Raw genomic sequence first — 55,754 nt, forward strand, 5'->3', positions numbered from 1 at the left:
TTATCTAGCGCGCCGTCTCGCGGGGCTCCGCCCCGGACCCCGCTCCTCAAACGCCGGAGGGGCTGAATTTTCAGCCCCTCCGTCTCGTTTACGCCCCCGGCGACGAGGACGCCTTCTCGAGCTGGAACGCCTCGTTGCCCAGGCCGATGCGCGCGTGCGCCTCGGAGTTTCTCGCTCGCAGGATCGCCCCGTGGACCACTCCGATGACCGCCGCAAGCAAGATGATCCCGGGCAACGCCCAGCTCAGCGGCGAGTCGGGGCCCGCGGCCACCAGGACGTCGAAGTCCTTGACCGTGTAGCCCGCGATGACGAGGAGCCCGGCCGCGGCGAGCGCGGACGCCGTGATGCGCCAGGCCTGGGCCCGCGCGGCGCCCCTGCGGGCGAAGAAGACGATGACGGCGACGGACGCGGTGGCCATCAGCAGGATCACGCCGAGCGCGCCGATGTTGCCGCCCCAGGTGAACAGGTGCAGCACGGGCGCGGTCGGGTCGCCCGCCGGGCCGTCGTCGGCGGCCGCGAAGCCCACGACGACCACGACGGAGACGACGGTCTGGAGCAGCGAGCCGGTGCCGGGCGCGCCGGTCGAGGTGTTGGTACGGCCGAACGCGGCGGGCAGCAGCCCCTCGCGCCCCATCGCGAACGCGTACCGCGCGACCACATTGTGGAAGCTGAGGATCGCCGCGAACATGCCGGTCACGAACAGGACATGGAGTACGTCGGTGAAGGTGGCGCCGAGCCGGGACTCGGTGAGGCCGAAGAGCAGCCCCGCGCTCTGTTCCCGGGCCGCCGGGACGATTCCGGAGGGGCCGGCCGCGACCGTCAGCGCCCAGGAGCTGAGCGCGAAGAAGACGGCGACGAAGCCGACGGCGAAGAACATCACGCGGGCGACGACGACCTGCGGGCGGCTGGTCTCCTCGGCGTAGACGGGGGCCTGCTCGAAGCCGGTGAAGGCCGCGATGCAGAAGCACAGGGACGTGGCGACGCCCGCGCCGGTGAGGGTGTCCGGGTGGAACGCCTCCAGGGACAGGCCTTCCCGCGCCGGGTCGGCGATGGCCGCGATGTCGAAGATGACGACGAGCGCCACCTCGACGAGCAGCAGCACGCCGAGCACGCGGGCGTTCAGGTCGATCTTCAGCCAGGCGAGCACGGCGACGACGGCGACGGTGACCAGCGCGGGGATCCACCAGGCGACCTCGACCTCGAAGTACGTCAGGAGCAGCCCGGACACCTCGAAGCCGAGCAGGCCGTACAGGCCCGCCTGGAGGGCGCTGTAGGCGACGAGGGCCACCAGCGCGGCGCCCGCGCCCGCGGTGCCGCCGAGGCCACGGGATATGTACGCGTAGAAGGCCCCGGCGTTGTGGACGTGCCGGCTCATCTCCGCGTACCCGAGGCTGAAGAGCGCGAGGACGACGCCGAGGATGAGGAAGAGCAGGGGCTGTCCGACGATGCCCATCACGCCGTACGTGGTGGGCATGACTCCGGCGACCACCATCAGCGGGCCGGTCGCGGCGAGCACGGAGAGCAGCAGGCCCGCCGTGCCGAGGCGGCCCGCGCGCAGCGCGCGTTCCTGCCCCTTGTACGTGCTGATCCCGCTGTCACCCGTCGGTTCACCGAGGGATCTGGTGCCGCTCGTGCTCGAACTGCCCGTCGCCATGGCGCGGTTGTCCTTTCGGGATGTTTTCGGGGGCCTTCTGAGGGCCTTGCAGGGGATAGGGGCCGTTCAGACCGATCCGAGTGCGGAGGCGCGCGCGGCGGTGAACGCCCGGTGCGGGTCCCGGTCCGGGTACGACCAGGGGTCCGGAGTCGCGTGCCGGCCGATGCGGTGGAAGAGCACGGCGGCCTCGGCCGCCCTGCCCTCGCAGCACTGGGCGTGGGCGAGGAAGTTGAGGTCGACGTGGCAGCGCGGGTGGGTCGGCTCGTCGGGCGTCTCCCACTCCAGCCACCAGTCGAAGGCGGTCTTCATGACGCCGCGGGCGCGGCGCCCGGTCCAGTGCCCGGAGGCCATCGGGTTGGGCGATTCCAGGCCGGCGGCGGCGAGGACGCGGTAGCGCTCGGCGTGCGCGACGACGGGCAGCACCGCCAACGGCGAGTCGGCGGGAGCCTGTTCGGCGGCCCAGGCGGCGAAGTCGTAGACCTCGTGCAGCGGGTCCTGGCCCGCGCCCGGCCGCCGCTCGGCGAGGCGGGCGGCCATCAGATGGTGGGCGTGGTGGTGCTCGGGGTGGCGGTGGCGGACCTCGTCGAAGAGGCGTACGACGTCCTCCTCGCGGCCCAGTGACCGTTCGAGCAGGAGCAGCGCGAGCCAGGGCGTCGGGTCGGCGGGGACACGGGTGGCCGCCTCCCGGCACAGGGCGCGCGCCTGGTCCGGACGCTTCTTGTCGCGCAGCGCCTTGTGGACGGCGGCGAAGGCGAGCAGCACCTCGGCGTCGTAGCTCTCGGGCTCCACGAGCCGCCAGTCGCGGGCCCACGCGGCCGTGGTGGGCTCCTGCCCGAGGACGTCGAAGCGGTGGCCCCTGCGGTCCCAGTCGTCGCCGGTCGCGGCGAGCAGCGCGCGGACCTCGATCCAGCGCCCCTGCGCCAACGCGGCCCGTGCGGCGACCAGTTCGGCGTCGTCGAGCGCGGGGTCGAAGGTGTGCGCCGCGGCCCTCTTGCGGGAACGGCCCAGTGGGGGTGGAGGTGGTGACACCGCGGGACGTCCTCCCCGGCGCGGTTCGCTTACGAATGATCACGCACAGCAAAGCGGTAGGCACCACTCCACGTCAAGGGCAGCCTAACCTTCGTTGTTCACCAACTCGTTTCACTATCCCCGGACTTCGCCCTTCACCTGGGACGCCCCCGCTTGGTAAAGAGCTGCTCAACTCACCTCGCGGGCGGCCGCACGGCCCGCGGTGCGCCCGGAGAAGAGGCAGCCGCCGAGGAAGGTCCCTTCGAGCGAGCGGTAGCCGTGCACTCCCCCGCCGCCGAAACCGGCGGCCTCCCCGGCCGCGTACACACCCGGAAGGGGGGCGCCGCCCTCGGTCAGAACGCGCGAGGAGAGGTCGGTCTCCAGGCCGCCGAGCGTCTTGCGGGTGAGTATGTTGAGGCGTACGGCGATCAGGGGGCCGGCCTTGGGGTCGAGGATGCGGTGCGGGGCGGCGGTCCTGATGAGACGGTCGCCGAGGAACTTGCGGGTGCCGCGGATGGCGGTGATCTGGAGGTCCTTGGTGAAGGGGTTGGCGATCTCGCGGTCGCGGGCGGCGAGGGTGCGGCGCAGCGCGGCCTCCTCGATGAGGGGTTCCTTGCCGAGCGCGTTCATCCCGCGCACCAGTGCGCCGAGGTCCTTCTCCACCACGAAGTCGACGCCGTGGTCCATGAACGCCTTGACGGGGCCCGGCACTTCGGAGCGCGCGCGGTCGAGGACGCCGCGCACCGACCTCCCGGTCAGGTCGGGGTTCTGCTCGGAGCCGCTGAGCGTGAACTCCTTGCCGATGATGCGCTGGTTGAGCACGAACCAGGTGTAGTCGTAGCCGGTGCTCATGATGTGGTGCAGTGTGCCGAGGGTGTCGAAGCCGGGGAAGAGCGGCACGGGCAGGCGGTCGCCGCGCGCGTCGAGCCACAGGGACGAGGGGCCCGGCAGGATGCGGATGCCGTGCCGCTCCCAGATGGGGTTCCAGTTCTGGATGCCCTCGGTGTAGTGCCACATGCGGTCGCGGTTGATGAGGCGCGCTCCCGCGTCCTCGGCGATGCCGAGCATCCTGCCGTCCACATGCGCGGGCACCCCGGAGATCATCTTCTCGGGCGGAGTGCCCAGCCGCTCGGGCCAGTTGGCGCGTACGAGGTCGTGGTTGCCGCCGATGCCGCCCGAGGTGACGATCACCGCTTGGGCGCGGAACTCGAAGGTGCCCGCGACCTCCCGGCCGCTGGCCCTGCCGCGCTCGGCGTCCGACGGTTCGAGGACCTCGCCGGAGACAGTGTCGACGCTGCCCGCGCTGCGCGTGAGGCCGGTGACCCGGTGGCGGAACCTCAGCTGGACGAGGCCGCGCGCGACCCCGGCGCGCACCCGCCGCACGAACGGCGCGAGCAGTCCCGGGCCCGTCCCCCAGGTGATGTGGAAGCGCGGTACGGAGTTGCCGTGGCCCTGTGCGTCGTAGCCGCCGCGCTCGGCCCAGCCGACGACGGGGAAGAAGCGGACGCCCTGGCCGCGCAGCCAGGACCGCTTCTCCCCGGCCGCGAAGTCGACGTACGCCTCGGCCCACTCGCGCGGCCAGTGGTCCTCGGGGCGGTCGAAGGCGGCCGTACCCATCCAGTCCTGGAGGGCCAGCGCGTGGGAGTCCTTGATCCGCATCCGCCGCTGCTCGGGCGAGTCCACCAGGAAGAGGCCGCCGAAGGACCAGTGCGCCTGTCCGCCGATGGACTGCTCGGGCTCCTGGTCGACGAGGATGACCCGGCGGCCCGCGTCGACGAGTTCCGCGGTCGCCGCGAGTCCGGCGAGCCCCGCCCCGATCACGATCACATCTGCGTCGTACGCCATGGGGGTCGTCCTCCTCGACAGGGGCCCGCGAAGTTACCGGTGGGTCAGATCCTGGGCAGCGGAGCGCGGCACGTCAACCGGCCGACGGACAGAGATTGCCGGGCGAGTGCTTGGATGGCCGGCATGACGGCACACACTCAGCCCCTGCCCGACCCCCGCGAGGAGATCCTGGCCATCGTCGACGAGCACGACGAGGTGGTCGGCGAGGCCCCGCGCGGTGAGGCGTACGCGCGCGGCCTGCGCCACCGCTGCGTGTTCATCCAGGCGCGCGACACCGAGGGCCGCGTCTTCGTGCACCGCCGCACCGCGACCAAGCTGGTCTTCCCCTCCCAGTACGACATGTTCGTGGGCGGCGTGGTCGGGGCGGGCGAGGCCTGCGACGACGCGGCGCTGCGCGAGGCCCAGGAGGAGCTGGGGGTCATGGAACTCCCCCGCCCGACGCCGCTGTTCAAGTTCCTCTACGACGACGGCGCGGGCCGCACCTGGTGGTCGTACGTCTACGAGGTGCGCTGCGAGCTGCCGGTGAACCCGCAGGTCGAGGAGGTCGCCTGGCACACCTTCCTCACCGACGACGAGCTGGAGCACAAGCTCGACGAGTGGGAGTGGGTACCGGACGGGCTCGCCGCCTATCACCGCCTGAGGGCCTTCCGCGCGAGCTGACCGGCACGGCTTAGGGTGCGGCCGTGAGCAATTTCGTACAGGGTCTGAAGCTGTGGTTCACGCCCGAGCGCATCCGCGAGGAGGGCGACACCCCCGACTACCGCTTCTCGCTCGCCAACGAACGCACCTTCCTGGCCTGGCTGCGCACCGCGCTCGCGCTGATCGGCGGCGGCTTCGCCGTGGACCAGTTCCTGCCGGACCTGCGCTGGGGCTGGCGGATCGGGCTGGCGCTCGCGCTGCTCGCCGCGGGCGTCCTGTGCTCGCTGCGGGCGGTCAACCACTGGGTGCGCTGCGAACGGGCCATGCGGCGCGGCGAGGACCTGCCCGCGGGCCGTTTCCCGACGGTGCTGAGCCTGGTGGTCGCGGTGGTGGCGCTCGCCATGGTGGTGGTCGTGCTCTTCGGGTGGGAGGGGTGACGGACGCGGAGGCGGAGCCGGTCCGCGATCCCGGGCTCCAGCCGGAGCGGACCCGGCTCGCGTGGCGGCGTACGACGCTGTCCTGCACGGTCGCTGCGGTCCTCGCCGCCCGCGCGGTCCTGCACGGCGGAGCCACCGCGTCCGACCTGCTGGTCTGTGCCCTGTGCCTGCTGCTCTGGCTCGGCTTCCTGGTGGTCGCGCACCGCAGGATGCTCGCGTTGAGCGCCCGCAGGCCACGGACGCTCAGCGCGGGGGCCGCGTGGACGGCGGCCGTGTGCACGCTGGCGCTCGCGGTCTGCGCGGCGGCGACGGTGGTCTGAGGGGCGCCTCGCGGACGGCGTGCGGGTGGCCGGGGGTGCGGGACCCCGCCTCACTCCGTCCAGTCGACCGTGACGACGACCTTTCCGCGGGTGCGGCCCTGCGCGCTGCGCCGGTGCGCGTCGGCGGCCCGCTCCAGCGGGAACGTCTCGTCGACGTGGATGGTCACCACGTCCTGCTCCACCAGCTCGACGAGCCGCGTCAGGTCGGCGGCGTCGGGGCGTACGAAGCAGTAGTGGCCGCCCAGGCCGAGCACCCCGCCGTCCGCGATGGACGCCAGCCGACCGCCCGGCGCGAGGAGTTCGGCGGACGCCTTGAGGGTGTCGCCGCCGATGGTGTCGAAGGCCGCGTCCACGCCCTCGGGGGCAAGGGCGCGGACCCGGTCCACCAGCCCCTCCCCGTAGGTCACCGGCTCGGCGCCCAGCTCGCGCAGGAAGCCGTGGTTGTGTTCGCCCGCCGTGCCGATGACGCGGGCGCCCGCGTGCCGGGCGAGCTGCACGGCGATGGAGCCGACCCCGCCGGCCGCCGCGTGCACGAGGACGACGTCGCCCTCCTTGACGTCCAGCGCCTTGGTGATCACCTGGTAGGCGGTGAGCCCGGCGAGCGGCAGGCCCGCGGCCTCCTCGAAGGTGAGGTTGCGGGGCTTGCGGGCGAGGGTGCGTACGGGCGCGGCGACGTACTCGGCGAAGGTGCCGCGCGAGAGGAAGTCCTCGCGTACGTACCCGATGACCTCGTCCCCGACGGCGAACTCGGGGACGGAGGGGCCCGGCTGGACCACCACTCCGGCGACGTCCCAGCCAGGGATCACGGGGAAGACCGGTTCGAGCACGCCGTCGAGATAGCCCTCGCGGCACTTCCAGTCGACGGGGTTGACGGCGGCGGCCCGCACCTTCACGAGGACGGAGTCGGGGCCGACCTTGGGGTCGGGCACCTCGCCGTACTCAAGGACTTCGGGTCCGCCGTAGCCGCGGTAGCTGATCGCCTTCATGGGGTCGCTCTCATCCGGTCGCCGTCATCGGCTTGCCTTCACTGATCACCCCACGGGTCACCGCCCCGCAGGCCAGGAAACATCGACAAGACTGACATACCGGCACTAAGGGGGCATCGGGGGCTAGCCTGAGAGAGTCAGCCTCCCCGGACGTCACAGAAGGTGCGCGCCATGACCACGCTCCACCACGAACACCCGGTGCACGACCACATCCACGGCCCGGCGTGCGGGCACCCCGAGGTGCCGCACGGCGACCACGTCGACTACGCGCACGACGGGCATATGCACCGTCTGCACTCCGACCACTACGACGAGTGCGAGCCGGCCGAGCACACCGCCCACCAGAACCACGGCCACCGGCACGGCGACGGCTGCGGTCACCCCTCCGTCCCGCACGGCGACCACGTCGACTACCTCCACGACGGACACCGGCACGCGGAGCACGACGGCCACTGGGACGACCACTGACCCCTGCGCCGTCGCCCCTTTGACCTTGCGCCCTGAAGCCGGGGGGTCTGGACGGCATACCGACTGGTCGGCATCATGGGGTGGCACGCCACCACCACGCCGATCAGGAGCGACAGATGCGCCCAGACCAGCCGCCGGGACTCGACCTCGACCAGTTGCGCGGCCACCTCGACCGCGAGCGGCCGGGCCTGGTCGGCGGGCCGCTCACGGCGCGGCTGATCGAGGGCGGCAGGTCCAATCTCACGTACGCCGTGACCGACGGCACCGCGCGCTGGGTCGTCCGGCGGCCCCCGCTGGGCCATGTGCTGGCCACCGCGCACGACATGAAGCGTGAGTACCGGGTCATCGAGGCCCTGCACCCCACGAACGTGCCCGTGCCCGCGCCCGTGCTGCTGGGCGAGGCCGTCGAGGACAACGCGGCGGCCGGGGCGCCGTTCTACGTCATGGAGTTCGTGGACGGCACCCCGTACCGCACCGCCGAGGAACTCGCGCCGCTCGGCCCCGTGCGCACCCGCGCCGCCGTGCTCGGCCTCGTCGACACGCTCGTCGATCTGCACTCCGTCGACCCCGCGGCGGTCGGGCTCGGCGACTTCGGGCGGCCCGAGGGCTTCCTCGACCGGCAGCTGCGCCGCTGGGGCAAGCAGCTGGACGCCTCCCGCAACCGCGACCTGGCCGGCATCGACGAACTCCACGCGGCGCTCGGCCGCGACCTGCCCGCCTCGCCCGCGCCGACCGTCATCCACGGCGACTACCGCCTGGACAACGTCCTGATCGGCGAGGACGACCGGATCAAGGCCATCCTCGACTGGGAGATGTCCACGCTCGGCGATCCGCTCACGGACCTCGGCCTGCTCGTGATGTACAGCGCGAAGCTGGAGGTGCCCGAATCCCCCGTCAGCACCACGGCGGGCGCGCCGGGACACCCGGACCCCGCCGAACTGATCGAGCGGTACGCCGCGCGCTCGGGGCGTGATGTCTCCTCGGTCTCCTGGTACACCGCCTTCGCGTGGTTCAAGCTGGCCGTCATCTTGGAGGGCATCCACTACCGCTACACGCTCGGCCAGACGGTCGGCGCGGGCTTCGACCGGATCGGCGAGCTGGTGCCCGTGTTCATCGAGCACGGCCTGACCACCCTTCAGGAAGGCTGAGCGACCCATGGACTTCGCATTCGACGCGCGCACCGAGGAACTCCGTACCAAGCTGCTCGCCTTCATGGACGAGTACGTCTATCCGGCGGAGCCCGTCGCCGATGAACAGCGCGCCGGCCTGGCCTCGCCCTGGGACACCCCGGCCGTGGTCGGCGAGTTGAAGGCCGAGGCCCGCCGCCAGGGCCTGTGGAACCTCTTCCTCCCCGACTCCGCGTACGGTGCCGGGCTGACGAACCTCCAGTACGCGCCGCTCGCCGAGATAACCGGCCGCTCCCCGCACCTGGCGCCCACCGCGCTGAACTGCGCGGCCCCGGACACCGGCAACATGGAGGTCCTCGCCCAGTTCGGCAGCGCGGAGCAGAAGAAGAGGTGGCTCGAACCTCTGCTCGCCGGGGAGATCCGCTCCGCGTTCGCGATGACCGAGCCGGAGGTGGCCTCATCCGACGCCACGAACATCACCACGCGGATCGAGCGGTCCCCGGACGGCTCCGAGTACGTCATCACCGGGCGCAAGTGGTACATCTCCGGGGCGATGAACCCGGACTGCGAGATCTTCATCGTGATGGGCAAGACGGATCCGGAGGGGTCCGACATCCGCCGTCAGCAGTCGATGGTGCTGGTGCCGCGTGACACGCCGGGTGTCGAGGTGAAGCGCGCGATGCGGGTGTACGGCTACGAGGACCACTCCCACGGCGGGCACGCGGAGGTCGTCTTCCACGGTGCGCGCGTGCCCGTCACGCATCTCATCGGCGAGGAGGGCGGCGGCTTCGCCATCGCGCAGGCGCGGCTCGGGCCCGGCCGGATCCACCACTGCATGCGGCTGATCGGCATGGCCGAGCGGGCCATCGAGCTGATGTGCGAGCGCGCGGTGGCGCGTACGGCGTTCGGGAAGCCGCTGGCCCAGCAGGGCGTCGTACAGGAGTGGATCGCGGACGCGCGCGTCGCCGTGGAGCAGCTGCGCCTTCTCGTCCTGAAGACGGCCTGGCTGATGGACACGGTCGGCAACCGCGGCGCGCACACCGAGATCCAGGCCATCAAGATCGCCACGCCGCGGGCGGTGGTGGACATCCTCGACAGGGCGGTGCAGCTGCACGGGGCGGGCGGGGTCAGTCAGGACTTCCCGCTGGCGGAGCTGTGGGCGGCGGCGCGGACGCTGAGACTGGCCGATGGGCCTGATGAGGTGCATCAGCGGTCGCTGGCCCGGCGGGAGCTGAAGCGGTATCTCTGACCCCGGGCCGTGGGCGCCGCTGATCACCGGCTTCGCCGAGTTCGTCCTCAAACGCCGGACAGGCTGAATCTCACGGCCGCAAGGCCCGCAGCAGCAGGTCCGCCAAGTGGTCCGCCACCTGTTGGGGTGTCAGGGGGCCTTCGGGGCTGTACCACGTGGACAGGTGGTGGACCGAGCCGAAGTGGTAGTCCACCACCAGGTCCGCCGGGGTCGCCGTGGAGAAGACGCCGGACTCCTGGCCCTCCTCGATCAGGGCCCGGAAGCGCTCGTGGTAGCGGCGGCGTTCCGCGCGTACCTGCTTGTTCTTCTCGGGGCCGAGGTGGTGCATGGAGCGGAAGAAGATCGAGGCGTCGTCGAGGTTGTCGATGGTGGTGACCACGACGTCCGCCGCGGCGTCGCGGACCCGCCGCTCGACCGGGGCGTCCGCGTCCGCGATGGCGTCGAGCCGCTCCTGCTGAACGCGAAGCATCCGGGCGTAGACCTCGTGCAGGAGGTCGTCCTTGGAGCCGAAGTAGTGGTAGAGCGCGCCCTTGGTGACGCCGGCCGCCTCCACGATCTCCTGCACCGACGTGCGGTCGTAGCCGTGGTCGGCGAAGAGCCGGGTGGCGGCGGCCAGCAGCCGCTGCGGGACGGGCGTGCCGTCACCGTCCGTCGTCCTGGCCACTGCCGCCACCTGCCTTTCGTGTCACTGACTGTCCTGACTGTCCTGTGAACGGGAACGCAACTCCCGCCGGAGGATCTTCCCACTTGTCGTCTTCGGCAGCTCCGCCAGGATCTCGACCTCGCGCGGGTACTTGTATGCCGCGAGCCGCTCCTGGCAGTACCCCGCCAGGTCCTCGGCCCGGGTGTCACTGTCGGGACGCAGGCTGACGTATGCCTTGACGCTCTCCCCGCGGTAGCTGTCGGGCACGCCGACCACGGCGGCCTCGCGCACGTCCGGATGGGAGTAGAGGACGTCCTCGACCTCGCGCGGCCAGACCTTGAAGCCGGACGCGTTGATCATGTCCTTCTTGCGGTCGACGACGTAGAGCCAGCCGGCGGGGTCCATGAAGCCGATGTCGCCGGTGCGCAGTTCGCCGCCGGGGAAGGCCTCGGCGGTGGCGTCCGGGCGCTGCCAGTAGCCGGGGACGACCTGGGGTCCGGCGACGACGATCTCGCCGTGCTCGCCGAACGGGACCTCGCGGCCGGCCTCGTCCAGGATGCGTACGACCGTATCGGGGCCCGGGACGCCGACGGCGAGGGTGCCGGACACGGGGTCGACCGGGGCCTCTTGTCCCGGCGGTACGGAGGCGCAGGGGGCGGTGCACTCGGTGAGGCCGTAGCCGTTGTGCAGGTAGGGGCCGAAGGCCGCGCGGAACTTCTCCACGAGGGCCGGGGGCAGCGGCGCGCCGCCCGAGGAGATCAGCTTGAAGGAGTCGAAGTGGGCGCGGGTCACCGAGGGGTGCGCGGCGAGGGCCATGAAGGCGGTGGAGGGGCCGACCGTGTACGCCGGGCGGTGTTCGGCGAAGGCGTCGAGGACCACGCCGGCCTCGAAGCGGTAGGCGAGCGCGAGCGTGCCCGCGTTGGTGACGCAGGCCCCGATCTGGGCGACCATGCCGGTGATGTGGAAGAGCGGCGCCATCGCGAAGTAGCAGGCGCCTTCCGGGATTCCGGCGCCGGAGCGCTGGCGTTCCGCGTTGTAGGTGATGTTGCCGTGGGTGTTCATGGCGCCCTTGGGGGTGCCGCTCGTGCCGGACGTGTAGCTGATGAGGGCCACGTCCGAGGGGCCGGGTTCGCGGTCGGCGGGTGCCGGGAGGCCCTGGCGCGCGACCGCCACCAGGTCGTCGGCGTCCGCGGCGACGGGCAGCCGCTCGAAGTCGAGGACCCGGGTGTCGCCCCGGGTCTGGAGGTCGAGCTGGCAGGCGGTGAGCACGACGCGTACCGGCGAGTCCGCCGCCGTAGCGCGCAGATACGCCTCCCAGGCGCGGTCCGCGCAGACCAGCGCGGTCACCCCGGCGTCCGCGAGGACGTGGCCGACCTCCGCGGACTTGTACATGGGATTGACGGGCACCACCGTCGCGCCCGCCTTCCAGGCGCCGAGGAGCGCGATCACGAAGTGCGGGGTGTTCTGGAGGATGACCGCGACCCGATCACCGCGCACGACGCCGCGCGCGGCCAGGTACCCGGCGACGGAGTCACTGAGGGCGTCGGTCTCGCGGTAGCTCAGGCGCCCGTCGAAGTAGGCGAGGGCGGTGTGCTCGGGAGCCCTGGCGACGGCGGCTCGGAAGGCGTGAACCAGGGAGGGGGCGGGGGCCACGGGCCTGCGCTGAGCCGCGTTAAGACGGGCGAGCCAGGGCTTGGCGGCGTAGAGGGAGCCGGTGCGGGTCGGGGGGTGGGGGGCTTCAGAGAAGGGGTTCGTCACCGTTGCGTCGCCTCCCACTTCCGCTGGATGTGGTTCATGCCGCTCAGCCACTTGTCGGGCGTGGCCGCGCGGGCCTCGTAGTACGCGGCGACCTCCGGGTGCGGCAGGATCAGGAAGCGGTCCTCCGCCATGCCCGCGAAGAGCGCGGCGGCCACGTCCTCCGGTTCGATCGCGGTGGGCGTGAGCACGATGTCGCCCGCGGTGCCGGTGGCGGCGAGCATGTCGGTGCGCACGCCCTGCGGGCAGATCGTGTGGACCTTCAGGCCGCGGTGGCGGTAGGTCAGCGAGAGCCATTCGGCGAAGGCGTACGCGCCGTGCTTGGTGACGCTGTAGGGTGCGGCGCCGATCATGGTGAGCAGGCCGGCCGCGGAGACGGTGGAGACGAAGCGGCCGCCGCCGCGCTCCAGCCAGCCGGGCAGCAGGGCGTGGGCCGCGCGTACGTGCGCCATGACGTTGACGTCCCAGGCCGCGGCCCAGACCTCCTCGGGGGCGGCCTCGCTCCCGGCGGAGCCGAGACCCGCGTTGGCGCAGTACACGTCGACCGTGCCGCCGAGCGCCTCGGTGGCCCTCGGCACGATTCCCGAGGCGTCTCCGGGGACCGCGATGCCGCCCACCTCGTCGGCGACGGCCCTCGCCTTGGCCCCGTCCAGGTCGTTGACGACGACGCGGGCGCCCTCGGCGGCGAACCGGCGGGCGAGCGCGGCTCCGATCCCACCCCCGGCGCCGGTGATGACGACTCCCTTGTCCTTCAGGCTCTCCACGAGCGGGCTCCTTCGACCTCGCGCTCGACCACGGCTCTCGCGGCCCGTCCCCCACGGCGGACTAAACGGCAGACTAACCAGTCGGTATGTCGTGGCGAAAGGGGGCCGGGGGTGGGGCGGTCCCCACCCCCGGTCCGGGCGCCTGCCGGATGGCGGCACCGGACCGCCGTACGAGATCGTGCCCTTCAGGCCGCGTCCGGCCGCGTCAGGTCGGATCAGGCGTCGGCTCGGGTCGAGCCGGACGAGCGGCTTCAAGGCGACTCAAGTGAACCAGGAGGCACCACATGCCCCGCACGACACCGCGAAGAGTCCCGCTCCTGCTGGCCGCGGCCGCGGGGGTAGCGGCGCTCCTGGCCCCCGAGGCGGCGCGGGCGGCGCCCCGCCCGGCCGACCCGGTCGCGGCGATCGAGCGCGCGGCCCACCCCCTGCGGTCGACCGACCCCGGCGGCGGCACGAAGGACCTGCGGCCCCTGGGCAGGATGGTGGGCGACGCCTCTGTGGTGGGCCTGGGCGAGGCGACGCACGGCTCGCACGAGTTCTTCACCATGAAGGAGCGGGTGTTCCGCTACCTCGTGGCGGAGAAGGGCTTCACCTCGTTCTCGCAGGAGGTCAGCTGGACGACCGGGCTCCGCTTCGACGCGTACGTACGGGGCGGCGGGGGCGACGTCCGTGAACTCGTCCACCGCGAGCTGGCGAAGACGCCCTGGGACACCGAGGAGTACGTCCACCTGCTCCGCTGGACGCGCGCGTACAACGACAAGCACCCGGACCGTCAGGTGCGCTTCATGGGCAACGACCTCAACTACCCCGAACTCGGCCGCGAGCTGTCCGACGGGGTGGAGGGCTACGTCCGCGCGCACGAGCCCGACCTGCTGCCCAGGATCACCGGCCGCTACGCACCGATGCGGCGCCTCGCGGACGGCGACACGTACATGAGCCGGCCTCTGGAGGAGCGCCGGGAGCTGGCGAAGAAGGCGCGCGAGGCCCTCGACCTGCTGAAGGAGCGCCGACCCGCCTCTGGGAAGCGGCAGTTCACCTGGGCGCTCCAGCACGCCCGGTCCCTGTCGCAGACCGCCACCATCTACGCCTTCCCCCTGGACACCTCCGAGGGCAAGAAGCAGGCCATGCTGTACCGCGACCGCCTCATGGCGGCGAACACCGCGTGGTGGCAGCGGCACACCGGCGGCAAGGTGCTCCTCTCGGCCCACAACGCCCATGTCGCGTACGAGAGTCACGACCCGCGCTACCCGAAGATGCAGGGCGCCTTCCTGCGGGACAGGCTCGGCGAGCGGTACGTGAGCCTGGGGTTCACCTTCGACCGGGGGGCGTTCCTGGCCCAGGGCCCCGACAACGGCGCGTGGAAGTCCTTCACGGTGGGCCCCGCGACGCGCGGCATGAACGAGTACACGCTCGACAAGGTGCGCCACCGGGACTACTTCGTCGACCTGCGCTCCCTGCCGAGGCCGGCCCGCGCGTGGCTGAGCGAGGCGCGGGTGACGCGCAGCATCGGCTCCGGCTGGCCGGACGGACCGTACAAGATCCGCCTCGCGCCCTCGCACGACATCCTCATCCATCTGCACCGCGTCACCGCGGCTCACCGCGACGCCTCGCCGGTTCATCACCGCTCTCACCGAACGAGAGGGTCTCAATGAGCGAGACGAGCCGTCCCAGGTATTGACTGGCCTCTACATCCAACGTGAGAGTGCCGCTCGTGCACAGCGAAATCTCACCGGAGCGGGCCCGGCAGGACGCCGGGCCCCAGCAGGACACGAGCCCCGAGAGCATGCGCCGCGTGGCCGTGGCCTCCTTCATCGGGACGGCCATCGAGTTCTACGACTTCTACATCTACGGCACGGCGGCCGCCCTCGTCCTGAACCAGGCGTTCTTCCCGACGCTCGATCCCGTCAACGCCACGCTCGCGTCGTTCTCCACGTACGCGGTGGCGTTCGCGGCGCGGCCCATCGGCTCGGTGGTCTTCGGGCATTTCGGCGACCGGGTGGGCCGCAAGTCCGTCCTGGTGGCCTCGCTGCTCCTGATGGGCCTGTCCACCGCCCTCGTCGGCCTCCTGCCCGGCTACGGCACGTGGGGCGTCTGGGCCCCCGTCCTGCTGATCCTGCTGCGCTTCCTCCAGGGCATCGGGCTCGGCGGTGAGTGGGGCGGCGCGGCGCTGCTCGCCGTGGAGCACGCGCCGAGGAAGAAGCGCGGGATGTACGCGGCCTTCCCCCAACTCGGCCCGTCCGTGGGGTTCTTCGCGGCCACCGGCGTCTTCTGGCTGCTCTCCTCGGCGCTTTCCGACGACGCGTTCCGCGCCTGGGGCTGGCGCGTGCCGTTCCTGCTCTCCTTCCTCCTCGTCGGCGTCGGCCTCTTCGTGCGGCTGCGGATCAGCGAGACGCCGGTCTTCGCGAAGGTCATGGAGGCGCAGGAGGCCAGCAAGGTCCCCGCGCTCGACGTGCTCCGCCGCCATCCGCGCGAGCTGCTGCTCGGCGCGGGCGGCATGGTCGTCGCGTACGGCCTCTTCTACACCGCCACGACCTACTGCCTCGCCTACGCCACCGGCACCTTGCACATCTCCCGCAACACCATGCTGGGCCTGTCCCTCGTCGCGTGCCTCTTCCTCGCGGCCGGCACCTGGCTCGCCGCGACGCGCTCCGACGGCGACGGGCGGCGCAGGCTGGTACTCGCGGGCGCCGGGCTCTCCGCGGTGTGGGGGCTCGTCCTCTTCCCGCTCCTGGACACCGGCCGACCGGTGCTCATCGCGCTGGCACTGGGCGGCGCCCTGTTCTGCATGGGCGTGGTCTACGGCCCCATGGGCGCCTATCTGCCGGAGCTGTTCGCCACGAACGTGCGGTACTCGGGCGCCTCGCTCGCCTACAACCTGGGCGGTGTGTTCGGCGGCGCGGTGTCGCCGCTGGTGGCGACCCGCCTCCAGTCGGCGTTCGGCTCCTCGTCGGTGGGCTGGTACGTGAGCGCGATGGCGGTCGTGTCCCTGGCGTGCGTCCTCGCGCTGCCCGAGACACGGGAGCGCGAACTGACCTGAGCCGCGCGGAGTATGGCCAGGTGGCCCGGCGGGCAGGACCATACCGGCGTGGAGCCCTACTGGGAACTGACCTTCGACGCCGACGGCGACGTCGACACCGCGCAGCGCGAACGGCTGCTGTCCGGCACGGAACGCGAGAGCGTCACGGACCTACTGGTGTTCGCGCACGGCTGGAACAACGACAAAGGGGACGCCCGCAAGCTGTACCGGCGCTTCTTCGCCCCCTGCCCGCGCCTCGCCGCGGCCGAGGTGCGCCTCGGCTACGTCGGGGTGCTGTGGCCCGCCGTCCGCTTCCCCGACGAGCCGATCCCCGACTTCGACCCCTCGACCGCCACCGCCGCGGCGCCCGGACCGCCCGGCGCGCCCGTGCTCGACGCGGCCACCCGGCAGGCGCTCGACCGCGCCTTCCCCGACCACGGCCCGACGATCGACCGGATCGCCGGACTGCTCGAAGAGCGCTCGGACGTCCCCTCGCGGGTCTACGAGTTCGGGCGGCTCGTCCGTGAGCTGGTCTCCCTGCGCGAGACGAGCCCGGCCCGCAACCTCGGTGAGGACACGGGCGCGGGCGAGCCCGCCATGCTCACCGACGACGCGGTCCAGGTCTGCGAGGTGCTGGCCGCGGCCCGCGCCGACACCGGGCAGCCCGAGCTGCTGGGCGGCCCGCGCAAGCGGGTGTGGAACGGCGCGCACGAACTCCTGCGGCAGGGCACCTACTTCGCGATGAAGCGCCGGGCGGGCGCGGTCGGCCAGCTGGGGCTCGGCCCCGCGATCGGCCTGCTCACCGCTGACGTACCCGGTGTCAGGGTGCACCTGATCGGGCACAGCTTCGGCGCCAGGCTCGTCTCGTACGCCCTGCGCGGCATGCCCGCGGACGTCCGCGCGGTGAAGTCGGTGACGCTGCTCCAAGGCGCCTTCTCCCACTACGCGTTCGCCGAGCGGCTGCCGCACGACCGCTCGCGCGGCGGCGCCCTGCACGGCGTGCAGCGCCGGATCGACGGCCCCCTCGTGTCCTGCTACTCACGTCACGACGACGCCCTCGGGCGCCTCTACCCCCTGGCGTCGAAGCTGACCGGGGACTCCACGAGCTTTCTGAACCTGTGGGAGCGGTGGGGCGCCGTCGGGTACGACGGCATCCGGGCCGTGGACGGCGCCAAGCGCATCAGGCTCGGCGAGGCGATACCGGCCAAGGGGTGCGTCAGCGTGGACGTGGCGTCGGTGGTGCGGCGCGGCGGCCCGCCCGCCGGCGCGCACAGCGATGTGTGCCATGAGGAGCTGGCACGCGCCGTGTTCGCCGCCGGGCGGATCGCGACGGTCTGAGCCGGGCGCCGCCTACCCCCGGTGGCGGGGGAACTCGACGACCTGCTGGTAGGTGGGGCGGTTCTGCCACTGGACCGGCTTGTGCGTGATGCCGCCGAGCGGGCGGTGGATGATCGCGTCCGCGCACCACTGGTCGCCCGCCGCGCACGCGGCGTCGCCGGGATAGACCGCGGTGGCGGGCTTGGCGACGGCCTGCGCGAGGGTGGTGAGCAGGGTGTCGCGGCAGGCGTCGAGCTTGCCGTCCCCGCAGTAGGCATCGGCCAGTTCGCCCTTCACCGGCTGCCCGAGGACCTTCCGCAGGTCCTTGTCGGCGTAGCCCCACCAGCCGTACTGGAAGGCCGATCCGGCGTGCGCCCCGGTGGGGCCGTGGCCCGCGGAGGGTGCCTCGTCGGTGCTCAGCTGCGCGGTCAGCGCCTCGTACAGCTCCTTGCCCAGGCCCGGCTTGAACTGGGCCTCGATGAGCAGCGGCCACCAGGCGTCCATGACGCGTACGGCGTCGGGGTGGGCGTACGCCTTGGAGCCCGCGGCCGTCTGGTTGCGCTGGGCGCCCGCCTTGCGCCAGGCCTCCAGCCGTTCCACCGCCTCGGCGAGTCGCGGGTCGGTGACCGGCTTGCTCCGCACCACCTTCAGCAGCTCGGGCAGCACCTGCTCGCCGCGCAGGTCGGTGACGGCCGCCTCGGACATGGCCCGGGTGAGCGAGGCACGGGTGACGCCGCCCTCCCGCGTGAGCTTTTTGACCCGCCCGTCGAGCAGGTCGCCGCGGTGCACGGCGCTGACGCCGAAACCGGCCGTACTGAAGTCCTTCGCCTGCTTGTTGTTCCAGGAGATGTAGTAGTCCTGGTTGACGGACTGCGGGTGCGCGGCGGGCGGGGTCTGCGCCGAGGTGTTGTCCTCGGGATCGAAGTCCCGCCACTCGTACGCCTGTTGGCCCTTGACGGGCAGGGCGGGGTCGATGCCGTCGGCGCGTTCGGGGTTGGCTCCGCTGTTGTAGTAGGCGATGTCGCGCGCGTCGGCGTAGAACCAGTTGAAGGCGTAGCTGATGTGCCGCGCCGCCTTCTTGAAGCTCGCGGCGTCCTTGACGTACGCGGGGTCGTTCAGCATCTGGAAGCCGATGATCGAGTCGGCCTCGTGGCGGTAGGTGGAGCGCAACGAGACGTAGGCGACGGGCTTGGCGTCGACCGTCGCGCGGTGCGTGACGATGCCGTACTTGGTGCGCAGGACCCGCATGCGGTAGGAGCCGGCGGCCGTGGAGTCGGCGAGGGTCGGCTTCCAGGCGTTCTCGCGCTCCAGCTTCTCCATGGGGGTGCAGGTGCCCCGGTAGAGGTAGCCGGTGGACTGCTTGGTGGGGGTGCCGCCGCCCGGCTCGCACAGCTCGACGGCGTACGTGTCCGTGATGTCCTGCCCGGCGGAGGTCGCCGACCAGGCGTAGTCCTGGCCGCGCCCGAGCTGGACGTACATCCCGACCCCCGCGAAGGAGACACCGCGGGCGCTGATGCCGGGGCCCCGGAGTTCCTGCTGCATGAGGAGCTGGGGTGCGAAGTAGCCGGTCTGGGGGCCGAAGACGGCGACGGGGTGTCCGCTCGCGGTGTGCTTGCCGGAGACGAGCAGAGCGTTCGACATGCCCTTCTTTTGGCCCCCCGGCCGGAAGAGGTCGGCGGGCAGGACGCCCTTGTCGTACATGCCCTGGAGCGGCTTGAGCTTCTCGGGCGCCCGGACCGGGTCCTTGGCGCCGGACCTGGCGCCGCCTTCACGGTCGTACACGAGTTGCTCGCGTTCGACCGAGCCGGGGTCGGGCAGCGCGGTGCCGCGCGCCTTCTCGGGTTTTCCGGCGTACGGGAAGCTCGTGCCGTCGTGGATGGTCTGGACGGCCTCGGGGTCGTTGCGGGCGCGGAAGGACTCCCAGACCTTCGTGCCCTTCTCGACGCCGTACTTCTCCTGGGCCTTCAGGAGGGAGAGCGCGGACTCGACCTCTCCGCCGCCGCCGTTGCCGAAGAGCCCGCCGACGACCGAGGCGAGCGCGATCATGTCGGTGACCTTGAAGGGCTCGATCTCGCCGATGTTGGTGATCGCGTCGATCTTGCCGGTGAGGACGTACTCGCCGGGGAAGTAGCGGCCGTTCTTCGCCTTCACGCGGTAGGCGTTGAGCCCGTCGATATAGGCCTGCGCGTCCGCCATGGCCTGCCTGCCGCGCTCGCCCTGGGTCGCCTTGATGTACTCGACCTGCTTCTCCAGGTCTTTCTCGGTGTACGGGGCCTGCGGCCAGAACTGCTGCTCAAGGCCTTGGTTGGCGGGCGCCCCGCCCGCGAACGGGGTCAACTGCCCGCGTCCGATGTGCCGGAAGAGGTCGATGAGCCAGAGCCGGTCCTGTCCGGCGGCGAAGCCCGCGCCGAACTCGGTGCCGTAGCGCGTGGTGCCCTTGATGTGGGGGATGCCGTACTTCTTGTCGCGCGTGATCGTCACGTCGACGCGCGGCCTGGTGACGGAGGCGACCTGACCGTCGCGCACCCCGAAGGAGGCGTCGCCGAAGAAGTCGGCGATGCGGTCGTCGGTGAGGGAGGGGTAGCCGGAGGAGAGGGCGTCGTACGGGCCCAACTGGTCGTCGGCGTGAGCGGGTTGAGTGCCGAGGAGCCGGTGGGCGAGGATCTCGGCGAGTGTCGCGTTGCCGTTGGCGCCGGGCGGCAGGACGTCCGCGCACTGCCCCTCGCAGTAGTCGGCGCCCTCATCGGCGGCGGGCTGGGCGGCGGGCTCCCGCGGCGCCGCCCCCGCAGCCGGCAGGGGTGCCATCAGGGAGGCGCCGAGCGCCAGCGCCGCTCCCGCCGTGAGCATTCTGAGTCTGACGATGCGTCGTCGCATGGCTGCTCCTCCGGGTCGTGCGGAAGGCCGATGCGGCGGAGGTTACTGGTGGGTTGACGAACTCGAAAGATGAACAACCTTCGCTTTTTCGGAATCACCACAACGCGCCCCCTTCCTGGGCGCATCAGACCTGCCCGGGCGGGCAGGCGGAAAGCGGTCGCCTCGAAAGGGAGCCGATTCGCGTGTCGATACGTCTACTCGACGACGTCGTTTCGGCTTCGGCTCGGCAGCGACGCCGCCAGATAAAGGGAACACGGGGTACCAGTACGAAGGACGTGTGACGGAGGTGCAGGGCGATGGCCGGATTCCGGAGTCTCGCGAGACAGGTGCGTGATCCGCAGAGCGATCTGGCGCTGCGGCGCTACTCGCTGCGCAAGTGCCTGGAGAGGTTCGCCCCCTATGGGCACCGGGCGACCTGGGACCATCTGTGTTCCCGGGCGGGCTTCGGGCCCGAGGACAGGTCACCCGATCCGGCGCGGCTGGTGGCCGCGCTGGAGGAACTGGAGGCGGCGCGGGCGGTCTGGCTCGCCTACGAGGCGGACTTCGCGGAGCGCCGCCGCAAGGAGAAGCACGACGGGCTCAGGCGCCCCGGCAGCGAGGACGACTGGCACCGCCGCACCTGGGGCGGCTGCGGGGTCGCCTGGTGCGACGACCCCGGTGTCCACCCCCGCGCCCCCCTCGCCGAGGTGCTGCGCCGCCTGATCGCGGCACTGGAGAGGGATCCGGGCACGTCCTGCCCGGTCTGCGGGGACACCTCCCTGGTGTGGAAGCGCGGTCTGGCGCACGCGCCGTCCTCGGGGGCGGTGTGCACGGGCTGCGGCATCGTCGTGCCCGCCCCCGTCCTCACCCCGGACGCGGTGGCCCGCGCGCGGGCACGGCAGCTGCGGCCGCTGGTGCCGGTGTGAGGGAGGGGCTCGGCGGTCAGGGTGTCATCACGCCCGTGTGAATGGCGAGTTTGAACTGGGCGTGCGTGAGCGGCGTGGCGAGTCGTACGTCTCCCACGCCGCGCGCCGTGACCTTCAGCCCGACAGGTGTTCCGGGGTGGACGAACATCTGCCAGACGTACGACCGGAACTGACTGCCCCTGGTGGGCGCGGAGTCGGTGGTGGCCGTCGAGTCGTAGCCGGTGGTGAGGTCCAGCGGGTCGCGGACGAAGCGGAAGCGGTACTCGGTGGGCCGGCTGTCCGGCTGCCAGAAGACCAGCGCGGAGAGCACGCCCCAGCCGTCGTGGCTGGGCCAGATCAGCCCCGAGCGGTCGTGCGGGTACTGGGCGGGGGCGGTGCCGCCCTTCGCCGGGTCGTGCATGCGCCACGGGTCGTACGACTCCGCCTCCGCCCCGTACGGAAAGCGCACGAGGTGGTAGCCGTCGCTGTCGTATCTGATGGCCTGCGGCCCGTGCTGTGCGGCGTCCCACTTCAACGAGCAGATGGCTACCGACATCGGCCCTCCCCCATGAGTGATGTGGTGTGGTGCCTCTGTTCTCTCTTGTACTACCTCCCGGGCGGTCGCACTACGCCTTGGAGCGGCGCTCCACCATCAGGCGCGAGCCGGTGAGGCGTTCGCCGAAGACGTCGTCGGGGTTGGAGAGCACGCACGTCTCCAGGGAGAGGCAGCCGCAGCCGATGCAGTCCGAGAGGTGGTCGCGCAGGCGGCCCAACTGCTTGATGCGCTCGTCCAGTTCCTCCCGCCAGTGCTCCGAGAGGTGCGCCCAGTCCTCGCGGTTGGGCGTGCGCTCCTCGGGCAGCGAGTCGAGGGCCTCGCGGATCGTGGCGAGCGGGATGCCGACGCGCTGGGAGGCGCGGATGAAGGCGACGCGGCGCAGCGTGTCCCGGTGGTAGCGGCGCTGGTTGCCCGAGGTGCGGCGGCTGGTGATGAGGCCCTTGGACTCGTAGAAGTGCAGGGCGGAGACGGCGGCGCCGCTACGGGCCGACACCTGGCCGACGGTGAGTTCGTGGACCTTCTCTGGAATCTGTGGCACCCCTCGAACCCTAATGGCTGGTCCGTTGACACGCGTCGGCCCACCCAGCATGCTGAGCAAGCGCTTAGTCGGCGCGTGACGCATACGTCTAGGAGGCCAGGGACATGGCGGAGCCGAGGATCTTCACATCGGCCGGGGAACTGCGTGCCGGAGTCGGCGAACAGCTGGGACACAGCGACTGGCTGGAGATCGACCAGAAGCGGATCGACCTCTTCGCCGAGGCCACGGGCGACCACCAGTGGATCCACGTGGACGCGGAGAAGGCGGCCGACGGGCCCTTCGGCACGACCATCGCGCACGGCTATCTGACCCTGTCGCTGCTGCCGAGCCTGGTGCCGCAGATCATGCGCGTCGAAGGCATGCGGATGGGCATCAACTACGGCACCAACAAGGTCCGTTTCCCCTCCCCCGTGCCGGTCGGCTCACGGCTGCGGGCCACCGCCGCACTCACCGACGTGACGCCCACGAAGGACGGCGGCGTGCAGGTGACGGCCCAGGTGACCGTGGAGCGCGAGGGCGCCGACAAGCCCGCGTGCGTGGCGGAGTCGGTGTCGCGCTACTACTTCTGAGGCCCCTGGCGCTTCTGAACTCCTTCGGGGTTGGCACCCACCATGCGCAGGACGAGGTCGGCGTAGAGCGCGCCGACCTCGTCGGGGGTCCGGTGCCCGGCCGCGTTGAACCAGCGGGCCACGTCGATGCAGAGGGAGAGCACGGCGAGTGTCGTGCCCGGCACGTCCGGGACGTCGAACTCGCCCGCCCGCACGCCGTCGTTGATGATGCCCCTGACCGCCGCGTCCGACTCGCGGCGCAGCGCGACGATCTCCGTACGGTGTTCCTCGCCGAGCGCGTCCAGTTCGTACTGCACCACGCGCGCGGTGGTGTGGTGCGCGGCGTGCCAGCCGACGAAGGAGCGCACGGCCGCCGCCAGCCGGTCGGCCGCACAGCCGTCGCCGTCCGCCGCGGTGCGCAGGATGGTGAGGGCCTTGTCGTGGCCGATCCTGCTGATGCGGTGGAGCAGCTCTTCCTTGGTCTTGTAGTGGATGTACAGCGCGGCCGGGCTCATCCCCGCGCGGGACGCGATGTCGCGGGTGGTCGTCGCGTGGTAGCCGCGCTCGGCGAAGGCCTCGACGGCGGCGATCAGCAGCCGCCTGGCCGCGTCAGGGCTGACCTCGCCCCACGGCTGCTCCTCGACGCCGGTCTCCTCCGCCGCACCCATGCCCACTCCTGCCCTCTCCATCGCCGTTCGGGAGAGTCACCATACCCCTGATGGTGAGCAAGCGCTTAGGGGGCCGGATCAGACCTTGGTGAACGGGTCGTGCTCGGCGAGCAGCTTGTCGACGCGGGCCTGGTCGACCCTGCTGACGATCTGCTCCACCTCCTGGCGGTCCCTGACCACCTTGGCGAGTGTGAAGGCGGAGGTCGTCAGGTACAGCACCGAGATGGCCAGGAAGGCCCGCACCCAGGCGGAGGCGTCGAGGTACCCGATGCCGACGGACACCGCGGCCAGGGCGATGGCGAAGGACGCCACGGCCTGGCCGTAGAAGGCGGTGGTGCTCTGCTTCTTGATGAGCGGCTCTGTCATGGACGACAGCTTCGGCGAGCGCGCCGCCCGGCACATCCGCTCAGCTACTCAGGCGGGTACTCAGAACGCCGAGACACCGGTCAGCGCACGGCCGATGACGAGCTTCTGGATCTGGCTGGTGCCCTCGTAGAGCGTCATCACGCGTGCGTCGCGCAGCAGTTTGCCCACCGGGTACTCGTCTATGTAGCCGTACCCGCCGAAGACCTGGAGCGCGTTGTTGGCGGCGCGCACGGCGGCCTCGGAGGCGAACAGCTTGGCCTTGGAGGACTCCGTGGCGAAGGGCTGCCCGCGGTCGATGAGGTCGGCGACCCGCCAGGTCAGCAGGCGCGCCGCGTCCACGTCCACCGCGATGTCGCTGATCAGCTCCTGGATCAGCTGGTGGTGGGCGATGGTCTTGCCGAACTGCCCGCGCTCTCCCGCGTACTTCACCGCCGCGTCCAGCGCGGCCTGCGCGATGCCCACACAGCCGGCGGCCACCGACATGCGCCCCTTGGCCAGCGCCGACATGGCCACGGAGAAGCCCTTGCCCTCGGGGGCCAGCATGGCCGAGGCGGGGACGCGGACGTCCTCCAGGACCAGCTCGGCGGTGGCCTGGCCGCGCAGGCCGAGCTTGCCGTGGACGGTGCGGCGGCCGAGGCCGGGCGCGTCGGTGGGCACCAGGAAGGCGGATACGCCCTTGTGTCCCGGGGTGTCGTTCGTGCGGGCGAAGAGGAGGACGACGTCGGCCCAGGTGCCGTTGGTGATGAACATCTTGGCGCCGTTGATCACGTAGTCGTCGCCGTCGCGGACGGCCCTGGTCGTGAGGTTGCCCGCGTCGGATCCGGTGCCGGGCTCGGTGAGCCCGAAGCAGCCGACGTACTCCCCGCGGGTGAGGCCCGGCAGCCACCGCCGCTTCTGCGCCTCGCTGCCCCAGGAGGCGATGGTCTTGGCGACGAGGCCGAGCGAGACGGAGACGATGCCGCGCACGGAGGAGTCGCCGCGGCCCAGCTCCTCGGTCACCAGGCAGTACGCGAGGTGGTCACCGCCCGAGCCGCCGTACTCCTCGTCGATCGTGAGCCCCAGGAACCCGACGTCGCCGAGCTTCTTCACGATGGCCCGGTCCACGCTCTCGGCGCGGTCCCACTCGACGACGTACGGGGTGATCTCGCGCGCGACGAAGTCCTCGGCCAGCTGCCGGACGGCGGCCTGCTCCTCGCTCAGCTCCAGGTTCATCGCGGGCACCTCTTCGCGTCGGCGTATGCGGGGACTTTTAAATTAGCAGTGCTAGTTTACTGCGGCAGCCCTACTATGTGCCGCATGGCCCGACCGCGCAAGCCCCTCCTCAGCCGGGAACGCATTGTCGAGGCGGCGCGCGTCATCGTGGACGCGGAGGGCCTCGCGGCCGTCTCCACGCGCCGGCTCGCCGCCGAGCTGGGGGTCAGCGGGCCGTCCCTCTACAACCACTTCCGCACCAAGGACGAGATCCTCGAGGCGGTCGCCGACTCGGTGAGCGCACAGGTCGACCTGTCGATGTTCGAGACCGCCGACGGCCGCGACTGGCGCACCGCGCTGCGCGACTGGGCGGTCTCCTACCGGGCCGCGCTCACCCTGCACCCGAACATCGTTCCGGTCCTGGCCCGTGGCCCCGGGCGCCGCCCGGCGGGGCTGCGGCTCGCGGACACGATGTTCGGGGCGATGGTCGACGCGGGCTGGCCCGCCGCGCAGGCCACGTCGATCGGCGCGCTGATGCGGTACTTCATCATGGGGTCCGCGCTCGGCTCCTTCGCCGGCGGCTTCGTGGACGACGAGACGGCGTACGACCCGTCGGCCTACCCCCACCTCGGCCAGGCCCACCTCCTGGCGGACCGCCAGCAGCTCATCGATGACCGCGCCTTCGAGACGGGCCTCACGGCGCTGCTCGACGGACTCACCCTCCAGTACGAGGCCTTGCGGCACGAAGGGGTCCGCACGGCTCGGGGCGCCCCGAAGCACGCCTGACCCGCGCCTGACCCGTTCCCGACCCGCTCCCGACCCATCGGTCATTCCTGCACGATGCGCTCCACCGCCGCCGCGACGAGCGCGTCCCGCTCGGCCTCCGAGAGCATTCCGGGCAGCGTGAGCTGCTCCACGATGAGCCAGTTGAACGCCAGATAGAGCAGCCGCACGGCGGTCGCGTCGCCCGGCAGCCCGGAGGCCTCGTGGTAGGCGATGTTGTTCTCCAGGTCGGCCCGGACCCGCTCGGTGAGGACGGCGCGCAGGTCCGGGCGGCGGGTCGCCTCCAGGCGCAGTTCGAGCAGGGCGAGATAGCCGGTGCGGAAGCCGCTGACCCGGCCGACGACGTCGCGCATCAGCGCCGCGTACGTCTCCTTGTCGGGCTTGGCGGTGCGCTGGCGCTCGACCTCCTCCGCGCTGGGGTGGAGACGCTCGTAGACCCGGGCGGCCGCCTGGGTCAGCAGGTCGTCGCGGTTGCCGAAGTAGTTGGAGGCCGTGCCGGTGGGCACACCGGCCTGGGTGTCGACCGCGCGGAACGTCAGTCCGCGGGCGCCTTCCGCGGCCAGTACCTCGATGGCGGCGTCGATCAGTGCCGCACGCCGTTCGTCGTTCCTCCGCACCATTGAAACTACTCCATTCGTAGTACTACGTCACGACCACTACAAAAAGAGTACTACAGCGAGAGTGACGTCGACGACACCTCAAGCGGGAGGAGGGCTGGGACATCTGGCCGTGCGATATTGCGGTGAGAGCCGAGGTGTCAGGCGCCTAGCCTCTCCTCATGTCTACCTCCAGCCCCTCCCCCGAGGCGGCCGCCCGCCGTTCGGCCCGCCGCCCCGAACTGCTCGCCGCAGCGGCCGCCACGTTCACCGTCGTCATGTGGGCCTCCGCCTTCGTCTCCATCCGCAGCGCGGGATCCGCCTACTCCCCCGGCGCGCTCGCGCTCGGGCGCCTGCTCGCCGGGGCGCTGACGCTCGGCGTCATATGGGCGGTGCGCCGCGAGGGGCTGCCGCCGCGCGCCGCCTGGCCGGGGATCGCCGTGTCCGGCCTGCTCTGGTTCGGGGTCTACATGGTCGTCCTCAACTGGGGCGAACAGCAGGTCGACGCGGGTACCGCCGCGCTGCTGGTGAACATGGGCCCGATCCTCGTCGCCCTGCTCGGCTCGCGGCTGCTGGGCGACCCGCTGCCGCCGCGGCTGCTCGCGGGCATGGCGGTGTCGTTCGCGGGCGCGATCGCCGTCGGTTTCTCGATGTCCGGAGAGGGCCGCGCGTCCGTGCTCGGCGTGGCGCTCTGCCTCATCGCCGCCGTGGGGTACGCGGCCGGGGTCGTCGCCCAGAAGCCCGCGCTCGGCAGCGCGAGCGCCCTCCAGGTGACGACCTTCGGCTGCCTGGTGGGTGCCGTGCTGTGCCTGCCGTTCGCGGGGCAGCTCGTGGGCGAACTGGGCCGGGCGCCCGCCTCCGCCACTCTCAACATGCTCTACCTGGGCGTCTTTCCGACCGCCCTCGCCTTCACCACCTGGGCGTACGCGCTGGCCCGTACGACCGCGAGCCGCATGGGCGCGACGACGTACGCCGTGCCGGCGCTGGTCGTCGTGATGTCGTGGCTCGCGCTCGACGAAGTGCCGGGTGCCGTCACCCTCGCCGGCGGCGCGCTCTGCCTGGCCGGGGTCGCGGTGGCGCGTTCCCGTCCCCGCGGCCGCGGCCGCGCCGAGGCCGTCCCCGCACCCGCCCCCTCCGGCAAGTAGCCGCCACCGGGGCCCTGCTGCCCCCGGCGGCCGGGCGTCATTAACGCCAGAAACGCCAGAAGCGTCAGACGCGTGAGACGCGTGAGACGCGTCAGAAGACGATCAGCGCCCGGCCACCCTTGCCCGCGACCATGTGCTCGAAGGCCGCCGGGATGCCGTCGAGGGCGATCCGGTCGGTCACCAGGACGCCGAGGTCCAGGCGGCCCGCCCGGATGCGCTCGGCGAGGACCGGCAGGTCGACCGCCGGGTCGCAGTTGCCGTACACGCAGCCGGACAGGGTCCGGCCCCAGTGGAAGAGTTCCAGGGCGTTGAAGGTGACCTGCTGGTCCTTGCCGCCGATGCCGACCACCGTGGTGCGGCCGCCGCGGCGCGTGGACTCCCAGGCCGTGCGGATCGTCACCGCGCGGCCCACGCACTCGACGGCGACGTCGACGCCCTGCCCGCCGGTGAGCCCCCGGATGGCGCGGGCGGTCTTCTCCGAGGCGACCACGTAGTCGGTGGCGCCCGCCGAGCGCGCCAGCTCCTCCTTCTCCGGGGAGACGTCGACCGCGATGAGCCGCGAGGCGCCGGCGATCCGGGCCGCCTGCAAGGTGGCGAGGCCGACCCCGCCGACTCCGAACACCGCGACGGTCTCGCCCGCGCGCACCTTCGCCGAGTGGTGCACGGCGCCGTACCCGGTCAGGACGGCGCAGCCGAGGAGGGCCGCGTCGGTGAGCGGGACGCCGTCCGGCACCGGCAGGACGCAGTTGGCCGCGACGACGGTCTCCTCGGCGAACGCGGCGACGTTCAGGCCGGGGTGCAGATCCGTGCCGTCCGGCCGCTTCGCGTAGACGTCGGCGGCGCCCGCGAGGGCGTTCGCGCAGAGCCACACCTCGCCGAGCGAGCAGGCGTGGCAACTGCCGCACGACGGCGCCCAGTTCAGGACGACGCCGGCGCCGGGGGCGAGCCCCGTGACGCCCTCGCCGACGGAGACGACGGTGCCCGCGCCCTCGTGGCCGAGCACGGCGGGCACCGGCACCCGCATCGTGCCGTTGGACAGGGACAGATCGGAGTGGCAGACCCCGGCGGCGGCGAGGCGCACGCGGACCTGGCCGGGTCCCGGCTCCGGCAGATCGATGTCGGCGATCTCCAGGGGGGAGCCGACGGCGGGGAGGATGGCGGCGCGGACCACGTTCACGTACTCCTCGGACAAGCTGGCTGGCTGACTCGGGTGGGTAGGCGGGCGAGCGGGGTCGGAACCGCTCAGAATTGCAGCGACTTCGTCTGTACGTATTCCGCCAGGCCGTGCGCCCCCAGCTCGCGGCCGACGCCCGACTGCTTGTAACCGCCGAAGGGGGCGAGGGGGTTGAAGCCGCCGCCGTTGATGTCGACCTGGCCGGTGTCCATGCGGCGGGCGAAGGCGACCGCCTCGGCGTCGTCGGCCGCCCACACCGCGCCCGCGAGGCCGTACACCGTGCCGTTGGCGATGCGCAGGGCGTCCTCCTCGTCCTCGTACCGGATGAGGGAGAGCACCGGGCCGAAGATCTCCTCCTGGGCGATGGCCATCTCCGGGGTGACGTCGGCGAAGACGGTGGGCTGGACGAAGTACCCCCGCTCCTTGGGCGATTCGGGGCCGCCCGCCACGATCCTGGCGCCCTCCTCGACGCCCTTCTCGATGTAACCGCGCACCCGGGCCTGCTGCTTGGCGTTGACGAGCGGGCCGATGCGGGGGCCGTACTTCGCCGCGGCGGCGGACGCCAGCTCCACGGCCTCGTCGTAGCGCGCGGAGTCCACCAGCATGCGGGTCCAGGCGCTGCACGTCTGGCCGGAATTGGACATCACGTTCGCCACGCCCACGTTGACGGCCTTGGCGAGGTCGGCGCTCGGCAGGATGACGTTGGCGGACTTGCCGCCCAGCTCCAGGGCGACGCGCTTGACGGCCGCGCCCGCCGTGGCGCCGATCCGCCGGCCGACGGCCGTGGAGCCGGTGAACGAGACCAGGTCGACGCCCTCGTGCTCGGCGAGCGCCTGCCCCGCGACCGGGCCGAGCCCGGTGACGAGGTTGAACACGCCCGCGGGCACGCCCGCCTCGTGTACCGCCTCGGCGAAGAGCTGGGCGGTGAGCGGGGTGTCCTCGGCGGGCTTGAGCACGACCGTGCAGCCCGCGGCGAGCGCGGGGGCCACCTTGTTGACGATCTGGTGCAGGGGGTAGTTCCAGGGCGTGATCGCGCCGACCACGCCGACCGGCTCCAGATAGACGGTGGAGTTGCCCACCTTCTCCTCGAAGGGGTAGGTCGCGGCCAGTTCGGCGTACGAACCGCAGACGATGACCGGCACCCCGGCGTGGACCGCCTGCGCGAACGGCAGCGGGGCGCCCAGCTCGGCGGTGACGGTCCCGGCGATCTCGTCCTTGCGGGCGACCAGCCGGTCGCGGAGCGCGCCGATCAGGGCGCCCCGCTCGGCGGGCGGGGTGGCGGCCCAGCCGGGCAGGGCGGCGCGGGCGGCGCGCACCGCGGCGTCGACGTCCTGCGCGGTGCCGGCCGGGACCCGCCCGACGGGCCGCTCGTCGGCCGGGTTGACGACCGTGATCGTGTCGGCGCCCGCGGCCGGGCGCCAGGCGCCGTCGATGTACATGCCGTCGTGCGCCTCGTACACGCCGTCGTGGGCCTTCATCGCACTCCTCCAGGTTGACGTCCGCACTACAAACTAGCGCTGTTAGTTTTCTGGCACCAGGGGCAGTCGCGGCCGTGGCGCGAGGTCACTCCGTGAGGGTGGGTGGCCGACAAGTCCCTTCGCGGTTCCGGGAAGTGACCCCGCGAAGCAGCTCCAAAGCTGACATTCACCGCGACGTCGTCCGGAATTTGATTTCCGTTGCGTGACATACGCATGACAAGACGTCGCACCTCTTGATCTACCCCACGCGGAGCGGCCACGCTGCTGCTCGCGACGGGAGCGGACCGCACCGCTCCCTTCTGTGTGTGCGATCACGCACGCACCCCCCACAGTCGCGTCGCCCCACCCGGGCGCGCCGCCTATGAGGAGGACTCCCTCGTAATGGCAATGCTGCGTAGCAAGAAGACGGTGATCGCCGCGGCGATCTCGACCGCCGCCGTCGCCGTTCTCGGCACGGTCACCGCCCTGCCCGCCCAGGCCGCTCCCGCCGAGGGCACCGTGATCGCGGCGGGCTCCGCCGACGCGGTCAAGGGCAGTTACATCGTCACGCTGAAGAACAGCTCGGGCCTCAAGGCCGCCACGAGCCGGGGCAAGGGCCTCATATCCGAGTACGGCGGCTCGGTGACGAAGACCTTCAAGTCCGCGCTCAACGGCTACACCGCGAAGCTGAGCGAGGCGGAGGCGAGACGCCTCGCCGCCGACCCCGCGGTCGCGAGCGTCGAGCAGAACCGGCGTGTGCGGGTCAGCGCGACGCAGACCAACGCGCCCTGGGGCCTCGACCGCATCGACCAGGCGAGGCTGCCGCTGAACGGCGGCTTCACCTACCCGGACACCGCGGGCTCCGGCGTCACCGCGTACGTGATCGACACCGGCGTACGCATCTCGCACTCGGAGATCAGCGGCCGCGCGGTCAACGGCTACGACGCCGTCGACGGCGACTCCACCGCCCAGGACGGCAACGGCCACGGTACGCACGTCGCCACGACCATCGCGGGCAAGACGTACGGCGTCGCCAAGAAGGCCAAGATCGTGGGCGTCCGCGTGCTCGACAACGACGGCTCCGGTACGACCGCCGGTGTCATCGCAGGCATCGACTGGGTGACCGGCAACCACGCCGCCGGCGCCCCGGCCGTGGCCAACATGTCGCTCGGCGGCGGCGCCTCCACGTCGCTGGACAACGCGGTGAAGAACTCCATCGCCGACGGCGTCACCTACGCGGTCGCCGCGGGCAACGAAGGCGTCAACGCCTCCAGTTCCTCCCCGGCCCGGGTCCCCGCGGCCATCACGGTGGGCGCGACCGGCAGCAACGACGCCAGGGCCAGCTGGTCGAACTACGGCTCGGTCCTGGACATCTTCGCGCCCGGCGTCTCCATCAAGGCGGGCTGGCACACCGGCGACACGGCGACCAACACGATCTCCGGTACGTCGATGGCCACGCCGCACGTCGCCGGGGCGGCGGCGATCTATCTGGCGGGGCACACCTCGGCCACACCCGCGCAGGTGTCCTCGGCGCTGGTGAACGGCGCCACGCCCAGCGTCGTGACCAGCCCGGGTACCGGTTCGCCCAACCGACTGCTCAAGATCGTTCAGTAGCCTCCCGTTCCCCGCGCCCCTTTGGCACGCCTCAGTCGGCGTGCCTCGGGGGCGCGGGGCGTGGCGTCAGATGATGCCGAAGAGGATCCCGGCGCCGAGCACCACGAGCGAGGTGAGCACGGCCCACTTCACGGTGAACCTCGTGTGGTCGCCGAACTCGACCTTGGCCATGCCGACGAGTACGTACACGGCGGGCACCAGGGGGCTCGACATGTGCAGCGCCTGGCCGGCGATGGAGGCGCGGGCGATCTCCAGGGTGGAGACGCCGTGGGCCTGGCCCGCCTCGGCGAGGACGGGCAGGACACCGAAGTAGAAGCCGTCGTTGGACATGAAGTAGGTCAGCGGGATCGACAGGAGGCCGGTGACCAGGCCCATGTGCGGGCCCATGCCCTCGGGGATGGCGTCGACGAGCCAGTCGGCCATGTGGTCGACCATGCCGGTGCCGGTGAGGACGCCGGTGAAGACGGCGGCGGCGAAGACCATGCCGGTGACGTTGAGGACGTTCTCCGCGTGGGCGGCGATGCGGGCCTTCTGGTCGGGCATGTGCGGGAAGTTGACCGTGAGGGCGAGCGCGGCGCCGAGCAGGAAGAGGACCGGGATCGGCAGCCACTCCATGATCATGGCGGTGAGCAGCAGGACGGTGAGGGCCGCGTTGAACCAGTAGAGCTTGGGCCGCAGGGTGGCGCGGTCCGGGTCGAGCCCCTGGAATCCGTCGTCCGCGTCGGCCTCGTCATCCGTGTCGGCCTCGTCGCCCGCGGCGGCCTCGCCGGGCCCGCCCGTCGCACCGGAAGTGGCGTCCGCGTCCGTACCCGAGCCCGCTCCCCCGGTGGCCGTCTTGACCAGCGACGTACGCCCCTCGGCGCCACCGCCCGCACCCACGAGGACCGTCTCCCCCGCCGTCTCCTTCTCCAGGACCTCGTCCAGGGAGAGCGTGCCGAGCCGCTTGCGCTCCCGCAGGCCGAGTGCGTACGAGAGGAGGAACACGGCGACCAGGCCCATGGCGAGCGCCGGGATCATCGGGACGAAGATGTCGGCGGCGTCGACCTTCAGCGCGGTCGCGGCACGGGCCGTCGGACCGCCCCAGGGCAGGGTGTTCATGACGCCGTTGGCGGTGGCGGCGACGCCCGTCATCACGACGAGGCTCATCTTGAGGCGCTTGTACAGCGGGTACATCGCCGAGACCGTGATCATGAAAGTGGTCGAGCCGTCGCCGTCGAGGGAGACGATCGCGGCGAGCACGGCGGTGCCGACCACGATGCGCATCGGGTCCGCCTTGCAGAAGCGCAGGATGCCCCGGACGACCGGATCGAAGAGGCCGACGTCGATCATGACGCCGAAGTACACGATGGCGAACATGAGCATGGCCGCCGTGGGCGCGAGATTGCCGATGCCGTCGAGGACGTAGTCCCCGAGATGGGCTCCCTTTCCTACGAACACGCAGAACATCGCGGGGATCAGCACGAGTGCCGCGATCGGCGACATCTTCTTCATCATGATCAGCGCCAGGAAGGTGGCGATCATGACGAATCCGAGGATTGTCAGCATGGGGGCTACCTCACGTTCACCATCGAACTCCCACCAGGTCTGGCGGTCCGGTCGACGTTAGGACCCGCTCTTCCGCGTTAACAAGATGTTGACGTGCGAGCAATAAGCGCAAAACTCCAGGTCAACGCGGGGGCGGCGAGGCGCTCACCCCGATGCGGCCGTGACGCGTACGGCGAAGCCGTTGAGTACGGCGTTCCCGGAGAGCGGGTCGAGGAGGGTGCCGTCGAGGAGTTGGTTGACGTTGGCGCCGGGCTCCTGGGAGGCGACAGTGAGCCGCGTACCGGGCCGGTCGTGGCCCCAGCCGTGCGGCAGGCTCACCACGCCGGGGCGCACGGTGTCCGTGACCTCCACGCGTACGTCGATCTCCCCTCCGTCGGCGGCCACGCGCGCGTGGCCGCCGTCCGCGAGACCGAGGCGGGCCGCGTCGCCGGGGTGGACGTGCAGGGTGCAGCGGTTGGAGCCGCCGACGAGGGCGGGGACGTTGTGCATCCAGCTGTTGTTGGAACGCAGGTGGCGGCGGCCGACCAGGACCAGCTCGCGCGGCGCCGCGTCCAGGGCGCGGGCGAGCCGCGGCAGGTCGGCGGCGATCGGGGCGGGCAGCAGTTCGACCCGTCCACTGCGGGTCTTCAGGACCTCCCCGATGCGGGGGCGGAGCGGGCCGAGGTCGATGCCGTGCGGGTGGGCGAGGAGGCGCTCTAGGGTGAGGCCTTCGGGGCGTACGCCGAAGCCGTCGCCGTAGGGGCCGAGGCGCAGCATCATGTCGAGCCGCCGCTCGGGCCCGTCGTCGCCGGTGAGCTGCCCGGCGAGGTCCTTCGGATCGCGGCCGTGGACCGGGGAGTGCGGTTCGGTGACGGCCTTGCCGAGGACGGTGTCGACGACCATCGTGTCGACGGTGGCCGGATCGGCGCCGTGCATGCCGCCGGCGGCGAGCACGAGCCGGGCGAGGATCTCGGTCTCCGGCAGCCGCCCCTCCTCCAGGGGGACGGGGGCGCGGGTGTAGCGGACCTGGTTGCGCACGGCGAGCGCGTTGAAGGCGAAGTCGAAGTGGGGGCTCCGGCTCGGCGGGGGCGGCGGCAGGACGACATGGGCGTGGCGTGAGGTCTCGTTCAGATACGGGTCCACGCTCACCAGGAAGTCGAGGGAGCCGAGGGCCTTGTCGAGGCGGTCGCCGTCGGGGGCGGACAGGACGGGGTTGGTGGCGATGGCGATGAGGGCGCGGATCGCTCCCTGCCCCGGGGTGTCGATCTCCTCGGCGAGCGCGGCCAGCGGCAGCTCCCCCTTGGCCTCGGGGTGCCCGCTGACCCGGCTGTGCCAGCGGGCGAGCGTGAATCCCTTGCCGGGAGCCGCGGGCCGGGGGGCGCGGGCGGTGGCGGCGAGCGGGAAGAGGGCGCCGCCGGGCCGGTCGAGATTGCCGGTCAGGACGTTGAGTACGTCGACGAGCCAGTTGGTGAGGGTGCCGAAGGCGACGGTGCTCGCGCCCATGCGGCCGTACACGGCGGCGGTGGGGGCGGCGGCGAGGTCGCGGGCCAGGGTGCGGATGGTGTCGGCGGGTACGTCGCAGGCCGCGGCGACGGCCTCGGGGCTGAACGGGCGTACGAGCTTGTGGAGTTCGTCGACGCCTTCGACCCGGCCGTCGAGGGCGCCGAGGTCCGTCAGCTTCTCCTCCAGGAGCACTTGGGCGACGGCGGCGAGCAGCAGGGCGTCCGTGCCGGGCCGGATCGCCAGGTGCCGGTCGGCGGCCTTGGCGGTGCGGGTGCGGCGCGGGTCGACGACGGTGAGCGTGCCGCCCCGCGCGCGCAGCGCCCTGAGCCTGCCGGGGAAGTCGGGGGCGGTGCACAGGCTCCCGTTGGAATCCAGGGGGTTGGCGCCCAGGAGCAGCAGGTGGCCGGTCCGGTCGAGATCGGGCACGGCGATCGCGTACGGGTCACCGAAGAGGAGGCCGCTCGACACGTGCTTGGGCATCTGGTCGACCGTGGTGGCGGTGAAGAGGTTGCGGGTGCGCAGGGCGCGCAGCAGCAGGGGCGGGTAGAGGCCGCCGGCCATGGTGTGGACGTTCGGATTGCCGAGGACGACGCCGACCGCGTCCGGTCCGTGCCGCTCGATCAGTGGTCGCAGCCCGGCGGCCACGGCGTCGAACGCCTCGTCCCAGCTTGCCTCTTGGAGCTGTCCGTCCCTGCGTACGAGCGGTCGCCGCAGCCGGTCGGGGTCGGCGTCGGCCTCCCCGAAGGCGGCGCCCTTGGGGCAGATGAACCCGCGGCTGAACACGTCCTCGCGGTCCCCGCGCGCCCCGGTCACCCGGGCGCCTTCGACGGTGAGCGTGAGCCCGCAGGTGGCTTCGCAGAGGGGGCAGATACGCAGGGCGGTGCGGGGCATGGGCCCTCCCGGGCGGGACGGGGGTGCGTGCGGGCCCAGCATACCGACCGGTATGCATCTGGCTAGCCCCGCCGGTTCGACTGCCGCGGGCCTCGGCCTGATTCTCTGCGGGTGCGGCGCGTCCCTGGGGTGCCTGGCCTCGGGCCCACTCTGCCCGCGAGCCCCGTCTGACACTCCGATCATCTGCGGGTGCGTCGTGGTGGCTCGCGCCGTTCCCCACGCCCCTGGGGTAGCTGGTCTCGGGCCCACTCGGCCCGCGAGCCGCATCTAGCACTCCGATCATCTGCGGGTGCGTCGTGGTTGCTCGCGCCGTTCCCCACGCCCCTGGGGTAGCTGATCTCGGGCCCACTCTGCCCGCGAGCCCCGTCTGACACTCCGACTCATCTGCGGGTGCGCCCGCCGTGGTTGCTCGCGCCGTTCCCCGCGCCCCTGGGGAGGCTGGTCTCGGGCCCACTCGGGCCGCGAGCCCCGCCTAGCACTCCGATCATCTGCGGGTGCGTCGTGGTTCCCCGCGGCCCTGGGGTAGCTGGCCTCGGGCCCCGTCCAGAGGGGAGCGGCTCAGTCCAGCGACCGCGCGAAGTACGCGTGCAGCAACGTCCGCGCCTCCTCCACCAGGTCCGCGTCGCCCGACGGGTGGCCCCGGAAGGCCAGTTGCAGTACCGCGTCGACCGCTTCGACCGCGACCAGCGCGGTCCGGCGCAGCCGGTCGTCCAGGGGGCGGGCGAGGTGGTGGGCGAGGAGGGCCGCCACCCGCTCCGCCACCCGTACGTTCGCGTCCGGCATCGCCTCCGGGGCCGAGGGGACGCCGAAGTCCACCAGGCCGAATCCGGGTACCGTGCGCTTCATCGCCAGGTACTCGTCGAAGGCCCCGTCGACCGCGCCACGCCAGTCGCCGCGCTCGACGCCGGCCACCCGCGCGGCCACGCGCTCCGCGTACGCGTCGAGATTGCGGTGGGCGAGGGCGTCCGCGAGGTCCCGCTTGTTGCCGAAGAAGCGGTAGACCGAGCCGATCGGGACGCCCGCGCGGTGCGCGACGGCGCGGGTCGTCAGCCCTTCGTAGCCGACCTCGTCCAGGACGTCGGCGCAGGCGTCGAGGATCCGGGTCAGGCGCTCGGCGCTGCGCTCCTGCACGGGCACGCGGCGCAGGGAGGCCGGGGGCCGCGGTTCCTCGGGCGGGTTCCGGTGGGACATCCCGGGAGAGTAGAGCATCACCCCGCCCCGGAAGGAGAGCGCTCCCTCTTGCGGAAGGAAAACGGGAATCCTACGGTGTTCCATAGGAATCAGGTGCGAGGGAGCGATCATGAGCGGGGACCACATGAGCGACGCAGGCCGAGCGGGCCGGGCCGACGCACGCGAGACGGCCGAGAAGCTGAGCTACCTCTCCGGCTTCGGTAACGAACACAGCTCCGAGGCAGTGCCCGGCGCACTGCCGCACGGCCGGAATTCGCCACAGCGCGCCCCCCTCGGGCTCTACGCCGAGCAGCTGAGCGGCTCGGCCTTCACCGAGCCCCGGGCGCACAACCGCCGCTCGTGGCTCTACCGCATCCGCCCCTCGGCCGCACACCCGCGGTTCACGCGCGTCGACAACGGCACGCTGCGCACGGCCCCCTTCACCGAGTCGGTGCCCGATCCGAACCGGCTGCGCTGGAACCCCCTCCCGGAGCCCGCGCCCGGCACGGACTTCCTGGCGGGCCTGTGGACGCTGGGCGGCAACGGCGACGCGACGCAGCGCACCGGCATGGGCATCCACCTCTACCACGCCAACTCCTCGATGACGGACCGGGTGTTCAGCGACGCGGACGGCGAGCTGCTGATCGTCCCCGAGCGCGGCGGCCTGCTGCTGCGCACCGAGTTCGGGCTGCTGCGCGCGGAGCCGGGCGAGGTCGCCCTGATCCCGCGCGGCGTCCGCTTCCGCGTGGAGCTGCTGGAGGCCGCCCCGGACAGCGGGCAGGCCCCGACCGCGCGCGGGTACGTCTGCGAGAACTACGGCGCCCCCTTCCAGCTCCCCGACCTCGGCCCGATCGGCGCCAACGGCCTGGCGAACGCACGGGACTTCAGGGCGCCCGTGGCGGCGTACGAGGACGTGGAGGGCCCGGTGGAGGTGGTGAACAAGTTCTGCGGCAACCTCTGGCGTGCCACCTACGACCACTCTCCCCTCGATGTCGTCGCCTGGCACGGCAACCACGTCCCGTACGTCTACGACCTGCGCCGCTTCAACGTGATCGGCTCGATCAGCTACGACCACCCGGACCCGTCGATCTTCACCGTGCTCACCTCGCCGTCGGACACCCCGGGCCTCGCGGGTGTCGATTTCGTGGTCTTCGCGCCGCGCTGGCTGGTGGGCGAGGACACCTTCCGGCCGCCGTACTTCCACCGGAACGTGATGAGCGAGTACATGGGCCTGATCGAAGGCGCGTACGACGCGAAGGCGGAAGGCTTCGTGCCGGGCGGCGGCTCGCTGCACAACATGATGTCCGCGCACGGCCCCGACCGCGACACGTTCGACAAGGCGTCGGCGGCCGAGCTGAGGCCGCAGAAGATCGACGACGGCCTTGCCTTCATGTTCGAGACGCGGTGGCCGGTGACGGCGACGGAACAGGCGGCGCAGGCGTCGCACCTCCAGCGCGGTTACGACGACGTATGGCAGGGTCTGGAGCGCCACTTCCGTAACTGATCAAAGCACGACTGATTCGGAGAGACCGTGACCGCTTTTGCCCCGGACTCGATCGTCCTGAATCGGAAGTTGCCGCTCTGGTATCAGGTGTCGCAGTCCCTGCGCGCCTCGATACTCGGCCGCACCCCCGAGGCCCCGCTGCGACTGCCCACCGAGGAGCAGTTGGCGGGGCACTACGGAGTGAGTGTGCTGACCATGCGGCAGGCGCTCAAGGAGCTGGAGGACGAGGGGCTGATCACCCGCCATCGCAGGCGCGGCACGTTCATCGAACCGAGCGCCCGGCGCGGCACCCCCGTCCGCCTGCTCGGCTCGGTCGACGCGATCGTGGCCCAGCAGTCGGGCATGATCACAAAACTGCTCGACCACGGCACGGCTCCCCCGCCCGCCGATCTCATGCCGTACTTCCCGGACTCGGTGGAGGTGGCGACGTACCACCGGCTGCGCAGTGACGAGAAGACGGGCGAACCGACCAACCACGCCCGCAATTTCGTCCGCCCAGAACTGGCCGCCCGCATCGACCTGGACGATCTGGTGCGCTGGCCGATGACGAAGGTGCTCCGCGATGTGGTGGGGGTGCGCATCAGCCGCATCACGGACACCGTCGAGGCCACGCTCGCCGACCCGGAGACCGCGCGCCTCCTCCAAGTGCCCCTGCTCAGCCCGATCCTGCACTACACCGGCGTCACCTACGACGAGGACGGCCGTCCCCTGGACGTGGCCCGCATCCACTACCGCGGCGACCGCTTCTCCTTCTCGGTCACGCTCGAAGCGACGTGACGCCCGCCGCCGGGTCCGTCGTACGATGCCGGGCGTGACGCACGACGAAGCGCCGCTGCTCGCGGACCTCATGCCGTGGTCCGTCGCACCGCTCCGGCCGGGCCGCGGGTGGCCGATGGGACCGGACGCCGCGTCCTTGAAGGCCCGCTGGGCGGCCTTCCTCCGCGCGGACGACGCGACCCGCGAGGCCCTCTTCCGCCCGACCCGCTCCCGCACCCTGCACTCGGCCGTCGCCCAACTCCCGGGCCACCCCTGCGGAACGGGCCGCCTGGCCAGGGAGGCGGGCCCCTGTCCCGAGCCCGTCCGCGTCGCCCACGGCCCCTTCGACGAGCAGTGGCTGATCCCCGACCACCGCCTCCTCGACGTGGCCCGTCCCGAGCTGTGGCGGGTCGCCGGCGAGGGTCAGCTCTTCGTCGTCGAACAGGGTTACGTGCCCGGCGCCTCGGGGCCCGTGGTCCTCGCGTCGGCCGCGCTGCCGGACGGGCACTCACCGGCCGGGCGGCCCGGCCGCGTCCGACCGCTGTTCCGCCGCCCCGGGGGCCTGGAACCCAACGTGGCGCCCGGCCTGCTCGGGCATCTGTCGGGGCTGCTCGGCGAGGAGGTCACGGCGCGGGCGCTGCTCGCCTGGGTGTTCGCCACGGGGTCCGGTTCGGCGGCGGGCTGCCGCGTGCCCCTCACGGCGGACGCCGGCCTCTGGGCGCGGGGCGTGGCGCTCGGGGAGAGGCTGCTGCGGCTGCATCTGCGCGGCGACGGCGAGCGCCCGAAGCTGCCCGGGGGGCGCAGGCCCTATGTCCGCGCGCCGCTGCCCGCACGCCCCCGCTCACTGACGTACGAGGCCGGGGAGCAGGTCCTGCGGGTCGGCGAGGAGGGGGTCATCTCGCCGGTGCCGAAGGAGGCGTGGGAGTTCGAGGTGAGCGGGGTGCGGGTGCTTGAGCGGTGGTTCGGGCAGCGCGCGGGCGACCCGGAGGCGGAGCCGGGGACGCTGGAGGCGATCCGGCCCGCGGCGTGGCCGCAGGCCTGGACGTCCGAACTCCTCGAACTGATCACGATCCTCGCGCTGATCGCGGAACTCGCGCCGTGCCAGCGGGAGTTGCGGGGCGGCCTTGACGGTCTGATCGGCGTGGACGAGCTGCGGCGGGCGGGCGTGCTGCCCGTACCCGGGAGCGCGCGGCGGCCGGCGTCCGTCCTCGATCACCACGAGGAAGGGCCCGAGGGACAGTTCGCGCTGCTCTAGAACCGGTCATGCGGCGGCTGTGCGGGGTGGGTGTGGGTGCGCATGACAAGGTTGTCATCGGGGCGGTCGCGCCGTGGGGTGACGTGGAGTGACGCGGGGGTGGAGTGGACGGGTGGGTGGGAAAGACCCGCCGCGGAGCGGCGGCTCAGTCCCGGGGACCACCCGTGGTCAGCGACCGCCGAAGAGCGATCGCCGCAGCCTGCGCAGCGGCGCGAAGAGCGAGACATGCCTCACTCGGGCACCCCTGCTGCTGCGGGCGCGCGTGGTGTCACGTGAGGTCAGCTCACGCATCAGCAGCGTCGCCTCGTGCGACTCGCGCTGCGGGACGGCGGGGCCGCCCAGCACCGAGAGATGACGATCGAGACGCGAGCTGCTCGCGCTGCTCCCACAAGTGATCGCAGGGACACGCGCCCTGCTGCGCACCGTTATCTGTTCCATGTCACTCCCCACCCGTACGAGGGCACCCGGCCCAGGGCAGGTTAACCCTATCGTCCCGCGGTGACACACGTGTATCCCGGGCGCAGGATTCACCTACCCCGCAAGGGGGTTGACGACTACTCTCCGAATACGACTGATTCCAGGGCGAGTTGGACATACACCCCCTGGGCGTTCGCGGGCGGCGGCCCCGGCGGGGCTCACGTGGGCTATCTCACGTGCCGTCATCCGCATTCCCGTTCGTACGGGCAACCTCCTCCCCCTTCCTACGGGGGGTTGCTACTTTTGTGGAGAATCGCACCGCTGCGAATGGGGGGCGCCCGTGAGCCGGCCAGAGCGTGTGATCGCCGGGCGGTACCGCCTGCTGGCGCCGCTCGGCGAGGGCGGGATGGGCACCGTGTGGCGGGCCAGGGACGATGTGCTCGGCCGCGAGGTCGCCGTCAAGGAGGTGCGCGCGCCCGCCGGCCTCCCGGCGAGCGAGGTGGACCGGCTGTACGCCCGTCTCGAGCGGGAGGCCTGGGCGGCCGCCCGCATCCCGCACCGCAATGTGGTCACGGTCTATGACGTGGCGACGGACGAGGGGCGGCCCTGGATCGTCATGGAGCTGGTGCGGGGGCTCTCCCTCGCCGAGGTCCTCGACGCGGAGGGGGCCCTGCCTCCGCAGCGCGTCGCCCGCATCGGCGCCGAGGTGCTCACGGCCCTGCGGGCCGCCCATGACGCCGGTGTCCTGCACCGCGACGTGAAACCCGGCAACGTACTGATCGCCAACGACGGCCGGGTCGTCCTCACCGACTTCGGCATCGCCACGGTCGAGGGCACCTCCGCACTGACGATGACCGGGGAGGTCGTGGGGTCGCCCGAATTCCTCGCTCCGGAGCGGGCGTTGGGCAACCGCCCCGGACCCGCCTCCGATCTGTGGTCGCTCGGCGTGCTGCTCTACGCGGCCGTCGAGGGAAGTTCGCCGTTCCGCCAGGACACCCCGCTGAGCACGCTGCGCGCGGTGGTGGACGAGGAGCTGCCGCCCGCCCGCAACGCCGGGCCGCTCACCTCCGTCATCGAGGGGCTGCTGCGCAAGGACCCGGACGAGCGGATGCCCGCCGCCGACGCCGAGCGCGACCTGCGGCTCATCATCTCGGGCGGCAGGCCCCTCGGCGGGACCCCCCTCTTCCACGAGCCGACCGTCACGGCCGAACCCGGCCCGTACGGCTCCCCGATGCCCGCGCCTCGCCCCACCACCCCCTCTCCGCGGCCCGCCCGGCCCTCCCCGACCACCACGACGACCGAGCCGGACCGGCGCCGCCGCACAGCGCTCACCCTGATCGCGGGGCTCATCGCCCTGGCACTGGCGCTGGCCGGACTCACGTACGCCTGGGTCAACCGCGACAAGGGAGGCGGGGGCGAGGAGGGCGGTTCAGCGAGGCAGGACTCCCCCGCTGCGACGGGCGGCGGGGACCGGGCCGACCGGACGGCGGGGGGCTCGGGCGGCGGGTCCGGCGACGGCGGCTCGCCGAGCAAGTCCCCGGACGACGGCGACGAGGGCGACGACGGGGGCACGCCCAAGGGCGGCGGCAGCGGCGGAGGCGGGGCCGACGGCGGTACGACCGCTCAGCCCGCCCAGAACGTGAAGGTGCACGTCTCCGGCGCCCACACCGAGTACGAGGGCTCCTGTCCGCCGGCGGCGGGCCAAGCGCCGTCGTTCACCGCGACGTTCACGGTCGGGCGCGTGCCGGCCGCCGTCGAGTACCGCTGGGTCACCGCGTCGGGCCAGCCGGGCGACCCGGAGTGGAAGACGCTGTCGTTCCCCTCCGGAGGCGGCAGGACGCGGCAGGCCCAGCACGTCGAGGCGGCGTACGGACCGGGCAACGGCACGGTCACGAACTCGATGAGCGTGCAGGTGCGCGACCCCGTCGATGTGACGTCCAACGCGGTGGCGTACTCGGTCACGTGCGTGCAGGAGACCCCGACGGGCGGGGCCTCCTACTCGCCGAACGCGTTCGTCCAGCAGGCGGTGGTCAGGCCGCCGAGGTGAACACGGGGAGGTAACCACCGGACTGTCCGGCGGCCGTGGGGTGGTAGGACTCGCCGATGTTGAGCCAGTTCACGCTGTGCAGCCACGCGCTGCCCGAGCAGATCTCGTGGCCGGAGAAGGTGCGGGTGACGTCGCCGAAGGCGAAGCCGTGGTCGGCGGCGCGCTTGGCGGTCGCCGTGTTGAGGTAGTCGGCCGCGTCGTTGATCGCGGACCGCTCGCGCTCGGAGAGGCCGGCCGTGCACGAACCGCCCAGCTTGTAGAAGCGGGGGTAGCCGAGCACCACCACGCGGGCGGAGGGGGCCTTCGTCTTGATGGCGGAGTAGACCTTGTCGAGGTTGCCGGGGAGAGTCGAGTCCACGTACGAGCGCGCCTGGGCGATGCGGGAGAGGCAGCTGCTCTCGGACTGGAGCACACAGGTCGTCATGACGTCGGAGAAGCCCGCGTCGTTGCCTCCGACGGAGACGGAGACGAGACCGGTGCCGGAGCCGAGCGGGCCCAGCTGGTTCGCCACAACATCACCCGTACGAGCGCCCGCGCAAGCCGTGAAGTTGAAGCTTGAGGGTGAATGCGCGGCCGCCCAGAGGGCGGGGTAGGCGCGGGTGCTGCGCTTGCAGGAACCGCTCCCGCTGTCGTAGGCGCCGGCGCCGACACCCGACGAATAGGAGTCGCCGAGCGCCACATAGCCGGTGGCCTTTGGCGATTGGTCCGCTTGTGCCGCTGCGGCCCCGGTGAGGGTGAAGGCGATGGAGAGGAGGAGCGAGGACAGGTATGCCGTGGTTCGGGACAATCTCATGGAACCTCCCTTAGCAGGGTTTCCGCCTTGTCCGTGGTAGCACGCACCCCCGCCTGTCGATAGTGTCCATGTCAACAAATTCTTCAACAGTTTCCCTCCGCACACGGTGAGTTCACCCGTGTCACAGCGGTTTGATGGGGAACATCTGCGCGGATTCTCGGCGTCTTGACGGCCCGCCGAAGACTGCGCGACATTGAAGCCCGGCATCCGGCGCGTCGGGGGGCGAAGAGTCGCGAATGCAGACCATCAGGATCACGGCACCGCCATCAGGTACAGGCAGCGGCGCCGGGCAGGACACCGGGCGTGCCGCCGAGCGCGACACCGAGGACAGCAAGGACGGCAGGGACGACACCGTGCAGGGGCGCCACAGGGATCTGCTGCCGCTGTTCGCGGGCGCGGCCGTCGCCGTGGGGGCGGTCGGCGCGATGCTCGCGCTGGTCGACCTCGAATCGCCACTGCGCGGGCCCTTCACCCTCTTCTTCCTTCTCGCCGCGCCAGGAGCGGCGATCGCCGCCGCGCTGCGGGCCCTCGCGCCATGGGGGCGTGCCGTGGCCTCCGTGGCCGGTGCCGTCGCGGTCAACCTCCTTGTGGCACAGGGGATGCTGGCGCTGCACATGTGGTCGGTGCGCGGTGGAATCGTCGCCGTCACCGCCCTCAGCGCGCTCACTCTCGTGGCGGCGGTGGCGGGGCGCCAGCGTCACCGTGCGGCAAAAAGGTGGACTGCCTGACGTGACCATCACCGTGCACCGCCCCGGCGAGCTGACAGCCGCCGACCGGGCGGCGTGGACCGCCTTGCAGTCCAAGGCCCATCTCCACGGCTCGCCCGAGCTGGGCAACCCCTTCCTCGCCCCGGAGTTCGCACTCGCCACGGGTCACGGGCGGCGGGGGGTGCGGATCGCCGTCGTACGCGAAGGCGGCGAACCGGCCGCGTTCTTCCCCTTCCAGAAGTCCGTCACCGGTGTGGGCCGGGCCATCGGGCTCGGCGTCTCGGACTGCCAGGGCCTGGTGCACCGCCCCGGGTTCCGGTGGGACGGCCGGGAGCTGCTGCGCGCCTGCGGGCTCGTCGTATGGGAGTTCGATCATCTGGCGAGCGGGCAGAGGCCGTTCGAGACGGGGGCCACCGGCTCCTTTCCCTCCCCCGTCATCGACATCGACGAGGGATACGAGACCTATCTCGGCCAACTCCGCGCTCGCTCCCCCAAGTTCACCCGCACAACACTTGCCAAGGAGCGCAGGCTCGGCCGCGACCACGGAGCGGTGCGCTACGTCCATGACGAGCGCGACCCCGAGGCCCTGGCCACCCTGATGGGCTGGAAGTCCGCGCAGTACCGCAGGACGGGGCGCAGCGACCGCTTCGCCCACCCCTGGATCACCGCGCTGGTGCGTCGGCTCTTCCACACCAGGACCGAGTCGTTCGCCGGGCTCCTCTCGGTGCTGTACGTGGCCGACATGCCGGTCGCGGCGCACTTCGGGCTGCGCGGCGAGCGGGTGCTCGCCTGCTGGTTCCCGGCATACGACCCGGCGTACTCGAAGTACTCGCCCGGCCTCGTGCTGCATCTGCGCATGGCCGAGGCGGCCGCCGCCGACGGCATCGCGTATCTGGATCTCGGCCGTGGCCAGAAGGAATACAAGGACTCCCTGAAGACACGCGAACTCACCGTGTCGGAGGGGTGGGTGGCACTGCGCCATCCGGTGGCGCTCGGACACAGGGCGCGACGCGCTCCGGTCAGGGCGCTGCGGAACACCGTGCTGTCCAGGCCGGAATTCTTCGAACCGGCCGACAAATTGCTCAAGCGGATGGGCAAAATCCGATCGCTGAGCAGAGATTAGAACAGTCCGAATGTGACCGCATAGGCTGCTCAAATCATGGGAAACGCGAGGCCACCTTCCAGGTCTTGCCATAGAGTCTCAGTCATCAATACCGTCGTACATCCACCCGCAACGGCCCATCACGTAATGCGATCTAGGGGAGGGCTCAAGATCGCGATGGTTGTCTGCGGGGCGCGGTAGGGGGGTGCCGTGCCCGGTGATCGCTCTTCAGCCGGGTCACGTGCCGCGTTATGCCAGCTCACTCGGCATGCACGGAGATCTGTTTCGGCATGCTCAAGTGAAAACCCCCCTTTCGAACCGGATCAATTACCGGACCGCCCGGGGGCGGGCGGTCCACCGGACGAGAGGGATCTCCGACTCATGTCTTCTTTTGTGCACCCGGCCACCGCCGGACAGGACCCGTTAGACGAGATCGCCAGGAACTACCGGCCGATCTCCACGCACTTGGCGATCACTCCGCCGGTAAGTGTGGTGATTCCCGCGATGAACGAGGCGGAGAATCTTCCGTACGTCTTCAAGACACTTCCCGACTGGATCCACGAGGTCGTTCTCGTGGACGGGAACTCCACCGACGACACGGTGGCCGTGGCCCGCGAGCTGTGGCCGGACGTCAAGGTCGTCCGCCAGCTCGGCAAGGGCAAGGGCGACGCCCTGATCACCGGCTTCGCCGCGTGCACGGGCGACATCATCGTGATGGTCGACGCCGACGGCTCGGCCGACGGCAGCGAGATCGTCTCCTATGTCTCCGCCCTCGTCTCGGGCGCCGACTTCGCCAAGGGCTCCCGCTTCGCCAACGGCGGTGGCACGGACGACATGACGCCGATCCGCAAGCTCGGCAACCACGTCCTGTGCTCCGTCGTCAACGCCAAGTTCGGCGCCCGCTACACCGACCTCTGCTACGGCTACAACGCCTTCTGGCGGCACTGCCTCGACAAGATCGAGCTGGACTGCACCGGCTTCGAGGTCGAGACCCTGATGAACATCCGGGTGGTCAAGGCCGGGCTGAAGGTGCAGGAGATCCCGAGCCACGAGTACCTGCGGATCCACGGCGCCAGCAACCTCAGGGCCGTCCGCGACGGCATCCGCGTACTGAAGGTGATCCTCGCCGAGCGCTCCGGGCGCGGCAGGCGCGGCGACCGGCGCAAGAGCGCGCGGGGCCTCCCCTTCGCCAAGGGCCAGGGAGAGGTGTCTTGAGAACTGAGATCTCCGTTGTCATCTGTGTGTACACCGAGGACCGCTGGGAGGACATCCTGGCGGCGGTCTCCTCGGTGCGCGCGCAGTCGCGGGCGGCCCTGGAGACCCTGCTGGTGGTCGATCACAACGCCGCGCTCCTCGACCGCCTGGCCAGGGAGTACAAGGAGGCCGAGGGGGTGCGGGTGCTCGCCAACGCGGGCCCCCGCGGCCTGTCGGCCGGGCGCAACACCGGCATCGCGGCCTCGCGCGGCTCCGTCATCGCCTTCCTCGACGACGACGCCGTCGCCGAGCGGGACTGGCTGCGCCACTTCGCCGAGGCGTTCGAGGACCCGCGGGTCCTCGCGGTCGGCGGGCGCACCGTGCCGCTGTGGGAGTCCGGGCGGCGGCCCGTCTGGTTCCCCGAGGAGTTCGACTGGGTCGTCGGCTGTACGTACAAGGGGCACCCGGAGGGCCGCGCGCGGGTGCGCAACGTCCTCGGCGGCAACGCCTCCTTCCGGCGCTCCGCCTTCGACGTGGCGGGCGGCTTCGCGACCGGCATCGGCCGCGACGGCGACAAGCGGCCGCTCGGCTGCGAGGAGACGGAGTTCTGCATCCGGCTCACCCGCGCCGAGCCGGACGCGGTCCTGCTGATCGACGACCGCTCGGTGATCCACCACCGGGTGCCGGCGGCGCGGGAGCGGTTCCGCTATTTCCGTACGAGGACGTACGCCGAGGGCCTGTCGAAGGCCCTGGTCTCCCGGAGCGTGGGCGCGGGCAAGGGCCTTGAGTCCGAGCGGCGCTACACCACGCGCGTCCTGCCCGCCGGGGTGGGCCGCGGCCTGCGGGACGCCCTGCTCGGACGGCCCGGCGGCGCGGGCCGAGCGGGCGCCATCGTGGCGGGAGTGGCCGCAGCGGCCGGGGGGTACGTCCTCGGCAGTGTCCGCGCGCGCAGGGGAGGTGCCACGTTCTCCGTCGTGGAGATCGCCGACAAGGCCGGAGACATACAGGGCACGGGCGGGACGGGTAGCACGGGCGGGACGGGTAGCACCGGTGATACGGGCGGTACCGGCGGCGAGGGGCCGCCGCATGAGTGACAGACCCGTGCCGATCCTCATGTACCACTCGATCGCGCGGCTGCCGAGCACGGCGACGCGCGGCCTGTCGGTGTCACCCGGGGCTTTCGCACGCCAGATGGAGGTGCTCGGCGAGCGGGGCTTCACCCCGCTCACCACCGCCCAACTCGCCGCCATCTGGCGATCGTCAGCCGCCTCGCTGCCCGACCGCCCCGTCCTGATCACGTTCGACGACGGCTACGAGGGCGTGCACCGGTACGCGCTGCCCGAGCTGGCCCGGCACGGCTTCGCCTCCACCCTGTTCGTCTCCACGGGCTGGCTGCGCGGGGAGCACGACACCGGCGGGGGTCTCGACCTCATGCTCGCCTGGGACCAGGTGCGCGAGCTGGCCGCCGCCGGGACGGAGATCGGCGGCCACGGCCACACCCATCTCGAACTCGACCAACTCACCGATGACGAGCTGCGATCGGAGCTGAGCCGCTGCCGCGACATCGTCGCCGACGAGCTGGGCACCCGGCCCGTGTCCTTCGCGTATCCCTACGGTTACTCCAACCGAAGGGTGCGCGGACGGGTACGGGAGGCGGGCTTCGCCCAGTCGCTGGCCGTCGGCAACACCCTGGCCCGCCGCGCCCAGGGCCCGTACGCGCTGCGGCGGGTCACCGTGCGACGATCCACCGGAACCGAGGAGTTCGAGCGGCTCGTGGAGGGCCGCGCCATCGCCCGTACGTTCGCCAGGGACCATGTCCTCACCAAGGGGTACGCCATGGTCCGCAGAGCCCGACAGGTCCGCCGGAAGGCCATCAGTTCCCGTGTCTGACACGAGCACCGCCCACGCCGACGTCTCCGGTTCGGACACCGGGGGGCAGCCGCCGTCCGGCAGGCCCCGCAGGACGCGCAGAATGCGTCTGACCGGCGGGGGCGGCGGCAGCCCGTTGTTCCGCAACGCCTACGCGCTAATGCTCAACACGGGTATATCCGGGGTGCTCGGCGTCGGCTTCTGGCTGGCCGCCGCCCGGTACTACTCGGAGTCGGCGGTCGGCCAGGGCTCGGCGGCGATCGCGGCGATGAAGCTCCTCGCGGGCCTCACCGCCGTGACACTGACCGGCGCCCTCGCGCGGTTCATCCCCATCGCGGGCCGCGCCACGGGCAAGCTCATCTTCCGTACGTACGCGGGCAGTTCGGTGGCGGTGGCGCTCGCCGCGGTGGTCTTCCTGCTCACGCTGAGCGCGTGGGGGCCCTCGTACCGCTTCCTGCACGGCCCGGTGCACGGCGTGGGGTTCGTCCTCGCCGTCGTGGCCTGGTCGGTCCTGACCTTGCAGGACGGTGTCCTGACCGGGCTGCGCAACGCGCTCTGGGTGCCCGTCGGCAACACCGCCTTCTCGGTGGCGAAGCTGGGGCTGCTCATCGCGATGGCCGCCGCGATCCCCACGGCGGGGGTCTTCGTCTCCTGGGTCGCCTCCATCCTCGTCTCGGTGATCCCGCTCGGCTGGCTGGTCTTCCGGCGCCTGGTGCCGCGCCATGTGAAGGCCACCGACGGCAGGACGAGACCGCCGACGCTGCGCGAGATCGGCCGCTTCCTCGCCGGTGACTACACCGGTTCGCTCTTCTCGCTCGCCGTGGTCTATCTCGTCCCGGTGATCGTCGCCTCGCAGGTCAGCTCGGTCGACAACGCGTACTTCTACATCACCACCACCATCGGCGGCACCGTCAACCTCCTCGCCATCAACATGGGCGCCTCACTGACCGTGGAGGGCGCGCACGACCCGGCGCGGCTCGCCGCCAACACCCGGGCCGCGCTGCGCCGGATGGCGGTGATCATGCTGCCGGTGTGCGCCGTGCTCTTCCTGGCAGCGCCGCTCGTGCTGCGCATGTTCGGGCAGGGATACGCGGACGCCGCCACTCCGCTGCTGCGCTGGTTCGCGGTGGGGGCGCTGCTGCGGGTCGTCATGGAGACGTACTTCGCGGTGCGGCGGGCGCAGAGCAAGACCTCCGGGATCGCCTGGCTCCAGGGGCTGCTGTGCGTGCTGGTCCTCGGTCTCACGCTGATCCTGCTGCCGCGGATGGGGCTGACCGGCGCGGGTGTCGCGGAGATCTCCAGCCTGGCGGTGATCGTCGCGATCGCGGCGCCCAAGCTGTACCGCGTGATGCGGGTGGCGCCCGCCGCCGGGCCCGCCCGGGGCGCGGCCCCCGACGGGGACCCGGGCGGCCTCGGGACGCCGGACGCGCCCGCGGGGCAGCGCAGGGCGGAGGCCGCCGGGGGCCGGGCCGAGGGCGCCGCGTGCAAGGAGCGGCACGGGCCCGCGTGGGCGCTGCGGGAGTCCCTGGACTCCGACACCCTCCAGCTGGCCGTGCAGCTCGACTTCGAACACCAGGAGCGCAGGCCGGACGTGCGGCCCGGCCCTGGCACGCCCGCCGCCGGCACCTCCGTCCTCGGGGTGACCACGGCGAAGAGCGAGGGGGACGACATGGAGCACCGGCCCACGTGGGCGCTGAGAATCCCGGCCACCGGGCCGTCCTCGCCCCTGCCGACCGCGGAGGGACCGGAGGTGGGTCCGGAAGCAGATCTGGGGGCGGGTCCGGGGGCGGGTCCGGAAGCAGGTCCGGAAGCAGGTTCGGAAGCTGAGCCCCAGGATCATGCCGTCGCCGAGCGGCCGTCGGCCTCCGCCTCCGAGGCGTCCCTCGCCGAGCGGCCCCACGCCGAGGAGAGCGTGGCGAGGCGGGAGGGCCCGGGACAGCCGGGGCCACCCGAGCCGGACGCCGGTGCTCCGCCCGCCGAAGCGCCGTCCGCCTCCCCGCACCCGTCCCGCCCGCGCGTCCTCGTCATGGCGCTGCTGCTCGCCGTCGCGCTCGCCCTGTACTGGGTGCCCGTCATCGGCCTCGGCGAGCGGGACCTGGACGGCATGGGCGGGCTCGGCCTGATCTCCGTACTGCCCGCGCCCACGCTGCTCGGCGCCGCGCTGCTGGTCGTCGTGTTCGCCGTACTGCTCTGGATGGACCGGCCGATCAAGGGCCTCCTCCTGGTGACGCTCCTCGCCACGGTCGTGTCGCTGCACGCGCTGCCCGCGGTCATCGAGACCGAGCCGCGGTTCGCCACGGCCTGGCAGCACCTGGGCTTCATGGAGTACATCGACCGGACCGGCACCGCCGTGCCCGATCTGGACGCGCGCTGGAGCTGGCCCGGCTTCTTCGCCGCGGCCACGTTCGTCGCACAGGCGTGCGGCGTCTCGGATATGACCGAGGTGATCCGCTGGTGGCCGACGGCCATGCAACTGCTCTATCTGGCGCCGATGTTCCTGCTCGTGCGCTCGATGCGGGCGTCCTGGCGTGCCAAGTGGACGGGGCTGTGGATCTTCGTACTGAGCGGCTGGGTCGGCCAGGACTACTTCTCCCCGCAGGGCTTCACGTATCTGCTCTACATCGCGTTCGTCGCCGTACTCCTGGTGTGGTTCCGCGCCCCGCGCGTGCTGTGGGCCAAGCGGCGCCCCGGTGAGAGCGAGGTCGAACCGGCGGGCCGCGGGGAGCGCGCGGTGCTCCTCCTGGTCCTCGTCGGCCTCTTCTCGGCGACCGTGCCCGCCCATCAGCTGACGCCGTTCGTGATGCTCGGCGTCCTCGCCGTGCTCGTCCTGATCGGCCGCTCGGAGCTGCGCGGCCTGCCGATGCTGTTCGGGGTGATGGTCGCCGTGTGGCTGGGCTTCCTCGCCGAGCCGTACTGGTCGGGGCACTTCAACGAACTGTTCGGCGGGGTCGGCGGCGTCGGCGGCAACGTGTCCTCGTCGGTCTCCGGGCGCATCGAAGGAGGCAGCTCGACGCATCAGCTCGTGCTGTACGTGCGCGTGGCGATGGCCGGCGGGGTCATGGCGTTCGCCTGCTGGGGCTGGTGGCGGCGGCGCTTCTACCGGTACAGCGAGCGTTCGCTCCTCGCCCTGACCTTCGTGCCGTTCCTCGGCTTCGGCATGCAGTCGTACGGCGGTGAGATGGCCCTGCGCGTCTTCATGTTCGCGCTGCCGGGCGCGGCGCTGCTCGCCGGGCTCGCGCTGTTCCCACGGGCGGGCCTCACCGAGAAGGAGCGGGACCGGGACCGGGTGAGCCTCGCGCCGCTGGCCGCGCTGATGGCCGGGCTGGTCCTGATGGGCGGCTTCCTGGTGGCGCGCTGGGGCAACGAGGCGTTCGAACGGATCCGGCCCGGCGAGGTCGCGGCCATGGAGTACGTGTACGCGCACGACGATCCGACCGTACGGCTGCTGTGGATGAGCAACGACACGGTGAACAACGTGACGCCCGCGATGCCGTGGGGCACCCGCGACATGGAGAAGGTCGAGTACGTCCCCACGCTCGCGCCCGCCGACCCGGTCCTGGTCTCCGGCCTGGTGAAGGCGCTCAAGGACGCGGGGCCCAACTCGTATCTGATGATCAACCGCGGTCAGTCGACGTATCTCCAGCTGGACGCGGGCTATTCGAAGACGTGGGAGCCGCGGCTCATCCGCCACCTCGACGACCGCCGGGAGCTGAAGAAGGTCCTCACCAACGAGGACGCCACCCTCTACAGCCTGCGTGGCCGGCCGGACGGCGCGGCGCCGAAGGCCGATCCGGGGGCGGTCGGGCCGAAGGTGACGTGGACGCCGTGGACGGTGGTGGGCGCGCTCGCCGCCGTGGCGCTCGTGCTGCTGCTCACCACGCGCGAGGTGGTGCGGGTGGCGGCGGCGCCGGGCGTGCGGCAGCAGCGGTGGCTCCAGAGCAGTTTCTGGTTCTCGCTGCCGCTGCTCGCGGTGCTGTTCGCGTCACTGATCCAGCGGTTCGTGACGATGGCGTGAGCGTGGCATTCGGGGGGTGGCGTGAGCGTGGCTTCGGGGGGCGGGCCCGGGGGCTCAGCGCTTGAGCCACCTCACCTCGTACCCCTTCAGGTCGAACCGCTGCCCGTCCACCTTGGCGCTGATCTGCCGGTCGAGGGTGTTCGCCACGAGGACCGCCTCGTCGTCGGCGAGGACGCGGAGGTGCGGGCGGGCGTCGGCGGCCACCGTCACCGTCTCGTACGTGGTGCCGGGGCCGAACTCCTTGCCGAACCGCTCGATGAGGTCCAGCATCGGCAACTTGACGCCGCCGTCCGCCTGTTGGGTGGCCGTCCACAGGCAGCCCGCGCACTTCGCACCCCGCTTCTGCGGGTTCCAGTAGAAGCCGCTGGTGGCGCCGCCGCGGGCGATCGCCATCAGGCCCGACGCGTGGACGGCCACGCGGTGCGCCTCGGACCAGTCGTCGCGGTTGTCCTGGCTGTCGCCGGGTTCCACGTAGTACTCGGCCCACCACAGGGGCAGGTCCCCGGTGCGCTCGCGCACCCACTCGCCGACGGCCGTGAGCTTCTCGGTGGCCTTGAACTCGTCGGGCAGCAGCTCGTCGTCGGCGGTGTAGCTGGCGCCGTCGACGACGACGAAGTCCGCGCCGTTCTTGTGCTTGTTCCAGTACGCGAAGGCGTCGAGGGGCCGCTGGTCGAGACGGCCCCAGGGCCCCTCCACGTCCGAGGCGTTCTGCGTCTGGCGGGGGTCGATGCTGTCCATGACCAGGTAGGGGCCGCCGACCATGATGTTCTTGTCGACCTTCTTCAGCTCGCGGTGGACGAGGTTGTACAGGTCGGTGTAGCCCTCGTAGTCCCAGCGGGCCTTCTCGGTGTTCCAGAAGCCCTTGAACTCGTTCCAGACGATGAAGTGGCGTACGTCCGGATAGCGCTTGGCGACCGTCGCGGCGAGCCGCGCGAAGTCGTCGTAGTGCTCGCGCTTCGGTGCGGTCTCCAGCGCCTGCTGGCTCCAGTCGGTGTTCTCCGCGCCGGGCTTGCCGCCCTTCATCCAGTCCGGGGCGCAGCACAGCGTGACCACGGGGATGCCCTTGCTCGCCCGGACGAAGTCGATCCGGCGGTCCATGTCGGAGAAGTCGTAGCGGCCGTCGACCGGTTCCGGATTGCCCGCGCCCCAGCCCATGATGTGCTGGATCTGCGGGATGGGCCGGCCCTGCCCCGCCAGTTCGCCGCGGACGCGCTCGACGGCTGCCTCCTCGCCCTCGTCCGCGCTGTACTGGGTGTGGGTGAAGCCCCAGCCGACCTCCGGCGAGGTCTCCCTGGGCGGGACCGCGGGCGTGCCGTGCACCTTGTCTCCGTCCGTCGTGGTGCCCTCGGTGCTGCCGTCGTCCCCGGGGAGTGTGTAGACCAATGTGATCACCAGGGCCAGGAGGGCCGCGCCAACGCCGAGCAGTGCGGTGAGCCGCCACCGCCGTACATCCGAAAACCACCCATGACGTCCCATCAGCGACAAGCGTATCGGTGGCCATAGGCGGTAGGACAGATTCCGCACAACAGCTCTTCACCGCGGTCACGGGCGCCCGGGAGTGTGAACGGCGCGAGGGGGACGCCCCGTGGAAACGGGGTGCGCGGGGGCGCGTGCGTGGCGGATCATGGCGGCATGTCTGCCAACCCTCACGACGCCCTGCCGATCCGGCTCAACGTCGACGACAGCGACTCCCCGTCGGATGTCGTGGACGCGCTGTTCCTCGGCCGCTTCGCGACGGGCGAGCAGCCCTTCTCGCACAGCGCGAACATCGAACGGGTCAAGAAGGGCTCCACCCTGCTCCCGCCCGGGGCGAGCGTGCTGCGGGCCGCCAGGGACGACGACCGCAGCGCGACCCTCGCCGAGGGCGACGGGTGGACCCTGCTGGTCTCCCGCTGGAACCGCGGCGCGGACGTCACGGTCACGGCGACCACGGCCGACCTCGCCGAGCGGGTCCTGAAGCAGGCCACGGACGGCTCCTTGGACGAGCCCGAACCCCAGCCGGAGAACGTGACCATGGGGTTCTGGTACGTCTCGCCGCGCCGCGGCCCGCACCGCACCACCCGCCAGATCTCGGCCGGTACGTGGGAAGAGGTGCGCCCCAACTACACGGCGCCGGTGGCCGACGCCATGGACAAGCTGATGAAGACGACGCCCGAGGACATCTCGGGGCGCCTGCTGCTCCTGCACGGCCCGCCGGGCACGGGCAAGACGTCGGCGCTGCGGACGCTCGCGCGGTCGTGGCGGGACTGGTGCCAGGTGGACTGCGTCCTGGATCCGGAGCGGCTCTTCGGTGACGTCGGCTATCTGATGGACATCGCGATCGGCGAGGACGACGGCACGGCGAAGGGGCGCTGGCGGCTGCTGCTCCTGGAGGACTGCGACGAACTGATCCGCGGCGAGGCGAAGCACACGGCGGGGCAGGCGCTCTCGCGGCTGCTCAACCTCACGGACGGCCTCCTCGGCCAGGGGCGCAATGTTCTGGTCGGCGTCACCACCAACGAGGACCTGGAGCGCCTGCACCCCGCGGTCGTCCGCCCCGGCCGGTGTCTGGCCCGCATCGAGGTCGGCGCGCTGACCCGGCCCGAGGCGGTGGAGTGGCTCGGCACGGAGGAGGGCGTCTCCCGCGACGGCGCCACCCTCGCCGAACTCTTCGCGCTGCGCCGCGGCACGTCCCCGACGTCGGTCCCCGAGCAGCGGGAGGGGGCGGACGCGGGGCTGTACCTGTAGTCCCCGCGCCCGCGCCCGCGCCCGTCGCGGGCGAGTGCCGTCGTGCGGGGTCAGCCGCGCAGGCCCGCTTCGAGCCGACGGTGGAGGGCGCCGAGCCGGGTGCGGCCGGGCCTGCCTGCGGGCATCCGCCCCACCACCACGCGCACCTGGGGCGGCGCTTGTTCCAGCGCCCAGCGGACCTCCTCGTCGCCGATGCCGGGGTCGTCGCCCTCGGCGAACTCCCGGGCCCGCGCCAGGTACATCGCGGGTCCGAGGACGTGTTTGAGCTGGTGCGGGGTGGCCAGCGGGTGCAGGTACGGGGCTCCCGCCGCACAGCCCGCGGCGCGGGCGGCGGCCGCGGCCGCGGGGTCGGCGGCCTCGCGTGCGGCCGCGTACGCGCCCCAGGCGGCGGTGCGCAGCCGCACCGTCCGCCGGCCTCCGAGCGCGAAGGTCCGCGCGGCCTCGACCGCCGCACGCGGTCGGATGTCGGAGGGCGCCGCGGCCTCGAAGAGCGGCAGCGCGCGGGCGGCGCAGGCGACGGCCCAGAGAGTGATGAAGCGGCGGTCGTCCTCGCTCAGCGCGAACTCCTGAGCGTCCCTGCTTTCTTGAAGGTCCTTGCCTGGCTGAAGGTCCTTGCCTGGCTGGAGGTCCTTGCCTGGCTGGAGGTCCTTGCCTGCCT

At 71.9% G+C, this 55,754-nt stretch carries 49 protein-coding genes (2 of these 49 only partly in view); 26 read left to right on the forward strand and 23 right to left on the reverse strand.

The features are described from left to right. Positions 1 to 8 carry the end of a gluconate:H+ symporter gene (locus tag IG54_RS0107625; RefSeq protein WP_030778857.1) on the forward strand. It extends 1,390 nt beyond the left edge of the window, so the window shows 8 of its 1,398 coding nt (coding positions 1,391-1,398); its start codon lies off the left edge, out of view; the stop codon is at positions 6 to 8. 80 nt (positions 9 to 88) lie between these two features. Here IG54_RS0107625 and IG54_RS0107630 read toward each other — a convergent pair whose 3' ends face one another. The 3 genes from IG54_RS0107630 to IG54_RS0107640 form a co-directional block, all read right to left on the reverse strand. Beyond that, complete coding sequence (locus tag IG54_RS0107630) at positions 89 to 1,654, reverse strand: APC family permease (RefSeq protein WP_030778859.1); 1,566 nt, start codon at positions 1,652 to 1,654, stop codon at positions 89 to 91. Positions 1,655 to 1,720: 66 nt separating this feature from the next. Next, entirely contained in the window at positions 1,721 to 2,683 is a 963-nt protein-coding gene (locus IG54_RS0107635) for a hypothetical protein (RefSeq protein WP_030778861.1), read from the reverse strand. 168 nt (positions 2,684 to 2,851) lie between these two features. Then, the gene (locus IG54_RS0107640; RefSeq protein ID WP_030778862.1) at positions 2,852 to 4,507 is read right to left on the reverse strand and encodes an FAD-binding dehydrogenase; all 1,656 of its coding nucleotides are present in this window, start codon (positions 4,505 to 4,507) and stop codon (positions 2,852 to 2,854) included. A 123-nt stretch (positions 4,508 to 4,630) separates the two neighbouring features. Between IG54_RS0107640 and IG54_RS0107645 the strand changes: the two genes are divergently transcribed. The 3 genes from IG54_RS0107645 to IG54_RS0107655 are packed head-to-tail and all read left to right on the forward strand — an operon-like array spanning position 4,631 to position 5,903. Next, positions 4,631 to 5,167: an NUDIX hydrolase gene (locus tag IG54_RS0107645; protein ID WP_030778864.1), complete on the forward strand. Its 537-nt coding sequence runs from the start codon at positions 4,631 to 4,633 to the stop codon at positions 5,165 to 5,167. Between the two features lie 23 nt (positions 5,168 to 5,190). After that, positions 5,191 to 5,583, forward strand: a complete 393-nt coding sequence (locus IG54_RS0107650; protein ID WP_030778866.1) for a YidH family protein — start codon at positions 5,191 to 5,193, stop codon at positions 5,581 to 5,583. Next, complete coding sequence (locus IG54_RS0107655; RefSeq protein WP_106976965.1) at positions 5,571 to 5,903, forward strand: DUF202 domain-containing protein; 333 nt, start codon at positions 5,571 to 5,573, stop codon at positions 5,901 to 5,903. The genes IG54_RS0107650 and IG54_RS0107655 overlap by 13 nt, the downstream gene beginning before the upstream one ends. A 50-nt stretch (positions 5,904 to 5,953) precedes the next feature. On the opposite strand, the gene IG54_RS0107660 is transcribed toward IG54_RS0107655, so the two are convergent. Beyond that, positions 5,954 to 6,889, reverse strand: a complete 936-nt coding sequence (locus IG54_RS0107660; protein ID WP_030778871.1) for an NADP-dependent oxidoreductase — start codon at positions 6,887 to 6,889, stop codon at positions 5,954 to 5,956. A 171-nt stretch (positions 6,890 to 7,060) separates the two neighbouring features. Between IG54_RS0107660 and IG54_RS0107665 the strand changes: the two genes are divergently transcribed. From IG54_RS0107665 to IG54_RS0107675, 3 genes are all read left to right on the forward strand, one after another. After that, positions 7,061 to 7,357 (forward strand): hypothetical protein, encoded by a 297-nt coding sequence (locus IG54_RS0107665; protein ID WP_030778880.1) that lies wholly within the window; start codon positions 7,061 to 7,063, stop codon positions 7,355 to 7,357. 116 nt (positions 7,358 to 7,473) lie between these two features. Then, entirely contained in the window at positions 7,474 to 8,505 is a 1,032-nt protein-coding gene (locus IG54_RS0107670; protein ID WP_030778886.1) for a phosphotransferase family protein, read from the forward strand. 7 nt (positions 8,506 to 8,512) lie between these two features. Further along, positions 8,513 to 9,733, forward strand: coding sequence for an acyl-CoA dehydrogenase family protein (locus tag IG54_RS0107675; protein ID WP_030778889.1), 1,221 nt, complete (start codon positions 8,513 to 8,515; stop codon positions 9,731 to 9,733). 70 nt (positions 9,734 to 9,803) lie between these two features. On the opposite strand, the gene IG54_RS0107680 is transcribed toward IG54_RS0107675, so the two are convergent. The 3 genes from IG54_RS0107680 to IG54_RS0107690 are packed head-to-tail and all read right to left on the reverse strand — an operon-like array spanning position 9,804 to position 12,886. Then, the gene (locus IG54_RS0107680) at positions 9,804 to 10,397 is read right to left on the reverse strand and encodes a TetR/AcrR family transcriptional regulator (RefSeq protein ID WP_030778890.1); all 594 of its coding nucleotides are present in this window, start codon (positions 10,395 to 10,397) and stop codon (positions 9,804 to 9,806) included. A 21-nt stretch (positions 10,398 to 10,418) separates the two neighbouring features. After that, entirely contained in the window at positions 10,419 to 12,134 is a 1,716-nt protein-coding gene (locus IG54_RS0107685; RefSeq protein WP_051819340.1) for a class I adenylate-forming enzyme family protein, read from the reverse strand. Next, positions 12,131 to 12,886, reverse strand: coding sequence for an SDR family oxidoreductase (locus IG54_RS0107690; RefSeq protein WP_420712230.1), 756 nt, complete (start codon positions 12,884 to 12,886; stop codon positions 12,131 to 12,133). The genes IG54_RS0107685 and IG54_RS0107690 overlap by 4 nt, the downstream gene beginning before the upstream one ends. 293 nt (positions 12,887 to 13,179) lie before the next feature. On the opposite strand from IG54_RS0107690, the gene IG54_RS0107695 reads away from it, so the two are divergent. The 3 genes from IG54_RS0107695 (at position 13,180) to IG54_RS0107705 (ending at position 17,249) form a co-directional block, all read left to right on the forward strand. Continuing rightward, positions 13,180 to 14,547 (forward strand): erythromycin esterase family protein, encoded by a 1,368-nt coding sequence (locus IG54_RS0107695; protein ID WP_051819341.1) that lies wholly within the window; start codon positions 13,180 to 13,182, stop codon positions 14,545 to 14,547. A 131-nt stretch (positions 14,548 to 14,678) separates the two neighbouring features. Next, positions 14,679 to 15,932 (forward strand): MFS transporter, encoded by a 1,254-nt coding sequence (locus IG54_RS0107700; protein WP_037896679.1) that lies wholly within the window; start codon positions 14,679 to 14,681, stop codon positions 15,930 to 15,932. 12 nt (positions 15,933 to 15,944) lie between these two features. Continuing rightward, a complete protein-coding gene (locus IG54_RS0107705) occupies positions 15,945 to 17,249 on the forward strand; it encodes a hypothetical protein (RefSeq protein ID WP_051819342.1) in 1,305 nt (434 codons plus the stop codon). A gap of 12 nt (positions 17,250 to 17,261) precedes the next feature. Here IG54_RS0107705 and IG54_RS0107710 read toward each other — a convergent pair whose 3' ends face one another. Then, the gene (locus IG54_RS0107710) at positions 17,262 to 20,102 is read right to left on the reverse strand and encodes a penicillin acylase family protein (protein ID WP_030778905.1); all 2,841 of its coding nucleotides are present in this window, start codon (positions 20,100 to 20,102) and stop codon (positions 17,262 to 17,264) included. Between the two features lie 296 nt (positions 20,103 to 20,398). On the opposite strand from IG54_RS0107710, the gene IG54_RS0107715 reads away from it, so the two are divergent. Next, a complete protein-coding gene (locus IG54_RS0107715) occupies positions 20,399 to 21,007 on the forward strand; it encodes a hypothetical protein (RefSeq protein WP_030778907.1) in 609 nt (202 codons plus the stop codon). 16 nt (positions 21,008 to 21,023) lie between these two features. On the opposite strand, the gene IG54_RS0107720 is transcribed toward IG54_RS0107715, so the two are convergent. Both IG54_RS0107720 and soxR read right to left on the reverse strand, forming a co-directional pair. Further along, on the reverse strand, positions 21,024 to 21,542 hold the full coding sequence (locus IG54_RS0107720) for a hypothetical protein (RefSeq protein ID WP_030778909.1): 519 nt from the start codon (positions 21,540 to 21,542) through the stop codon (positions 21,024 to 21,026). 70 nt (positions 21,543 to 21,612) lie between these two features. Then, on the reverse strand, positions 21,613 to 22,080 hold the full coding sequence (soxR, locus tag IG54_RS0107725; RefSeq protein ID WP_030778911.1) for a redox-sensitive transcriptional activator SoxR: 468 nt from the start codon (positions 22,078 to 22,080) through the stop codon (positions 21,613 to 21,615). A gap of 104 nt (positions 22,081 to 22,184) precedes the next feature. Here soxR and IG54_RS0107730 point away from each other — a divergent pair, with 104 nt between their 5' ends. Next, on the forward strand, positions 22,185 to 22,649 hold the full coding sequence (locus IG54_RS0107730; RefSeq protein ID WP_030778913.1) for a MaoC family dehydratase: 465 nt from the start codon (positions 22,185 to 22,187) through the stop codon (positions 22,647 to 22,649). On the opposite strand, the gene IG54_RS0107735 is transcribed toward IG54_RS0107730, so the two are convergent. The 3 genes from IG54_RS0107735 to IG54_RS0107745 all read right to left on the reverse strand — a co-directional run bounded on the left by IG54_RS0107735 (position 22,640) and on the right by IG54_RS0107745 (position 24,874). Next, a complete protein-coding gene (locus tag IG54_RS0107735; RefSeq protein WP_030778915.1) occupies positions 22,640 to 23,296 on the reverse strand; it encodes a TetR/AcrR family transcriptional regulator in 657 nt (218 codons plus the stop codon). The two genes, IG54_RS0107730 and IG54_RS0107735, sit on opposite strands and share 10 nt — an antisense overlap. A gap of 78 nt (positions 23,297 to 23,374) precedes the next feature. Beyond that, positions 23,375 to 23,662, reverse strand: coding sequence for a YiaA/YiaB family inner membrane protein (locus tag IG54_RS0107740; protein ID WP_030778917.1), 288 nt, complete (start codon positions 23,660 to 23,662; stop codon positions 23,375 to 23,377). 60 nt (positions 23,663 to 23,722) lie between these two features. After that, the gene (locus IG54_RS0107745; RefSeq protein ID WP_030778919.1) at positions 23,723 to 24,874 is read right to left on the reverse strand and encodes an acyl-CoA dehydrogenase family protein; all 1,152 of its coding nucleotides are present in this window, start codon (positions 24,872 to 24,874) and stop codon (positions 23,723 to 23,725) included. Between the two features lie 84 nt (positions 24,875 to 24,958). On the opposite strand from IG54_RS0107745, the gene IG54_RS0107750 reads away from it, so the two are divergent. Continuing rightward, on the forward strand, positions 24,959 to 25,639 hold the full coding sequence (locus tag IG54_RS0107750; RefSeq protein WP_037896655.1) for a TetR/AcrR family transcriptional regulator C-terminal domain-containing protein: 681 nt from the start codon (positions 24,959 to 24,961) through the stop codon (positions 25,637 to 25,639). 41 nt (positions 25,640 to 25,680) lie between these two features. On the opposite strand, the gene IG54_RS0107755 is transcribed toward IG54_RS0107750, so the two are convergent. Further along, positions 25,681 to 26,256: a TetR/AcrR family transcriptional regulator gene (locus IG54_RS0107755; protein ID WP_030778923.1), complete on the reverse strand. Its 576-nt coding sequence runs from the start codon at positions 26,254 to 26,256 to the stop codon at positions 25,681 to 25,683. A 158-nt stretch (positions 26,257 to 26,414) separates the two neighbouring features. On the opposite strand from IG54_RS0107755, the gene IG54_RS0107760 reads away from it, so the two are divergent. Next, positions 26,415 to 27,377, forward strand: a complete 963-nt coding sequence (locus tag IG54_RS0107760; RefSeq protein WP_037896656.1) for a DMT family transporter — start codon at positions 26,415 to 26,417, stop codon at positions 27,375 to 27,377. A gap of 91 nt (positions 27,378 to 27,468) precedes the next feature. On the opposite strand, the gene IG54_RS0107765 is transcribed toward IG54_RS0107760, so the two are convergent. Further along, the gene (locus IG54_RS0107765; RefSeq protein ID WP_030778927.1) at positions 27,469 to 28,548 is read right to left on the reverse strand and encodes a Zn-dependent alcohol dehydrogenase; all 1,080 of its coding nucleotides are present in this window, start codon (positions 28,546 to 28,548) and stop codon (positions 27,469 to 27,471) included. Positions 28,549 to 28,619: 71 nt separating this feature from the next. Continuing rightward, the gene (locus IG54_RS0107770) at positions 28,620 to 30,029 is read right to left on the reverse strand and encodes an aldehyde dehydrogenase family protein (RefSeq protein ID WP_030778930.1); all 1,410 of its coding nucleotides are present in this window, start codon (positions 30,027 to 30,029) and stop codon (positions 28,620 to 28,622) included. Positions 30,030 to 30,410: 381 nt separating this feature from the next. On the opposite strand from IG54_RS0107770, the gene IG54_RS0107775 reads away from it, so the two are divergent. Then, on the forward strand, positions 30,411 to 31,622 hold the full coding sequence (locus IG54_RS0107775) for a S8 family peptidase (RefSeq protein ID WP_030778932.1): 1,212 nt from the start codon (positions 30,411 to 30,413) through the stop codon (positions 31,620 to 31,622). Positions 31,623 to 31,688: 66 nt separating this feature from the next. Here IG54_RS0107775 and IG54_RS0107780 read toward each other — a convergent pair whose 3' ends face one another. The 3 genes from IG54_RS0107780 to IG54_RS0107790 form a co-directional block, all read right to left on the reverse strand. Beyond that, positions 31,689 to 33,167 carry a CitMHS family transporter gene (locus IG54_RS0107780; protein WP_030778934.1) on the reverse strand — a complete coding sequence of 493 codons (1,479 nt, stop codon included), beginning with the start codon at positions 33,165 to 33,167 and terminating at the stop codon, positions 31,689 to 31,691. Positions 33,168 to 33,311: 144 nt separating this feature from the next. Continuing rightward, positions 33,312 to 35,540: a molybdopterin-dependent oxidoreductase gene (locus tag IG54_RS0107785; protein ID WP_030778936.1), complete on the reverse strand. Its 2,229-nt coding sequence runs from the start codon at positions 35,538 to 35,540 to the stop codon at positions 33,312 to 33,314. 558 nt (positions 35,541 to 36,098) lie between these two features. Beyond that, on the reverse strand, positions 36,099 to 36,731 hold the full coding sequence (locus tag IG54_RS0107790) for a TetR/AcrR family transcriptional regulator (protein ID WP_051819350.1): 633 nt from the start codon (positions 36,729 to 36,731) through the stop codon (positions 36,099 to 36,101). Positions 36,732 to 36,840: 109 nt separating this feature from the next. Here IG54_RS0107790 and hmgA point away from each other — a divergent pair, with 109 nt between their 5' ends. Genes hmgA through IG54_RS0107805 form a run of 3 tightly spaced genes read left to right on the forward strand, consistent with a single transcriptional unit; the run spans position 36,841 to position 40,225 of the window. Then, positions 36,841 to 38,214 (forward strand): homogentisate 1,2-dioxygenase, encoded by a 1,374-nt coding sequence (gene hmgA, locus IG54_RS0107795; protein WP_199809506.1) that lies wholly within the window; start codon positions 36,841 to 36,843, stop codon positions 38,212 to 38,214. A 27-nt stretch (positions 38,215 to 38,241) separates the two neighbouring features. Then, positions 38,242 to 38,991, forward strand: coding sequence for a GntR family transcriptional regulator (locus IG54_RS0107800; protein ID WP_030778941.1), 750 nt, complete (start codon positions 38,242 to 38,244; stop codon positions 38,989 to 38,991). A gap of 25 nt (positions 38,992 to 39,016) precedes the next feature. Further along, positions 39,017 to 40,225, forward strand: coding sequence for a type ISP restriction/modification enzyme (locus IG54_RS0107805; RefSeq protein WP_030778943.1), 1,209 nt, complete (start codon positions 39,017 to 39,019; stop codon positions 40,223 to 40,225). Between the two features lie 168 nt (positions 40,226 to 40,393). On the opposite strand, the gene IG54_RS40055 is transcribed toward IG54_RS0107805, so the two are convergent. Next, positions 40,394 to 40,663, reverse strand: a complete 270-nt coding sequence (locus IG54_RS40055; RefSeq protein ID WP_078593835.1) for a hypothetical protein — start codon at positions 40,661 to 40,663, stop codon at positions 40,394 to 40,396. 385 nt (positions 40,664 to 41,048) lie between these two features. Here IG54_RS40055 and IG54_RS0107810 point away from each other — a divergent pair, with 385 nt between their 5' ends. Then, on the forward strand, positions 41,049 to 42,689 hold the full coding sequence (locus IG54_RS0107810; protein WP_234336058.1) for a serine/threonine-protein kinase: 1,641 nt from the start codon (positions 41,049 to 41,051) through the stop codon (positions 42,687 to 42,689). Here the strand turns inward: IG54_RS0107810 and IG54_RS0107815 are convergent. Further along, positions 42,673 to 43,482 carry an SGNH/GDSL hydrolase family protein gene (locus tag IG54_RS0107815; RefSeq protein ID WP_030778947.1) on the reverse strand — a complete coding sequence of 270 codons (810 nt, stop codon included), beginning with the start codon at positions 43,480 to 43,482 and terminating at the stop codon, positions 42,673 to 42,675. The two genes, IG54_RS0107810 and IG54_RS0107815, sit on opposite strands and share 17 nt — an antisense overlap. A 236-nt stretch (positions 43,483 to 43,718) precedes the next feature. Between IG54_RS0107815 and IG54_RS37735 the strand changes: the two genes are divergently transcribed. The 6 genes from IG54_RS37735 (at position 43,719) to IG54_RS0107845 (ending at position 52,369) form a co-directional block, all read left to right on the forward strand. Next, positions 43,719 to 44,210 (forward strand): hypothetical protein, encoded by a 492-nt coding sequence (locus tag IG54_RS37735; protein WP_030778948.1) that lies wholly within the window; start codon positions 43,719 to 43,721, stop codon positions 44,208 to 44,210. A 1-nt stretch (position 44,211) separates the two neighbouring features. Next, the gene (locus IG54_RS0107825) at positions 44,212 to 45,312 is read left to right on the forward strand and encodes a GNAT family N-acetyltransferase (RefSeq protein ID WP_030778951.1); all 1,101 of its coding nucleotides are present in this window, start codon (positions 44,212 to 44,214) and stop codon (positions 45,310 to 45,312) included. Positions 45,313 to 45,672: 360 nt separating this feature from the next. Further along, on the forward strand, positions 45,673 to 46,506 hold the full coding sequence (locus IG54_RS0107830; protein ID WP_030778952.1) for a glycosyltransferase family 2 protein: 834 nt from the start codon (positions 45,673 to 45,675) through the stop codon (positions 46,504 to 46,506). Further along, a complete protein-coding gene (locus IG54_RS0107835) occupies positions 46,503 to 47,579 on the forward strand; it encodes a glycosyltransferase family 2 protein (protein ID WP_078593839.1) in 1,077 nt (358 codons plus the stop codon). Before IG54_RS0107830 ends, IG54_RS0107835 begins: the two co-directional genes overlap by 4 nt. Next, on the forward strand, positions 47,572 to 48,375 hold the full coding sequence (locus tag IG54_RS0107840) for a polysaccharide deacetylase family protein (protein ID WP_030778956.1): 804 nt from the start codon (positions 47,572 to 47,574) through the stop codon (positions 48,373 to 48,375). The genes IG54_RS0107835 and IG54_RS0107840 overlap by 8 nt, the downstream gene beginning before the upstream one ends. After that, positions 48,368 to 52,369: a hypothetical protein gene (locus IG54_RS0107845; protein ID WP_030778958.1), complete on the forward strand. Its 4,002-nt coding sequence runs from the start codon at positions 48,368 to 48,370 to the stop codon at positions 52,367 to 52,369. Before IG54_RS0107840 ends, IG54_RS0107845 begins: the two co-directional genes overlap by 8 nt. A 54-nt stretch (positions 52,370 to 52,423) precedes the next feature. On the opposite strand, the gene IG54_RS0107850 is transcribed toward IG54_RS0107845, so the two are convergent. Next, entirely contained in the window at positions 52,424 to 53,845 is a 1,422-nt protein-coding gene (locus IG54_RS0107850; RefSeq protein WP_030778960.1) for a GH39 family glycosyl hydrolase, read from the reverse strand. A gap of 156 nt (positions 53,846 to 54,001) precedes the next feature. On the opposite strand from IG54_RS0107850, the gene IG54_RS0107855 reads away from it, so the two are divergent. After that, complete coding sequence (locus IG54_RS0107855) at positions 54,002 to 55,096, forward strand: DUF5925 domain-containing protein (protein ID WP_030778962.1); 1,095 nt, start codon at positions 54,002 to 54,004, stop codon at positions 55,094 to 55,096. Between the two features lie 50 nt (positions 55,097 to 55,146). Here the strand turns inward: IG54_RS0107855 and IG54_RS0107860 are convergent, their stop codons facing one another. Then, a protein-coding gene (locus IG54_RS0107860; RefSeq protein WP_234336056.1) for a putative immunity protein crosses the window boundary here: on the reverse strand, positions 55,147 to 55,754 show its 3' portion. It continues 34 nt past the right edge of the window; 608 of the gene's 642 nt are visible here — the last part of the coding sequence; its start codon lies beyond the right edge, outside the window; the stop codon is at positions 55,147 to 55,149.

The sequence above is a fragment of the Streptomyces sp. NRRL S-920 genome (assembly GCF_000717945.1).
Taxonomy (GTDB): domain Bacteria; phylum Actinomycetota; class Actinomycetes; order Streptomycetales; family Streptomycetaceae; genus Streptomyces; species Streptomyces alboniger.

What these genes read in the sequence shown, in the direction of transcription:
- IG54_RS0107780 (WP_030778934.1), bottom strand. Translation starts at nt 33,167, where the DNA reads ATGCTGACAATCCTCGGATTCGTCATGATCGCCACCTTCCTGGCGCTG.
- IG54_RS0107630 (WP_030778859.1), bottom strand. Translation starts at nt 1,654, where the DNA reads ATGGCGACGGGCAGTTCGAGCACGAGCGGCACCAGATCCCTCGGTGAA.
- IG54_RS0107770 (WP_030778930.1), bottom strand. Translation starts at nt 30,029, where the DNA reads ATGAAGGCCCACGACGGCGTGTACGAGGCGCACGACGGCATGTACATC.
- IG54_RS0107735 (WP_030778915.1), bottom strand. Translation starts at nt 23,296, where the DNA reads ATGGGTGCGGCGGAGGAGACCGGCGTCGAGGAGCAGCCGTGGGGCGAG.
- IG54_RS0107755 (WP_030778923.1), bottom strand. Translation starts at nt 26,256, where the DNA reads ATGGTGCGGAGGAACGACGAACGGCGTGCGGCACTGATCGACGCCGCC.
- IG54_RS0107715 (WP_030778907.1), top strand. Translation starts at nt 20,399, where the DNA reads ATGGCCGGATTCCGGAGTCTCGCGAGACAGGTGCGTGATCCGCAGAGC.
- IG54_RS0107700 (WP_037896679.1), top strand. Translation starts at nt 14,679, where the DNA reads ATGCGCCGCGTGGCCGTGGCCTCCTTCATCGGGACGGCCATCGAGTTC.
- IG54_RS0107790 (WP_051819350.1), bottom strand. Translation starts at nt 36,731, where the DNA reads ATGTCCCACCGGAACCCGCCCGAGGAACCGCGGCCCCCGGCCTCCCTG.
- IG54_RS0107775 (WP_030778932.1), top strand. Translation starts at nt 30,411, where the DNA reads ATGGCAATGCTGCGTAGCAAGAAGACGGTGATCGCCGCGGCGATCTCG.
- IG54_RS0107730 (WP_030778913.1), top strand. Translation starts at nt 22,185, where the DNA reads ATGGCGGAGCCGAGGATCTTCACATCGGCCGGGGAACTGCGTGCCGGA.
- IG54_RS0107805 (WP_030778943.1), top strand. Translation starts at nt 39,017, where the DNA reads ATGCCGGGCGTGACGCACGACGAAGCGCCGCTGCTCGCGGACCTCATG.
- IG54_RS40055 (WP_078593835.1), bottom strand. Translation starts at nt 40,663, where the DNA reads ATGGAACAGATAACGGTGCGCAGCAGGGCGCGTGTCCCTGCGATCACT.
- IG54_RS37735 (WP_030778948.1), top strand. Translation starts at nt 43,719, where the DNA reads ATGCAGACCATCAGGATCACGGCACCGCCATCAGGTACAGGCAGCGGC.
- IG54_RS0107760 (WP_037896656.1), top strand. Translation starts at nt 26,415, where the DNA reads ATGTCTACCTCCAGCCCCTCCCCCGAGGCGGCCGCCCGCCGTTCGGCC.
- IG54_RS0107665 (WP_030778880.1), top strand. Translation starts at nt 7,061, where the DNA reads ATGACCACGCTCCACCACGAACACCCGGTGCACGACCACATCCACGGC.
- IG54_RS0107850 (WP_030778960.1), bottom strand. Translation starts at nt 53,845, where the DNA reads ATGGGACGTCATGGGTGGTTTTCGGATGTACGGCGGTGGCGGCTCACC.
- IG54_RS0107840 (WP_030778956.1), top strand. Translation starts at nt 47,572, where the DNA reads ATGAGTGACAGACCCGTGCCGATCCTCATGTACCACTCGATCGCGCGG.
- IG54_RS0107640 (WP_030778862.1), bottom strand. Translation starts at nt 4,507, where the DNA reads ATGGCGTACGACGCAGATGTGATCGTGATCGGGGCGGGGCTCGCCGGA.
- IG54_RS0107815 (WP_030778947.1), bottom strand. Translation starts at nt 43,482, where the DNA reads ATGAGATTGTCCCGAACCACGGCATACCTGTCCTCGCTCCTCCTCTCC.
- IG54_RS0107695 (WP_051819341.1), top strand. Translation starts at nt 13,180, where the DNA reads ATGCCCCGCACGACACCGCGAAGAGTCCCGCTCCTGCTGGCCGCGGCC.
- IG54_RS0107830 (WP_030778952.1), top strand. Translation starts at nt 45,673, where the DNA reads ATGTCTTCTTTTGTGCACCCGGCCACCGCCGGACAGGACCCGTTAGAC.
- IG54_RS0107675 (WP_030778889.1), top strand. Translation starts at nt 8,513, where the DNA reads ATGGACTTCGCATTCGACGCGCGCACCGAGGAACTCCGTACCAAGCTG.
- IG54_RS0107710 (WP_030778905.1), bottom strand. Translation starts at nt 20,102, where the DNA reads ATGCGACGACGCATCGTCAGACTCAGAATGCTCACGGCGGGAGCGGCG.
- IG54_RS0107705 (WP_051819342.1), top strand. Translation starts at nt 15,945, where the DNA reads ATGGCCAGGTGGCCCGGCGGGCAGGACCATACCGGCGTGGAGCCCTAC.
- IG54_RS0107720 (WP_030778909.1), bottom strand. Translation starts at nt 21,542, where the DNA reads ATGTCGGTAGCCATCTGCTCGTTGAAGTGGGACGCCGCACAGCACGGG.
- IG54_RS0107740 (WP_030778917.1), bottom strand. Translation starts at nt 23,662, where the DNA reads ATGACAGAGCCGCTCATCAAGAAGCAGAGCACCACCGCCTTCTACGGC.
- IG54_RS0107745 (WP_030778919.1), bottom strand. Translation starts at nt 24,874, where the DNA reads ATGAACCTGGAGCTGAGCGAGGAGCAGGCCGCCGTCCGGCAGCTGGCC.
- IG54_RS0107785 (WP_030778936.1), bottom strand. Translation starts at nt 35,540, where the DNA reads ATGCCCCGCACCGCCCTGCGTATCTGCCCCCTCTGCGAAGCCACCTGC.
- IG54_RS0107670 (WP_030778886.1), top strand. Translation starts at nt 7,474, where the DNA reads ATGCGCCCAGACCAGCCGCCGGGACTCGACCTCGACCAGTTGCGCGGC.
- IG54_RS0107660 (WP_030778871.1), bottom strand. Translation starts at nt 6,889, where the DNA reads ATGAAGGCGATCAGCTACCGCGGCTACGGCGGACCCGAAGTCCTTGAG.
- IG54_RS0107810 (WP_234336058.1), top strand. Translation starts at nt 41,049, where the DNA reads ATGGGCACCGTGTGGCGGGCCAGGGACGATGTGCTCGGCCGCGAGGTC.
- IG54_RS0107750 (WP_037896655.1), top strand. Translation starts at nt 24,959, where the DNA reads ATGGCCCGACCGCGCAAGCCCCTCCTCAGCCGGGAACGCATTGTCGAG.
- IG54_RS0107645 (WP_030778864.1), top strand. Translation starts at nt 4,631, where the DNA reads ATGACGGCACACACTCAGCCCCTGCCCGACCCCCGCGAGGAGATCCTG.
- hmgA (WP_199809506.1), top strand. Translation starts at nt 36,841, where the DNA reads ATGAGCGGGGACCACATGAGCGACGCAGGCCGAGCGGGCCGGGCCGAC.
- IG54_RS0107855 (WP_030778962.1), top strand. Translation starts at nt 54,002, where the DNA reads ATGTCTGCCAACCCTCACGACGCCCTGCCGATCCGGCTCAACGTCGAC.